53 protein-coding genes, 1 riboswitch and 1 other annotated feature (1 of these 55 running past the window's edge) are annotated in these 57,671 nt (G+C 28.4%); of the genes, 41 read left to right on the top strand and 12 right to left on the bottom strand.

All coding sequences use genetic code 11. The annotated features are described in order from the left end of the window. Positions 1-103: 103 nt before the first annotated feature. Positions 104-1,105, bottom strand: a complete 1,002-nt coding sequence (locus tag ACI48P_RS11010) for a Gfo/Idh/MocA family protein (RefSeq protein ID WP_475215625.1) — start codon at positions 1,103-1,105, stop codon at positions 104-106. A 319-nt stretch (positions 1,106-1,424) separates the two neighbouring features. Between ACI48P_RS11010 and ACI48P_RS11005 the strand changes: the two genes are divergently transcribed. Then, entirely contained in the window at positions 1,425-2,603 is a 1,179-nt protein-coding gene (locus ACI48P_RS11005; RefSeq protein WP_475215623.1) for an NAD(P)-dependent malic enzyme, read from the top strand. Between the two features lie 35 nt (positions 2,604-2,638). Here ACI48P_RS11005 and ACI48P_RS11000 read toward each other — a convergent pair whose 3' ends face one another. Beyond that, positions 2,639-2,992, bottom strand: a complete 354-nt coding sequence (locus ACI48P_RS11000; protein ID WP_475215620.1) for a hypothetical protein — start codon at positions 2,990-2,992, stop codon at positions 2,639-2,641. 421 nt (positions 2,993-3,413) lie between these two features. On the opposite strand from ACI48P_RS11000, the gene ACI48P_RS10995 reads away from it, so the two are divergent. Further along, positions 3,414-4,337 carry a LysR family transcriptional regulator gene (locus ACI48P_RS10995; protein ID WP_475215618.1) on the top strand — a complete coding sequence of 308 codons (924 nt, stop codon included), beginning with the start codon at positions 3,414-3,416 and terminating at the stop codon, positions 4,335-4,337. A 104-nt stretch (positions 4,338-4,441) separates the two neighbouring features. Next, on the top strand, positions 4,442-5,815 hold the full coding sequence (locus tag ACI48P_RS10990; RefSeq protein ID WP_475215617.1) for an MATE family efflux transporter: 1,374 nt from the start codon (positions 4,442-4,444) through the stop codon (positions 5,813-5,815). A gap of 206 nt (positions 5,816-6,021) precedes the next feature. Here ACI48P_RS10990 and ACI48P_RS10985 read toward each other — a convergent pair whose 3' ends face one another. Next, a complete protein-coding gene (locus tag ACI48P_RS10985; RefSeq protein ID WP_475215615.1) occupies positions 6,022-6,384 on the bottom strand; it encodes a hypothetical protein in 363 nt (120 codons plus the stop codon). A gap of 218 nt (positions 6,385-6,602) precedes the next feature. Here ACI48P_RS10985 and ACI48P_RS10980 point away from each other — a divergent pair, with 218 nt between their 5' ends. From ACI48P_RS10980 to ACI48P_RS10965, 4 genes are all read left to right on the top strand, one after another. Then, positions 6,603-7,313, top strand: coding sequence for an AIM24 family protein (locus ACI48P_RS10980; RefSeq protein ID WP_475215613.1), 711 nt, complete (start codon positions 6,603-6,605; stop codon positions 7,311-7,313). A gap of 366 nt (positions 7,314-7,679) precedes the next feature. Continuing rightward, positions 7,680-8,204: a GNAT family N-acetyltransferase gene (locus tag ACI48P_RS10975; protein ID WP_475215611.1), complete on the top strand. Its 525-nt coding sequence runs from the start codon at positions 7,680-7,682 to the stop codon at positions 8,202-8,204. Positions 8,205-8,227: 23 nt separating this feature from the next. Further along, a complete protein-coding gene (locus ACI48P_RS10970; RefSeq protein ID WP_475215610.1) occupies positions 8,228-9,013 on the top strand; it encodes an ABC transporter ATP-binding protein in 786 nt (261 codons plus the stop codon). A gap of 3 nt (positions 9,014-9,016) precedes the next feature. After that, positions 9,017-10,648, top strand: coding sequence for a hypothetical protein (locus ACI48P_RS10965; protein ID WP_475215608.1), 1,632 nt, complete (start codon positions 9,017-9,019; stop codon positions 10,646-10,648). A gap of 160 nt (positions 10,649-10,808) precedes the next feature. Here the strand turns inward: ACI48P_RS10965 and ACI48P_RS10960 are convergent, their stop codons facing one another. Further along, complete coding sequence (locus tag ACI48P_RS10960) at positions 10,809-12,101, bottom strand: DUF1002 domain-containing protein (RefSeq protein ID WP_475215607.1); 1,293 nt, start codon at positions 12,099-12,101, stop codon at positions 10,809-10,811. 339 nt (positions 12,102-12,440) lie between these two features. Between ACI48P_RS10960 and ACI48P_RS10955 the strand changes: the two genes are divergently transcribed. Continuing rightward, positions 12,441-14,165, top strand: coding sequence for an ABC transporter ATP-binding protein (locus ACI48P_RS10955; protein ID WP_475215605.1), 1,725 nt, complete (start codon positions 12,441-12,443; stop codon positions 14,163-14,165). 1 nt (position 14,166) lies between these two features. After that, positions 14,167-15,999, top strand: coding sequence for an ABC transporter ATP-binding protein (locus ACI48P_RS10950; RefSeq protein ID WP_475215602.1), 1,833 nt, complete (start codon positions 14,167-14,169; stop codon positions 15,997-15,999). 60 nt (positions 16,000-16,059) lie between these two features. Here the strand turns inward: ACI48P_RS10950 and ACI48P_RS10945 are convergent, their stop codons facing one another. Next, a complete protein-coding gene (locus ACI48P_RS10945) occupies positions 16,060-16,254 on the bottom strand; it encodes a hypothetical protein (protein WP_475215600.1) in 195 nt (64 codons plus the stop codon). Between the two features lie 86 nt (positions 16,255-16,340). Then, positions 16,341-16,889 (bottom strand): hypothetical protein, encoded by a 549-nt coding sequence (locus ACI48P_RS10940; protein WP_475215599.1) that lies wholly within the window; start codon positions 16,887-16,889, stop codon positions 16,341-16,343. A gap of 135 nt (positions 16,890-17,024) precedes the next feature. Here ACI48P_RS10940 and ACI48P_RS10935 point away from each other — a divergent pair, with 135 nt between their 5' ends. The 9 genes from ACI48P_RS10935 (at position 17,025) to ACI48P_RS10895 (ending at position 28,298) form a co-directional block, all read left to right on the top strand. Further along, positions 17,025-17,561 (top strand): type I restriction enzyme HsdR N-terminal domain-containing protein, encoded by a 537-nt coding sequence (locus ACI48P_RS10935; RefSeq protein WP_475215598.1) that lies wholly within the window; start codon positions 17,025-17,027, stop codon positions 17,559-17,561. Between the two features lie 537 nt (positions 17,562-18,098). Next, a complete protein-coding gene (locus tag ACI48P_RS10930) occupies positions 18,099-18,986 on the top strand; it encodes a sigma-70 family RNA polymerase sigma factor (RefSeq protein ID WP_475215597.1) in 888 nt (295 codons plus the stop codon). Between the two features lie 168 nt (positions 18,987-19,154). Then, positions 19,155-19,331: riboswitch (cobalamin riboswitch) on the top strand. A gap of 168 nt (positions 19,332-19,499) precedes the next feature. Then, entirely contained in the window at positions 19,500-20,408 is a 909-nt protein-coding gene (locus tag ACI48P_RS10925; RefSeq protein ID WP_475215595.1) for an ABC transporter substrate-binding protein, read from the top strand. Then, positions 20,398-21,414, top strand: coding sequence for a FecCD family ABC transporter permease (locus ACI48P_RS10920; protein WP_475215593.1), 1,017 nt, complete (start codon positions 20,398-20,400; stop codon positions 21,412-21,414). Before ACI48P_RS10925 ends, ACI48P_RS10920 begins: the two co-directional genes overlap by 11 nt. A 6-nt stretch (positions 21,415-21,420) precedes the next feature. Further along, positions 21,421-22,176 carry an ABC transporter ATP-binding protein gene (locus tag ACI48P_RS10915; protein ID WP_475215591.1) on the top strand — a complete coding sequence of 252 codons (756 nt, stop codon included), beginning with the start codon at positions 21,421-21,423 and terminating at the stop codon, positions 22,174-22,176. 161 nt (positions 22,177-22,337) lie between these two features. After that, on the top strand, positions 22,338-24,077 hold the full coding sequence (locus tag ACI48P_RS10910; protein ID WP_475215589.1) for a dynamin family protein: 1,740 nt from the start codon (positions 22,338-22,340) through the stop codon (positions 24,075-24,077). Then, positions 24,067-25,755 carry a dynamin family protein gene (locus tag ACI48P_RS10905; protein WP_475215588.1) on the top strand — a complete coding sequence of 563 codons (1,689 nt, stop codon included), beginning with the start codon at positions 24,067-24,069 and terminating at the stop codon, positions 25,753-25,755. Before ACI48P_RS10910 ends, ACI48P_RS10905 begins: the two co-directional genes overlap by 11 nt. A 240-nt stretch (positions 25,756-25,995) precedes the next feature. After that, complete coding sequence (locus ACI48P_RS10900) at positions 25,996-27,162, top strand: MFS transporter (protein ID WP_475215585.1); 1,167 nt, start codon at positions 25,996-25,998, stop codon at positions 27,160-27,162. A 56-nt stretch (positions 27,163-27,218) separates the two neighbouring features. Then, positions 27,219-28,298 carry a glycosyltransferase gene (locus tag ACI48P_RS10895; protein WP_475215582.1) on the top strand — a complete coding sequence of 360 codons (1,080 nt, stop codon included), beginning with the start codon at positions 27,219-27,221 and terminating at the stop codon, positions 28,296-28,298. A gap of 81 nt (positions 28,299-28,379) precedes the next feature. Here the strand turns inward: ACI48P_RS10895 and ACI48P_RS10890 are convergent, their stop codons facing one another. After that, positions 28,380-28,598, bottom strand: coding sequence for a hypothetical protein (locus ACI48P_RS10890; RefSeq protein WP_475215580.1), 219 nt, complete (start codon positions 28,596-28,598; stop codon positions 28,380-28,382). Between the two features lie 401 nt (positions 28,599-28,999). Between ACI48P_RS10890 and ACI48P_RS10885 the strand changes: the two genes are divergently transcribed. Beyond that, positions 29,000-30,484, top strand: a complete 1,485-nt coding sequence (locus ACI48P_RS10885) for a UDP-N-acetylmuramoyl-L-alanyl-D-glutamate--2,6-diaminopimelate ligase (protein ID WP_475215577.1) — start codon at positions 29,000-29,002, stop codon at positions 30,482-30,484. 21 nt (positions 30,485-30,505) lie between these two features. Here the strand turns inward: ACI48P_RS10885 and ACI48P_RS10880 are convergent, their stop codons facing one another. Further along, positions 30,506-30,952, bottom strand: coding sequence for a GNAT family N-acetyltransferase (locus ACI48P_RS10880; RefSeq protein WP_475215576.1), 447 nt, complete (start codon positions 30,950-30,952; stop codon positions 30,506-30,508). Positions 30,953-31,069: 117 nt separating this feature from the next. Here ACI48P_RS10880 and ACI48P_RS10875 point away from each other — a divergent pair, with 117 nt between their 5' ends. The 4 genes from ACI48P_RS10875 to ACI48P_RS10860 all read left to right on the top strand — a co-directional run bounded on the left by ACI48P_RS10875 (position 31,070) and on the right by ACI48P_RS10860 (position 36,458). Continuing rightward, the gene (locus tag ACI48P_RS10875) at positions 31,070-32,038 is read left to right on the top strand and encodes a YybS family protein (RefSeq protein WP_475215574.1); all 969 of its coding nucleotides are present in this window, start codon (positions 31,070-31,072) and stop codon (positions 32,036-32,038) included. Positions 32,039-32,057: 19 nt separating this feature from the next. Beyond that, positions 32,058-32,888, top strand: coding sequence for a glycerophosphodiester phosphodiesterase family protein (locus ACI48P_RS10870; RefSeq protein WP_475215573.1), 831 nt, complete (start codon positions 32,058-32,060; stop codon positions 32,886-32,888). A gap of 111 nt (positions 32,889-32,999) precedes the next feature. After that, positions 33,000-33,260 (top strand) — a binding site (T-box leader). An 81-nt stretch (positions 33,261-33,341) separates the two neighbouring features. Then, positions 33,342-34,547 carry a tyrosine--tRNA ligase gene (gene tyrS / locus ACI48P_RS10865; RefSeq protein ID WP_475215571.1) on the top strand — a complete coding sequence of 402 codons (1,206 nt, stop codon included), beginning with the start codon at positions 33,342-33,344 and terminating at the stop codon, positions 34,545-34,547. A 555-nt stretch (positions 34,548-35,102) separates the two neighbouring features. Further along, the gene (locus ACI48P_RS10860; RefSeq protein WP_475215569.1) at positions 35,103-36,458 is read left to right on the top strand and encodes a peptide MFS transporter; all 1,356 of its coding nucleotides are present in this window, start codon (positions 35,103-35,105) and stop codon (positions 36,456-36,458) included. An 85-nt stretch (positions 36,459-36,543) separates the two neighbouring features. On the opposite strand, the gene ACI48P_RS10855 is transcribed toward ACI48P_RS10860, so the two are convergent. Beyond that, positions 36,544-36,801: a zinc ribbon domain-containing protein gene (locus ACI48P_RS10855; protein ID WP_475215567.1), complete on the bottom strand. Its 258-nt coding sequence runs from the start codon at positions 36,799-36,801 to the stop codon at positions 36,544-36,546. A 217-nt stretch (positions 36,802-37,018) separates the two neighbouring features. Here ACI48P_RS10855 and ACI48P_RS10850 point away from each other — a divergent pair, with 217 nt between their 5' ends. From ACI48P_RS10850 to ACI48P_RS10780, 15 genes are all read left to right on the top strand, one after another. Next, positions 37,019-38,377, top strand: a complete 1,359-nt coding sequence (locus ACI48P_RS10850) for a 5'-3' exonuclease (protein WP_475215566.1) — start codon at positions 37,019-37,021, stop codon at positions 38,375-38,377. Between the two features lie 180 nt (positions 38,378-38,557). Further along, complete coding sequence (locus ACI48P_RS10845) at positions 38,558-39,121, top strand: helix-turn-helix domain-containing protein (RefSeq protein ID WP_475215564.1); 564 nt, start codon at positions 38,558-38,560, stop codon at positions 39,119-39,121. 19 nt (positions 39,122-39,140) lie between these two features. Continuing rightward, a complete protein-coding gene (locus ACI48P_RS10840; protein WP_475215563.1) occupies positions 39,141-40,052 on the top strand; it encodes a trans-4-hydroxy-L-proline dehydratase activase in 912 nt (303 codons plus the stop codon). Positions 40,053-40,056: 4 nt separating this feature from the next. Then, complete coding sequence (gene hypD, locus ACI48P_RS10835) at positions 40,057-42,426, top strand: trans-4-hydroxy-L-proline dehydratase (protein WP_475215561.1); 2,370 nt, start codon at positions 40,057-40,059, stop codon at positions 42,424-42,426. A gap of 113 nt (positions 42,427-42,539) precedes the next feature. Further along, a complete protein-coding gene (gene proC, locus ACI48P_RS10830) occupies positions 42,540-43,346 on the top strand; it encodes a pyrroline-5-carboxylate reductase (protein WP_475215560.1) in 807 nt (268 codons plus the stop codon). 268 nt (positions 43,347-43,614) lie between these two features. Further along, positions 43,615-45,030, top strand: a complete 1,416-nt coding sequence (locus tag ACI48P_RS10825; RefSeq protein WP_475215558.1) for an MBOAT family O-acyltransferase — start codon at positions 43,615-43,617, stop codon at positions 45,028-45,030. Positions 45,031-45,042: 12 nt separating this feature from the next. Beyond that, positions 45,043-46,218, top strand: a complete 1,176-nt coding sequence (locus ACI48P_RS10820; RefSeq protein WP_475215556.1) for a DHHW family protein — start codon at positions 45,043-45,045, stop codon at positions 46,216-46,218. 332 nt (positions 46,219-46,550) lie between these two features. Then, on the top strand, positions 46,551-47,135 hold the full coding sequence (locus ACI48P_RS10815; RefSeq protein WP_475215554.1) for an ECF transporter S component: 585 nt from the start codon (positions 46,551-46,553) through the stop codon (positions 47,133-47,135). A 108-nt stretch (positions 47,136-47,243) separates the two neighbouring features. Then, on the top strand, positions 47,244-47,708 hold the full coding sequence (locus tag ACI48P_RS10810) for a hypothetical protein (protein WP_475215553.1): 465 nt from the start codon (positions 47,244-47,246) through the stop codon (positions 47,706-47,708). Between the two features lie 26 nt (positions 47,709-47,734). Further along, complete coding sequence (locus tag ACI48P_RS10805) at positions 47,735-48,226, top strand: hypothetical protein (RefSeq protein WP_475215551.1); 492 nt, start codon at positions 47,735-47,737, stop codon at positions 48,224-48,226. 78 nt (positions 48,227-48,304) lie between these two features. Continuing rightward, a complete protein-coding gene (locus ACI48P_RS10800) occupies positions 48,305-48,685 on the top strand; it encodes a hypothetical protein (RefSeq protein ID WP_475215550.1) in 381 nt (126 codons plus the stop codon). A gap of 633 nt (positions 48,686-49,318) precedes the next feature. Continuing rightward, positions 49,319-50,245, top strand: coding sequence for a DMT family transporter (locus ACI48P_RS10795; protein WP_475215547.1), 927 nt, complete (start codon positions 49,319-49,321; stop codon positions 50,243-50,245). A 103-nt stretch (positions 50,246-50,348) separates the two neighbouring features. Next, on the top strand, positions 50,349-50,564 hold the full coding sequence (locus tag ACI48P_RS10790) for a hypothetical protein (protein ID WP_475215546.1): 216 nt from the start codon (positions 50,349-50,351) through the stop codon (positions 50,562-50,564). Positions 50,565-50,682: 118 nt separating this feature from the next. Further along, positions 50,683-51,846: an aminotransferase class V-fold PLP-dependent enzyme gene (locus ACI48P_RS10785; protein WP_475215544.1), complete on the top strand. Its 1,164-nt coding sequence runs from the start codon at positions 50,683-50,685 to the stop codon at positions 51,844-51,846. Then, positions 51,837-52,373, top strand: a complete 537-nt coding sequence (locus ACI48P_RS10780) for a (Fe-S)-binding protein (protein ID WP_475215542.1) — start codon at positions 51,837-51,839, stop codon at positions 52,371-52,373. Before ACI48P_RS10785 ends, ACI48P_RS10780 begins: the two co-directional genes overlap by 10 nt. A gap of 63 nt (positions 52,374-52,436) precedes the next feature. Here ACI48P_RS10780 and ACI48P_RS10775 read toward each other — a convergent pair whose 3' ends face one another. The 3 genes from ACI48P_RS10775 to ACI48P_RS10765 all read right to left on the bottom strand — a co-directional run bounded on the left by ACI48P_RS10775 (position 52,437) and on the right by ACI48P_RS10765 (position 54,409). Beyond that, positions 52,437-52,847, bottom strand: a complete 411-nt coding sequence (locus ACI48P_RS10775; protein WP_475215540.1) for a hypothetical protein — start codon at positions 52,845-52,847, stop codon at positions 52,437-52,439. A 163-nt stretch (positions 52,848-53,010) separates the two neighbouring features. Beyond that, positions 53,011-53,604: a hypothetical protein gene (locus ACI48P_RS10770; RefSeq protein WP_475215538.1), complete on the bottom strand. Its 594-nt coding sequence runs from the start codon at positions 53,602-53,604 to the stop codon at positions 53,011-53,013. Between the two features lie 619 nt (positions 53,605-54,223). Beyond that, positions 54,224-54,409 carry a hypothetical protein gene (locus ACI48P_RS10765; protein ID WP_475215536.1) on the bottom strand — a complete coding sequence of 62 codons (186 nt, stop codon included), beginning with the start codon at positions 54,407-54,409 and terminating at the stop codon, positions 54,224-54,226. Between the two features lie 155 nt (positions 54,410-54,564). On the opposite strand from ACI48P_RS10765, the gene ACI48P_RS10760 reads away from it, so the two are divergent. The 3 genes from ACI48P_RS10760 to gltA all read left to right on the top strand — a co-directional run. After that, positions 54,565-55,803, top strand: a complete 1,239-nt coding sequence (locus tag ACI48P_RS10760) for a VanW family protein (RefSeq protein WP_475215535.1) — start codon at positions 54,565-54,567, stop codon at positions 55,801-55,803. A gap of 423 nt (positions 55,804-56,226) precedes the next feature. After that, positions 56,227-57,120, top strand: coding sequence for a sulfide/dihydroorotate dehydrogenase-like FAD/NAD-binding protein (locus ACI48P_RS10755; RefSeq protein ID WP_475215533.1), 894 nt, complete (start codon positions 56,227-56,229; stop codon positions 57,118-57,120). Then, positions 57,120-57,671 carry the 5' portion of an NADPH-dependent glutamate synthase gene (gene gltA, locus ACI48P_RS10750; RefSeq protein WP_475215531.1) on the top strand. Its footprint extends 858 nt past the window's final position, so the window shows 552 of its 1,410 coding nt (coding positions 1-552); the start codon lies at positions 57,120-57,122; its stop codon lies off the right edge, out of view. The genes ACI48P_RS10755 and gltA overlap by 1 nt, the downstream gene beginning before the upstream one ends.

Raw genomic sequence — 57,671 nt, 5'->3', positions numbered from 1 at the left:
ATATTATGTAATAATCATGTTTATAAAAATGCAAATAGTAAAGAAATAAGGTTGTCAATATAATACTTAACAACCTTGTTTTTTATTAAAATAATTTAATATATTATATTATGTCTTCAAAATCAGCAGGGAACTCAAGTCCAATTTGATTTCTCACTTCATCCATTATATCCATAACTAGTTTTGAATTTTCAAGTGTATTTAAGTTAGATGATTTTTTATTTTCTTTTATTAAATTTATAAATTCATTTATTTCATAATACATATCATTTTCTTTTTGAGGGACAGTTAAATCCTCGATAGAACCGTCTCTATAAACTATCTTTATATTACTAAATGTATTAATTTTTTCAATTACTATAGTACCTCTTTCACCTTGAATCTCAGCAGGTAATACAGAGTCACTAATTTTAGAGTACATAACAGTACCTTCCATATTATCATAATCAAATATTACTGTTCCTTGTGAATCAACGCCACTTTCAAGCATATGAGAATTAGCTATTAGCTTATTAGGTTTTCCAAAAAGTGCAATCATAGGATGGATACAGTAAACACCTATATCCATAAGGGCACCATTTGATAGTTCTTTTTTAAAAGCATTAAGAACTATTCCTTCTTTATATTTATCGTATCTAGAAGAGTATTGGCAGTAGCTTGCGAAGTACCTTCTTATATTACCAATCTTATGTAAGTTATTTTTTATTTGTAAAAAGTTTGGTACAACTGTTAGTCTCATAGCTTCCATTAATAATACATTATTGTCTTTTGCGGCTTGAATCATTGATGTTACTTGTTTACTATTTGAAGCAAAGGCCTTCTCGCATAAAACATGCTTCTTATTTTTTAAGAATTTAATGCTTTGACTATAATGAAGGGCATTTGGTGATGCAATGTATATAGCATCTAACTCTGGGTTTTGTGACATTTCGTCAAGGTCTGTATAAATATTTGGTATTTCATATTGATTTTGGAATTCTTTAGCTATATCTAAGCTTCTAGAATAAAATGCATATATTTCACAACTATCTACTTCTTTAGCAGCATCCAAAAAGTTTCTTACTATATTTCCGCTCCCTATAATTCCTAATTTTACTTTCCCCATTATAATTATCCTTTCTTATGTTAAGTTTTAATGTGTATAATCTTATTTTATCCTAAGATTATACAATTTGTATATATTATGTATTTTTAGTGTATCTAAGGAATTTAATATTTCTTAAAAAATTGAGAAATGATAAAATTTTATTAAGATATGATTTTACTTGAATTCGTATTATCTTAAGAAAGGATAAAGTAATATTCGTCAGATTGAGAATTATATTGATGAATATTAATTAATATGTAGCAAAATACTGGAAAATGTTAAATACTATGATAAAATAATAATATAGTAAAATAATCAACGATTAGGAGATGAGCTTATGGATTATAATAAATTAAGTTTAGAAATGCATGAAAATAATAAGGGTAAAGTAGAAATTATATCTAAAGTTAGGATAGAGACTAGAGATGATTTAAGTACTGCATATACTCCAGGCGTTGCAGAGCCATGTAGAAAAATTCATGCTAATAAATCGGATGTATATAAATATACTGCTAAAGGAAATTTAGTAGCTGTGGTTTCTGATGGAAGTGCAGTTTTAGGATTAGGAAATATAGGACCAGAAGCAGCAATGCCAGTAATGGAAGGTAAAGCAATATTATTTAAGGAATTTGCAGGTGTAGATGCATTTCCAATATGCTTAGATACGACTGACGTAGATGAAATAGTTAAGACTGTTAAGTACTTAGCCCCTACCTTTGGTGGTATTAACCTTGAAGATATAAGTGCACCAAGATGCTTTGAAATAGAAAGAAGACTAAAAGCAGAATTAGATATACCAGTTTTTCATGATGATCAACATGGTACAGCAATAGTAGTTGCGGCTGGAATATTAAACTCATTGAAATTAGTTGGAAAGAAAATAGAAGATGTTAGTGTAGTAATAAATGGAGCGGGTTCAGCTGGAATATCTATTTGTAAGTTATTACTACAATTTGGAGTAGGTAACGCTGTACTTGTGAATATTGAAGGAGCTGTAGCAAATGGCGAAGAGTGGATGAATGAAGCCCAGGTACATATGGCTGAGATAACAAATAAAAATAATGAAAGAGGACCTTTAGAAGAAATTATTAAAGGAAAAGATATATTTATAGGTGTATCAGCACCAAACTGTGTAAGTAGTGACATGATTTCTACAATGGCAGATAATGCTATAGTATTTGCAATGGCAAATCCAGTACCAGAAATAATGCCAGATGAAGCCAAAAAAGGTGGAGCTAGAGTTGTTGCAACAGGTAGATCTGATTTCCCTAACCAAATAAATAACGTATTAGTATTCCCTGGAATATTTAGAGGGGCATTAGATGTTTGCGCTACAGATATAACAGAGGAAATGAAGATTGCTGCAGCTAAAGCTATAGCATCAATAATATCTGATGAAGAATTAAATGAAGATTATATAATACCTGGTGCTTTTGATAAAAGAGTAGCTGATGTAGTAGCTAAAGAAGTTGCTAGAGTAGCTGTTGAAAGTGGAATATCAAAATTAAATAGATAATTAAAAAATGGTATCTGAAAAATCAGGTACCATTTTTATACTAATTTGAAGCTTAATTCTTGTTTATTATAAACTACTTGGTTTACGGATTCCAATTCCATTATTATAGCGCAAAGACCATCTATATTGAAAAATAAATTACCATTAAAATCTAGAACTTGTAAGTTTAAGTCTTTGTACTTTGATCTCATATAAAGTGTGAATTTATCATTATGTAAAATATTATATTGTTGTTCTAAGTAGACCTTAAACAACCAAGTCATAGCATTATCACTTAAAGAATTAACTAATCGGTCTAAAATAAGATAGTCTTCATTATTTTCATTAATGATCATGAATTCTGGCGTATTTTCAAAAATATTTTCCACAAAGTTTTTATATTTATTCATTTATATCACCTCTAATTTAGTTTCAGTTATTACTTGTTAATTATAAAATATAAGTATAATTTAATCTATATATAATTCTACTACATTAGAAATATAATTTAAAACCAGAAAGTTGATGTGTAGTTACATAGGTTAAAGTGTAATAAATTAACATATAGTATTAGTAGTTAAAATATCTATCATAATGTAGAATAAAAAGCTAATATAAGTGTTAAATTAGCTTGTTTTATTTAATAAAGCTTTATATTTTAGCAAAGACTGTTTTAATTAGATATATAATTTGGATTATTTACGTTAAAATAGTATTAAAGTATAATATTGTTTGATTATAAATATATCTATAATATTGAATAATAAAAAATTGGTGATTAGATAATATAATAAAGAAAAGTTATAGATAATAACAAAAAGAGGAGATTTAATGTACCTAAATCAGTTAAAATATGTAGTTGAAGTTGCAGAAAAAAAATCGATAAATAAAGCAGCACAAAGCTTATTCATATCCCAACCAAATTTGAGCACCGCGATTATAAGCTTAGAAGAGGAATTTGGAATAAAAATATTTAATAGAACTAATAGAGGTGTTGAACTTACAAAAGATGGGAAAGAGTTTTTAAGCCATGCAAAATATGTATTACATCAAGTTGATAATTTAGAAAGTAGATATTTGAATTTTTCAAAAGAAAAATCATTTATACTAGAAGTATCTAGTGCTAAGATTATTAATTTTGGAAATATTATTAGTGAAATATATAATAATATAGATTCTAAAAATATAAAAATATCTTTAAAAGAAACTTACAAAGAAAAGATTATAAAAGATGTGGCTAATATGGAATCAGAAATAGGAATATTAATTGTATCAAATATTCAAGAAAGACTTTGGAAAAATGCTCTTAATATAAATAAACTCGAATTTAATGAAATAATAAAAAGCAGTATGTATATATGCGTAGGTCCTAAAAGTCCACTATACAATAATAAAATAGTATCATCAAAGGATTTAAAGGATTATGCACATGTTCAACTAAGAGAAGAGGATTCCTCATCTGTGGCAAATAGTATTGAACTAGATACTTTAAATATTTTAAATAAAAATAAAAATATATATCTAAATGATAAAGAAAGTCTAACAAGTTTTATATTATCAACAGATTCATATACATTTGGATTCAAGTGGAGTAGTTTTGTTGAAAGTTCTAATGATATAAAAGCAATTCCTTTTGAGGATGATAGTGTGTATTTTAAAATTGGCTGGCTAAGAAGAAAAAAAGAAGAAATTTCAGATGAAGCAAGAATATTTTTAGATAAAGTTATAGATTACCTAAAAGATAAAAATAGCTAGTTATATATTTTACATATAACTAGCTATAAAAGATATATATTAACTATAAATTCCTAATCTTGATAGAATATTTATATAAAATTAAGTTAGGAGTTGAGATTATAATGAGTTTAGTCAAAGATAAGACTAAAATAATGGAAGATGAAAATATAGGAAAAGTTATATGGAAATTTGCTATACCTGGTATCGTGGCATCTGTAATAAGTGCTGTTTATAATATAGTAGATACAGCATTTGTTGGGATGTTAGATAATACAGGAGCTATGGCTGCTGTATCTGTTGTGTTTCCTTTATTAATATTAATTAATGCAGTTGGTCAAATGATAGGAGTAGGATCATCTTCATATATAGCAAGATTACTTGGAGCAAATGACAAAGAACAAGCGAATAAGGTAGCATCAACAGCAGTTGTACTAGGTTTATTAGTAGGTGCTATTATAAGTATATTTGCAACAATATTTTTAGAACAAATATTAAGGCTTTTAGGTGCTACAGATATGATAATGGAATATGCTAAAGGATATGCAATGCCTATAGCTATAGCATCTATTCTACCTATAATTATGCCTACACTTGCAAGCATGATAAGAGCAGAAGGAAATACTAAGTTTAGTGCTACAGTTGTTGGTATAGGTGCAATTATTAACATAGTTTTAGACCCTATATTTATGTTTACATTTAATATGGGAATAGTTGGAGCATCAGTTGCTACAGTTATAAGTCAGCTTTGTTCAGTAATAATATTAGCATCATATTATATAATGAAAAAAGGATATTTAAAGGTAAATATAAAAGGGTATTGTTTTTCAAAAATAATACTAAATGAAATAACTTCAGTAGGTATGGCATCTTTTTTAACCCAAGCTTTAATAAGTATATCAATGGGAATTTTAAATGTTGTGTCAAAACCTTATGGAGAAGAACTTATAGCATCTCTTGGAATATCTTTAAAGGTTTCTTCATTAGTTCTTTTCATTGTAATAGGATATAATCAAGGATTCCAGCCAATTGCGAGTTATAATTATGGTGCCGGAAATTATGAGAAATTAAATAGAGCTATAAAAATATCAATAAAAAGAACAACAATATTTTCTACATTAGCAACAGTTTTTCTTATGGTTTTTGCAGAGAAAGCAATAAATATCTTTAGTAATGACCCTAAAGTTATAGAGATAGGTGTTAAAACCTTAAGAGCAGGTATATTAATGTATCCAGCACTAGGATTCATACAGTTATATTCAGCACTTTATCAGTCATTAGGAATGTCAAAAGAGGCATTAATAGTTGGTACTGCAAGGCAAGGAATATTCTTTATACCTATAGTATTAATACTGCCGAAACTATTCGGTATAAATGGTGTTATATTAACTCAAGCAACTGCAGACTTATGTACTTTAGCTTTAACAATATCCTATGCTACAAGTACAAATAGATTTTTAATGAAAAAGCATAAATTTGAACCGACTTTACAAAATTAGAAATGTTTGAAAAAGCCAAAAAGATAGGATTTTAAGTATCCTATCTTTAATTTTGTATTTGATTATATTGATCAAAACCATAAGTGCTAATAGCTTATAATTTACTTTTATTATTTTTATTTCTTGATAACATGATGTGTGTCTCTTTGATAATTCAAATTAATTATTAGAGTAGCAAGTAATGTATATTTGTCAATTAAAAGGGATTACTTGCGTCCACGCTTTTTAGCAAAGAAAGGAACTTTGCTATTATCGTTTTGTTTTTTATTATTAGCAGGTTTTGCCTTAGCTGTAATCTTTGCTTTTGGAGATTTTTCTTCTTTTATTTCAATTCCCTTTAATGTATCCATGACTGCTTGTTTTATAACTTTTGCATTTCCAGACTTATTTATGTACCCACTTGAACTTTGAGTAGCAATAGCCAGTTCGTAGTAGTCTACTCCTTTTATTTCATCTTTGAAATTAATATAGAAACTATACTTACCACATTTACTATAAATCATTAATGTTTCTTCATCTAAAGCTATTTTTTTAAATAAGCTTAAGTCATCAAATTCTAATATTTCCATTTTTTCACCTTTTCATATTAAGATATTTAGTATTAGTTATTATTATGTATAAAAATAACATTCTTATTATACTATAGAATTGTAAATTTGTGTTTTATGTATACATAAATGTTCTTATATTTATAAAAATACAGAAATCATAGTGTATAATTAAAAGTAGTTATAAAAATGATATGGTGGGAGGTCAATATTGCTTAATATATAGCAATATAAATAATATGATAAAATTCGATGTTACTAATGAATTAATGTGTATTGCGAAAGGAAAAGGAAGATTCTTTGCTAAAAAAGGGGCAATGGTAGCTTATAAAGGAAACTTTAAGTTTGAAAAAATGATTTTAGGTCCAAGTAATGGAGGAGGTATAGGAAGAGCATTATTAGGATATGCTCAAAGGGCAATAACTGGTGAACAAATGCCATTAATGACTGTAGAGGGAAGTGGTGAGATATATCTAGCTCAAAATGCATATCACGTTGATGTTATAAATATAGATCCAGGAAGTTCTATATCAGTAGAAAGTGAAAATTTATTGGCTTTCTCTGATGAACTAGACTATAGTGTGAAGTTTATAGGTTCAGGAGTATTATCACAAAAAGGATTATTTACTACATATTTAGAAAATAGAACTAGAGTCGCACAAGAAATAGCAATTATAACTGATGGGAATCCATTAATATTAGAGGGACCATGTTGTGTAGATCCAGATGCATTAGTAGCATGGACAGGAAGAGAACCTTATGCAAAGGTAGCGCAACTATCTTGGAAAACTTTTATAGGGCAAACATCAGGTGAATCTTATCACATGGAATTTGTAGAAGATGGACAAATTGTAATAATACAGCCATCAGAAAGATTATCAGGACTTAATACGCAAGCTCAACCTAATAGTAGAAATTTATCAGGTGGACTTAGATTAAGTATTGATTAATTAAAAGAGGAGTGGTAAATCATAACAAAATTATGTTTAAGCACATCATTTAATACCATTAAATCATCAGGAATAATTTGAATATAGCTTAGATGTTTCCGATAACTTAGTTTCTTTATGTCCCAATGGTCATAGGAAAATACATCTAGCTGTAGTAGAAGAACAAAAGGCATAATAGAAAAATTACATAATAATAGAAAAGAATCACTTGATAAGTTTGGAATCAGCATAGATCTAGATGATTTGCTTAATTTGTACTAATCTATTGTAAATAGATATAATTAGTATTAAGATAAAATTAGGCTAATTTTTATTAAATAGCCTAGTTTTATATATTACTGTATTCTTAAAGCAAGGAGAAGCAAAATGATAATTAGAGAAGAAAATGAAAAAGATTATGATAAAGTATATGAAGTGATTGAAGAAGCTTTTAGAAATGAGGAATTAAGTGATCATGATGAGCAAAATTTGGTTAATAGACTAAGAAAAAGTGATGAATTCATAAAAGAGCTATCAATGGTAGCTACAGATAATGGAAAGATAGTTGGTCATATAATGTTAACCAAGATAAAAATAGTAGATAAAGAAGTTTCACATGATTCTTTAGCTTTAGCTCCAGTTTCAGTTTTGCCAAATTACCAAGGAAAAGGCATTGGCAATTTATTAATAAATACTGCAATTAAAAACTCAAAAGAATTAGGGTATGATTCTATTATAGTACTTGGACACGATAAGTACTATCCTAGATTTGGATTCAAAAAAGCAAGTAACTATAAAATAGTCTCTCCATTTGAGGTACCAGATGAAGCTTTTATGGTATTAGAATTAAAGCATGGAAGCTTAGAAAATATTAAAGGGATAGTTGAGTATTCTAAAGCATTTTTTGAATAATATAAAATATTTGGAGGGGAAATATGAACAACAATGATAAAATTATAGAAATTAAAGACCTTTGTATGAATTATGGTTCAAAAGAGGTTCTAAAAAATATAAACTTAGATATTTATAGGGGAAGTATAATAGGTTACATAGGTCCTAATGGTGCTGGGAAAAGTACTACAATAAAAATATTATTAGGCTTAGTAAAAGGCTTCACAGGTAGCGTAAAGATATTTGATAAAGATATAAATGAAATTGATGAAGAATATAAATCAAAAATTGGATATGTTCCAGAAATAGCTAAAGTATACGAAAGTCTAACTGCAAAAGAATATTTAACTTTTATAGGTCAATTATATGGTCTAGATTATGAAGTATGTGATGAAAAGGCCTTAAAGCTTATGGCATGTTTAGGAATAGATCAAGCATATGATTCTAGGCTGTCATCTTTTTCAAAAGGAATGAAGCAGAAGGTTGTAATAATAAGTGCTCTTTTACATAATCCGGATATATTATTTTTAGATGAACCACTAAGTGGATTAGATGCTAATAGTGTTTTATTAATAAAAGAGATAATTACAAAGCTTAAAGAAGATGGAAAAACTATTTTCTACTCATCTCATATTATGGAAGTTGTTGAGAAGATAAGTGATAGAATAATAGTACTTAATAATGGAAGTATAGCTTGTGATGGTAATTTTGAAGAAATAAAAAATGCAAACTTTGAAGGATCCCTAGAAGAAATTTTTAATGAAATAACAGGTTTTGAAGAACATACAGAGCTTTCAAATGAATTTGTAAGAATAGTAAAAGAGGTATAACTTATGAAGGAATTTTTTGTTCTTAAAATTATAGATGTTTTTAAAATTTTTTATGAAATGCTTGGAATAGATTACAAAATTATGAGATTAATAGTTCAAGCTAAACTTACGATGGATGGAAGGCGAGTAGGAAATAGTTTTACTAGTTTTGAAGAGGGTCAAAAAGAAAAAAACGCATTCTATTCTTCTCTTATAGTTTATGGAATAATAGGAGTATTTGGTATACCAATAATGCTATTAGATATTAGTCCTGTCATTAAAATGAGTTATTATTTTGGATTTTTCATGGTAATGATTTTAACAAGCTTTGTATCTGATTTTTCAACAGTAATATTAGATATACATGATAAAGATATAATAGGAACTAAGGGTGTAGACTTAAAAACATTAAATGCAGCAAAGATAACACATATATTTATATATATTTCATTGTTAAGTTTAAGTATATCCGCTCTTACATTAATAACATCTTTAAGATATGGTGTAGTTTTTTTTGCGTTATTATTTATCAGTATAATATTAATAGATATATTTATGATTATTGTAACCGCACTTATGTACTTTATAATTATTAAATTATTTAGTGGAGAAAAGCTTAAAGATATATTAAATATGTTCCAAATAGGATTTTTATTAGTTTTTACATTAGGTTTTCAGGTTGTAGGACAGTCATTTAACTTTATAGATTTTCAAATAATATATGAGCCAAAGTGGTGGAATTTATTATTGCCACCTATGTGGTTTGCATCTAATTTTAGTATATTAGAGGGAGGAACTACGAATAACATAATAATTGGACTTAGAGTATTATCAATTATCGTTCCTATAATATCTATCTTCTTATATATTAAGAATGTTCCTAGATTTGAATCTAGTTTGCAAAAGCTAAGTGATAACACATATAAAAGTAAAAATAATAAAGAAAGCTTTACTTACAGAATAAGTAAACTTGTATGTAAAGATAGAGAAGAAAGGATTTTCTTCAACTTCGTTTCAGATAATTTAAGCAAAGATAGAGAATTCAAAACTAGAGTTTATCCATCGCTAGCAATGGCTGCATTTATGCCATTTTTAATGATAATTATGTCTTATGATAAGCAAGGTATACCTCAATATATAGATAGCTTAAAAGATTCACCTATATTCTTATCAGCTTATTTTGGAGTTGCCATAAGTCAAAATGTGTTAAACATGATCCAATATTCATCAGAATATGAGGGCAGTTGGATATATGAAGTACTACCAATTAAAGATAAATCTAAAATATATTCAGGAATGTTTAAAGCATCGGTTTATAAGCTTGTAATTAGCGTATTTGGTATAATTGCAATAGGATTTATATTTATATTTAAGTTAGGTGTAATAAAGCATTTAGTAATAATACTTTTAGTAAATATTTTGATTGCAATGTTTACTGTAGGAGTTAACGAAAAGTTTTTACCTTTTTCGAAACCTCATAAAACAGGTGGTACAACTTCTGATGTATCAGTAGTATTTAAGTCAATGTTCTTTGTTGGAGCTTTAGCGCTAGGTCATTATCTAGTTAGGAAAAATACTATATTTACATTAGGGTATGCTCTTTTACTTTGTGTAGTAATAGCATTAAGCTGGAAGAAAACTTTTAAGGCTGAATAGTTAGATATAAATTATTAAAATGCAAGTACTAATAAAAATTTAGTATTTTCAAAAAAGAATAACAATAAAAAAGGATTAGCTAGTGATATATCATTGCTAATCCTTTTTTTTATTTTATAAGTTTTTGGTTTTATTTAACTATTTAAATTATCTTTTACAATTAGTTAGTTACTTCTTGTGTTGAATCACCTGGATTTTGAGATGATGAATCATCTTGAGCAGGTGTATCTTGGCTATTATTTTCTTCAGAAGGATTTTGTTCTGTTGAATTTTTATCATTTGTATTAAAATGAGTATTTTCTTCTGCATCTGGACTTATAATAGAATCATTGTTTTCTGATTCAGAGTTTGAAGTATTTTCTGTTTTATCTTGGTTTGAGTTATCATTAGAATCTTCAACTGGTTTATTGAATAGTCCTGTAAACCAATTCCATACTCTATCAAAGAAACCTTGTACTTCTTCTTTATCTGGTAATTTTATAGCTTTATCATCAGTAGCATCAACAGTAACATCATCACCTAGTACACTGTCATTAGTAGAACCTAAGATTCCTAAATCTTCACTATTAGAACCAGCAAATAAATTGCTAAACCATTCGCCAGCAGAAGTAAACCAACCTTTAACACCTTCTATGAAGCTTGGGTCTTTTATTTTTTCACCTAATTCTTCAAGATTCTTTTCTACTATACTAGATACATTTTGTAAAGTATCTTTTATTTTGTTGTAATCATAATCTTGTTTAGCTATTTTTAACATTAACTCTTCTATTTGCTTTTGTTGCTCAGTACTTAAATTAACATTATAATTGTTAGTTATATTTATTATTGTATCTGCAATTTGTGTAGTATCTTTAGTGTCATTTTTTATTATTTCATTTTTAATGTCATTAATAACACCAGTAGCTTTATCTTGACCTATGTCTTCAGCTAAATCACCAGTAATTATTAATTCTTCAGATGCTATTTCTTTTTTTTCTTCTTCTAGTTTTTCACCAGTAGCATCTTCAAATGCTTTCATAACTCCTGTTAATCCGCCTGTACCAGATACAGGGAATAATGATGCAACAACAACATTGGCATCTTCTAATCCTGCTGTTGATAATGTTGTAGCTATCATTGAGCTTGTAACCCAAGTAAGATTAGCTGTTTTTACATTTATCCCATTACCCTTTGTTAACGGCTCAACGTAAGAGCATGAGAAAGTCTTTTTACCAAGTTGTGCTTCAGTAGCAACCCCTTGAAGATATTTTCTTTCCTCAGCATTATTTACTTCTAATACAACAGCCTCATTTTCTTTTACACCGAAGTAATTTAACATTTGCTGTTTTTGAGAATCAGTTAAGTCTGCCCCCAACGTTACGACTTTTGAGCTATCTGCAAAAGAGAAGTTGATACTTCCAAGTACTAGAGTAGCACATATAATAAGTGAACTAATTTTCTTCTTTAATTTCATAATCAATCTCCTTTAATATTACCGTATCTATATGTATTTTACGGTCTTACTATAATTTTAATATAACTTATTTTCTGACATAATGCGATTACAACATTGTAAATATTAGTTTACGAAAAAGTATATGCATAAAAAAATACATATATGATTTATACACAATATACAAAGAATTGTCAAATACAAGTCATATTTATGGGTTTATATAAATTATAAAATAAATACCTTAAGTTATCCTTAATACTTAAATTTTCTTTATAATAAATAGATTATATAAAAGGGTATTTTTGTGCATTTTGGAAAAAATACTTTTAGAAGGAGTCATAGAAAAGGAGATATAAAATGATAAAGCTATTAAAAAACTTAAAGCCTTATTTGGGCATTATATTAATAATATTTGTATTGGTGTTTTTACAGTCTTTAGCAGATGTATATTTGCCAAACCTTATGTCGGATATTATTGATAAGGGTGTTGTTAATAATGATACAAATTACATATTAAATACAGGGGTAAAAATGATTATAGTAACTGTTGCAGGTGGATTTGTAACAATACTAGCAAGTTATTTTTCCTCAAGAGTTGCTATGGGATTTGGTAGAGACTTAAGAGAAAGAGTATTTGACAGAGTTGAGGATTTCTCATTAGCAGAATTCAATGTAATAGGTACTGCATCATTAATAACTAGGAGCACAAATGACATAACTCAAATTCAACAAGTAGTAATGATTATGCTTAGAATGATGTTATATGCCCCGATGGTTGCAATAGGAGCGGCGATAATGGCTGTAAGAAAAGATGCGCAACTTTCTCTTATAATATTATTTGTAATGCCAATATTAATTATCGCTATAGGTCTTATATTAAAAAGAGCAGTACCATTGTTTAAGTCAATGCAAAAAAATGTTGATAATTTAAATAGAGTATTAAGAGAAAATCTTATTGGTGTAAGGGTAATAAGGGTTTTTAATAAAATAGAACTAGAAAAAAAGAGATTTGAAAAAGCAAGCTTAGATTTAAGTAATGTTGCCACAAAGGCTAATAGGACTATAACTTTGCTTATGCCATTTATGATGTTAGTAGTAAATTTAAGTACAATAGCAGTAGTTTGGTTTGGAGGCATTAGAATAGATGCAGGACGTATGCAGGTTGGAGATTTAATTGCTTTTATTCAGTATTTAACTCAAATAATGTTTGCGCTTATGATGTTATCAATGATGTTTGTAATGATACCAAGAGCATCAGCATCAGCCGACAGAATAAATGAGGTATTAGACATAGAAAAAGTACTTATAGATAACGAAAATCCAGTAAAAGAAACAGAGATTAAAGGTTATGTTGAATTTAGAAATGTAAGTTTTTCATATGAAAAAGATAGTGAAAAAGTATTAAATAATATTAATTTTATAAGTAAACCAGGAGAAACTACGGCGATAATTGGAGGAACAGGTTCTGGTAAATCTACACTTATAAAGCTAATACCAAGATTCTTTGATCCTACTGAAGGCGAAGTACTAGTTGATGGTGTTAATGTTAAAAATTTTAGCCAACATGAGCTAAGAAATAAAGTAGGCTATGTACCTCAAAAAGCAGTTCTATTTAGTGGTACAATAGCTGAAAACTTAAGGTATGGAAATGATAATGCAAGTGAAGAAGATCTAAATCATTGTATGAATATTGCACAAGCTTTAGGATTTGTATCAAAAATGGAAAAAGGGATTAATTCATTTATTGCTCAAGGTGGAACAAATGTATCTGGTGGTCAAAAGCAAAGGCTATCTATAGCTAGGGCATTAGTTAAAAGGCCAGAAATATATATATTTGATGATAGCTTTTCAGCGCTAGACTTTAAAACTGATGCTAAGCTTAGAGAATCACTTAGTAACGAAACAAAAAATGCTACAGTATTAATAGTTGCACAAAGAGTAAGTACAGTAATGGAAGCTGATAGAATTATTGTACTTGATGATGGCAATGTGGTAGGTATAGGTACTCATAATGAATTACTTAAAAACTGTGAGATTTACAAAGAAATAGTTATGTCACAGCTTTCAAAGGAGGAAATTTAATATGAGTAAGCAAAATAGTGCTCCAAAAGGTGGACCTATGGGTGGTGCGATGCCCGTAGAAAAAGCTAAAGACTTTAAAGGTACGTTAAATAGATTAATGGGATACTTGAAACATTATAAAATGCAAATATTTTATGTGTTTGCAGCAGCTATAATTAGTACAATATTTTCTATTGTAAGCCCTAAAATATTAGGTAAAGCAACTACTAAAATATTTGAAGGTGTCATGCTAAAAATGAGAGGTACACCAGGTGCTGGGATTGATTTTGATTATATTAGCATAATATTAATTACATTAATAGTACTATACATTATAAGTTCAATTTTTAGTTACATTCAACAGTATATTATGGCAGGTGTTGCACAGAAAACTGTTTATGATATGAGAAAAGATGTTTATGATAAGCTAAATAAGCTTCCTCTTAAGTTTTTTGATTCACATACTCATGGTGAACTTTTAAGTAGAGTAAGTAATGATATTGATAATATAAGTGCTACACTCCAACAGAGTATAACTCAACTAATTACTTCAATAGTTACAATAATTGGTGTAATAATAATGATGTTAACTATAAGTCCATTATTAACTTTAATAACCATTATTACGTTACCTTTAGGAGTGATTTTTGTTAGACCTGTAATTAAAAGATCGCAAGGCTATTTTATTAAGCAACAAAGAGTTATAGGAGAGTTAAATGGGCACGTTGAAGAAATGTATACAGGTCACGATGTAATTAAATCATTTAATAGAGAAAAACATTCAATAGATAAATTTAAGGGACTTAATAGTGAGTTATATGATGCAGCATGGAAGGCCCAATTTATGTCTGGTATTATGATGCCTGTTATGAATTTTACAAGTAACTTAGGATATGTATTTGTATCAGTTATAGGTGGTATTTTAGTTGGAAGAGGCAAAATTCAAATAGGAGATGTACAAGCATTTATCCAATATTCTAAGCAGTTTGGACAACCAATTAGCCAAACAGCTAATATTGCCAATATAATCCAATCAACGGTAGCCTCTGCAGAAAGAGTTTTTGAGCTACTTGATGAAGAAGAGATGGAACCAGATTCTATCAATAATAAAGAGATTAAAGACCCGAAAGGTAAAGTTACATTTGAGCATGTTAAATTTGGGTATAATCCTGAGCATATATTAATAAATGATATGAGTATAGATGTTAGACCAGGTCAAATGGTTGCTATAGTTGGACCAACGGGTGCTGGTAAAACTACATTAATTAATTTACTACTTAGATTTTATGAACTTAATGGAGGGAAAATATTAATTGATGATGTAGATATTAAGGATATGAAAAGAGATGATTTACGAGATTTATTTGGCATGGTGCTTCAAGATACATGGTTATTTAAAGGTACTATTAAGGAAAATATTGCATATGGCTCAAAGGAAGTTACAGATGAGCATATAGTTGCTGTGGCTAAGGCTGCAAATGCAAATCATTTTATAACTACACTACCAAAAGGATATGACACAGAAATCAATGAAGAAGCATCAAACATTTCCCAAGGTCAAAAACAATTATTAACAATAGCAAGAGCGATGATTAAGGACCCTAAAATATTAATTCTTGATGAAGCTACAAGTAGCGTAGATACAAGAACAGAAATTAATATTCAAAAGGCTATGAATAAGATGATGGAAGGCAGAACAAGTTTTGTAATAGCTCATAGATTATCTACTATAAAAGATGCAGATATTATATTAGTAATGAAAGATGGAGATGTAATAGAAAAAGGTAATCACGACGAACTACTAAAACAAGGTGGATTCTACGCTGATTTATATAACAGTCAGTTTAGTAAATAAGATAATAGGACTAAAAAATAAAATTTTTAGTCCTATTTTAATTACTTGAGGTTTAATACACTATACGGTTTCAATGATCTTAGCTTGAGGTATCTTTAATCCTGCATATACAACATATCCACCACTTGGGGATGGTATACTATATAAATTAAAAATTATTTTAAAGTCTTCTTCAGTGATTAAATTTCCTGCCTGTGTTGAATAGCAACCTACTGCTTGGAAAGGTGTAGCACCTGCAACTAGTACATGAGACACTGTGGATGAGTACAATATATGATTATTTGGACATACATTATCAACTCGACCAGTATTATATACTTTAGAATTCTGATTTATTACCTTTAAATATTGAACACTATGGGTGAAAGTATAAATTTGCCTTTTATAGTATATATATAGTCTAAATCAGGGGCAGTAGTATAGCCTCCAAATTCTATAGAAAGGTCTTGAACTTCTACATGTATACAATAATCTGTAGTTACATCAGGCTCTATATTTATGATAAATAAAGGAATATCAGTTAAATAACTACTTCCATCTACAGTTACATAGCTGAGTTTGTTATTAGGTGAAAGTACATTACATGTTACTAGTGGTGGGTTTACATTTGGATCTATTGTACTTTGATATAAATCTATGACATTTGCTCCTGCAATATAATTTATTGCACCAGACACATATAACTGTATAAGATCCAATTCGTAAATGATAATTGGACCACCAGTGGGATCGCAAGGATTAGGTATTTCTTTACCTTCTGGATAAGGTATTACAACAGTTTTTTTGCATAAAGCAAAGTTTGAAATATTAAAATTAAATATTAAAAATAAGTTATGCGATAAACCGAAATTAGTATAAAAATGACATAATAAGTAGTTGGTAATATTCAATGGTATGGAAATATTTATGAGAATATTTTTCTTCATAGATTGAAAAAATAAATAATGTAGTATACTATAGAAGATGAAATGTTTAAGTATAAAGATTTTCATGATACTACATATGCAGTTGAAAGGAGAAACACAATGTCAAAAGAATTAGTAAAAGAGAGAGTAATAAAGTATTTAATGGAGGACTTGTTAGTTCCGGTAGATATGATAGATACAGATGTTCCTTTAGCAGAATTTGAAGAAGGTGCTGAAGGTATATTAGATATAGTAGTAAATGTTAAGGATAACGAAGATTATTTTGCTCCAGTAATGATAGTTACATGTATGGATGAAGACATAACATTAGAAGGAGAAGTACTACAAAAACAAATAGACTTCTTAGAAGATGTAGACAATATGACTATGGCAGGAAGATTAGTATTAACAAATGGAGATGCTATGATGTATGCTGATTGGACTGGAGAAGAATATGATACAGAAGCTAAGCTTCCATCATATGAAGTTATGGTTAAAGAGTTCTTTGAAATGGAAGAACAAGTAAAAGCAGAAGAAGCTAAGCATCATCACGAACATGGTCACGAATGTGGATGTGGACATAATCATGATGAAGGTCATGAGTGTGGATGTTCAAGTGAAGGTGGATGTGGATGTTCAGGACATCACCACGAGTAATATAAAATAAGAAAACTTGACTATACAAATTAATGATGTTATTATTAAATGGTTAAAAATTCACTATAAACCGTCAGTGTTGGGGCAAACACAAAGGATTTATTAATAGTGGGGTTTATAACGTCGTTCGAGGATAAAAGACTGCACAATGTGCGGTCTTTTATTCTTTAAATAGAAAATAAGTTACAAAAAAGAAGGAAAATATACATTAAAAGTAGAATAAAGACTATATATGTATATAAAAATAAATTTGGAGTTGAATAATATTAAAATTATTCAAAATTCTATGTATACATAATAAATAACACACTAATCGGAAGATGAGAACTTGAAAAATATAATATAATTTTATTAAATATAAATAAAAACAAGGGTTTTTTGAGTTGATTGTAGAATTATAGAAATAGAAAATGATTGACATTTGAGGGGGAGTGACAGGCATTTTTTTATTATAATACTCATATTATAAAAATATAGGAAAACTACAGACACTTACTATCTCGATTAACAAACTATATATATAGAAGGAGTTAAATTATGGGGGCTACAAAAAGGGAACATACTTATGAAAATTATATTTATGGTGATTCTTCAAATGCATCAAATGCAATGAAGATGTACTTAAAGGAAATAGAAGAGTACAAAATGTTGTCTGCAGTGGAAGAAGTTCAATTGGCAAAAGCAATAGTGGAATCTTCACCAGATGCTAAAGAAAAGTTCATTAATGCAAATTACAGACTTGTTGTTAGTATTGCAAAAAAATATAGAAAAGAAAATGTAGATATGCTTGATTTGATTCAAGCGGGTAATATCGGACTAATAAAAGCAGTTGAAAAATATGATTATAAAAAAGGATATAAATTTAGCACATATGCTACATGGTGGATTAAGCAAAGTATTACAAGATACATAGATGATTGTGAGAATACTATAAGAATACCTGTGCATCTTCATCAAAGAATAAACTTTGTAAAAAGAAAGAAGCAAGAATTATCAAATATATTACAAAGAGAACCAAGTCTTGATGAACTTGCTGAATGTTGTGAACTTGAAGTTGAAAAGGTAATTGATATATTAAAAAGAGATAAAAATATAGTTTCATTAGATACACCAATAAAAGAAGATGAAGATAGTAGCTTAGTTGAGTTTATCCCATCTGATGCAAACTTTGCAGATGTGGTTATGCATGAAGTAGAACAACACAATTTAAGAGAAAAAATTGAAGAATTGTTAACAGGTCTTGGAGAACAAGAGCAAAAAGTTTTAAGAATGAGATTTGGATTAGATGATGATGATCCAAAAACTTTAGAAGAAATAGGTAGAGTTTTTGGAGTTACAAGAGAAAGAATAAGACAAATTGAAGCAAAAGCTATTAGAAAATTAAGACATCCTAGCAGACTGAAGCAATTAAAGCATTTTTATTAGGGTTTAGAAAGTAGGAGATTAATTTTTCCTACTTTTTTTATTATATAAAACCAGAGTTAAAGGATTAGTGCACTGTATATGGCCTAAGTTAAAATATTAATTGAAAATGTAATTAATATTTTGTTTATAAGAAAATATTGACAAAATATGAAACTTCATTATAATTAATATTTATGACATATATTAGGTGTAATTTATTACATAATAGAGAATTGGATTAAAATTCCAAGCTACCCCAGTAACCGTGATACTGACGAAATCTTAAATACCACTGAATAATATTTGGGAAGGTTAGAAAGTAGGATGAAGTTAAGCCGGGAGAACTACCTAATATAAAAGCTAATATCTGCTGTGGGTAAGATGTTAGATGCAAAATATAATTTAAGAAATATGAAAGTTCTATATATTTGGCATCTTACAAATTTATTGAAAGGAGATAATTGATTCTAACAAACACAGCCTTTCTAAAGAAAATTAATAAAAAGGTAAGAAGGTTAAAGAAGGAGAACTAAGATGAAAAAGAAATTTTTATCAATTGTAGCAATGGTTACAATGCTTGCAATGTCAGGTTGCCAAACTGAGAAAGAAAGAATGGTAAATGACAGAGAAGGTAATGAAGTAAACATACCAACTAAAATCGAAAAGATAATATCAACAGCCCCATCAAACACTGAGGTTTTAGTAGACCTTGGAATATCAGACAAATTAGTAGCAGTAGATAAATACTCTAGTGATATAGAGGGAGTAAATAAAGACTTAACTAAATTAGACTTTTCAAATCCAGACGCTGAAGCAATAATAGGATTAGAGCCAGACGTAATAATAGCATCAGGACATAATAAAACAGGTTCTGCAGAAGACCCATTTAAAGCTGTTATTGACGCTGGAATACCAGTAGTATACATACCAAGTAGTGATAGTATAGACGGAATATATAAAGACATAGAATTCATAGCAGATGTAGTAGGACAAGAAGAAAAAGGGAAAGAGTTAGTTTCTGAAATGGAAACTAAAATAAAAGAAATTAAAGCTATAGGTGATACAATAGAAGATAAAAAAACAGTATACTTTGAAATAGCACCAGCTCCAGGTTTATTTACTTTTGGTAAGTCTACATTCTTAAATGAAATGATAGAGCTAATAGGAGCAGAAAATGTATTTGCAGGTGAAGAAGGATGGGTTTCTCCAAGTTCTGAGGCTGTAATAGATAAAAATCCAGATGTAATATTAACTAATGTTTCATATGTAGAAAATCCAACTGAAGAAATAAAAGGTCGTGATGGATGGGAACATATAACTGCTGTTAAAAATAATGCAGTTTATCAAGTAGATGGAAACTCATCTTCTCGTCCATCAAATAGAATAATATTAGCTTTAAACCAAATGGCAAAAGCTATATATCCTGAAAAATATGAAAAATAAAAGACTAGTAATTTTTAGTCTAATAATAGCATTTATAATAATATGTATTGGAACTTCTACCGGAAGTTCCAATATTAGCATATTGGATACTGTATCAGTAATAGGAAATAAACTATTAAATATTCCGCTTAGAGAAGGTATAGACCCTAAAAACATATCAATAGTTTGGAAGCTAAGACTACCAAGGGTTCTGCTAGCATTTATGGTTGGAGGATGTTTAGCAACAAGTGGAGCAGTGGTTCAATCAATATTAAAAAATCAATTAGCATCACCATATACTCTAGGGGTATCTTCAGGAGCTTCATTAGGGGCAGGGTTAATAATAGTTACAGGAGCATCGTTACCACTATTAGGAGCATTTACACTTCCAGTAGTAGGCTTCATATGTGGATTAGTTACTGTTTATTGTGTTGTTGTATTCTCAGCTAAAATAGATAAAAGTATGTCAAATAATACTATAATATTAGCAGGTATGGTATTTTCATTATTTGTAAATGCTTGTTTAACTACATTAACAGCATTATTTAGTGAAGATTTAAAGAGCATCTCAATGTGGCAAATGGGAAGCTTTTCTATGAAGGGATGGTCATACGTAGGTCTTATTATGCCATTTGCGATAATAGGTCTTTTAGGGGTGCTTAGGTACACCAGAGAAATGGATATTCTTACATTTGGAGAAGAACAGGCAAAAGCTGTTGGAGTAGAAACATCTAAAGTGAAGAAAAATTTATTTATTTGTTCAGCTATTCTTACAGGAGGAGCAGTATCTTTAAGTGGTACTATAGGATTTGTTGATCTTATTGCACCACATATTGTAAGAAAAATTTTTGGTTCTAGTCACAAAGTTGTAATACCAATGTCCTTTGTATTAGGTGGATGTATAATGGTAATTACCGATCTTGTAGCTAGAACGATACTATCACCAACAGAACTTCCGGTTGGTGCGGTAACTGCACTATTAGGTGCCCCATTCTTTGCATATGTATATTTTAAAAAAGCTAGGTGATAAATTATGTTAGAAATAAATAACCTTTATAGTGGATATGACAATGTAGATATTATTAAAGAAGCAAATATATCAATTAATAGAGGGGAGAATCTATGTATTGTAGGTCCTAATGGATGTGGAAAAAGTACTTTATTGAAGTCAATTGCAAATATTATAGATTATAAAGGAAGTATAAAAATAGATAATAAAGAAATATCAAAGCTAAATAGAAAAGAGTTAGCAAAAAAGATTGGTCTTATGAGCCAAATATCAAATATACATTTTCCATACACTGTATATGAAGCAGTTTCATTAGGAAGGTATTGTTATACAAAAGGCCCATTTGCATCATTAACTAAAGAAGACAATAAAATAATAGATGAATGTATAGAAATAGTTGGACTAACTGAGCTTAAAGATAAAATGATTGATGAATTGTCAGGGGGACAATTACAAAGAGTTTTCTTGGCAAGGGTATTTGCTCAAGACTCTGATGTTATTTTGCTTGATGAACCAACAAATCACTTAGATTTAAAACATCAAATAGAAATATTAGATCATTTAACTAAATGGGCTAAAAAAAATAATAAGATTGTGGTTGGAGTTTTACATGACTTAAATCTAGTACAACATTTTGCTGATTATGTAGTAATATTAGATAAAGGTAGTATTGTTTCTCAAGGAAAAGCAAAGGAAGTACTAAAGGAAAAGACATTAAAACAAGTTTATGGATTGGATATTAAAAACTTTATGATTGAAACATTAAAAAAATGGGAGTAAGTATTTGAATTATACTTACTCTTTTTTTGTTTTTAAGATTATGAATTATATTCTTTATCTTATCAGTAAACTTTTATATTTATCATGTATTGTGAGATAATCTAATTCATATATTAATATTAAGTATTTATAATATGTAAATATACAAGGGACTGGTTTAAATGAATTCTACAAGAATGAAAGAATATATGTATATGAAAGATTTATTAGATTTCTTATCACAAGAACTAGATAATCTAAAATTATTAGCAGGAAAAAATAATATTATTTCAGATGAAAATAAGTTTTTAAAGTTAATAAACAATATAGAAAAGGAAGTTAGCATCAATAAAATAAGCATAGAGGAGCTTAAAAATCCATTTTTATTATTTATTGTGGGAAGTGGGAATTATGGTAAATCAACAGTAATAAACTCTTTATTAAAAGATAAAATAATAGAAACAACGGACTTACCAAACACATGGAAAGTTGATTTGTTTATATCAAGTTCAAATGAAAAGATGGAGATCGTGTATAATGATGGCTTTAAGAAAATTTGTAAAATAGATAAAGGCATTGTGATATTGAAAAATGAGGAAATAAAACTAAAAGATTCTAAAAAAAGAATATCTAAGGAAATAAAAAAAATTAAACATAATGGAAATTGCAATAATGATACATTAAAGAAATTAAAGAATGACTTAGAAAATAAACACCTTTATAAATCTGAAATTGAAGAAGTTCACTATTATTTAAAAGATATAGGTATACTTAATGATTTTATTATTGTAGATACCCCTGGATTAAATCAAAATTTATTAAAAAATACTAAAGATATTATGAATTATTATTATAAAAGAGCAGATGGTGTTATTTGGCTAATTGATGCACAAAATATTGTAGCAAAGGAAAATAATCAGTTAATAAAAGATATAGGAGAAATAAACTCTATTAACATACATAAGAAAAATATAATAGGAGTGGTAAATAAGATAGATATAGTAGAAAAATATAGTGATGAAAATATTAAAAAAGTAAAATCTAAAGTAAGTAATCTATATGATGAAATTTTTAGCGATATAGTTTATATCTCTGCTAAAGAGGCTATGGAAGGTATCCTAAAAAGTAATGAAAATTTAATATATAAAAGTAACATTAAATCACTGTATGAAAGTATAGAAAATAACTTCAAAATTTTATCAGAAGAAAAACAGATTAAATCTAAATATGTAAACTTAAAAATAATGAAAACTAACATACTAACAGAAATTGAAACATATAAAAGACAATTATATAAGGATATATTTAAATATAGTGAAGCTGAATATGAATTAAAAGAAAAAACACTTAAGTTAGAGAATAGTATTAGGGAAAAACTTAATGATATAAAGAAAAGGAGCTATATAGAATCTGACTTTAACTTAATAAATCTAAATTCAGATATTAAGGATATAGAAGGCATTTGTAACAAAGAGATTGAAAAAATCTACAATTTATTAGTATTAACTTCGAATATATCAGATAATAAAGACTTAATAAAAGAAAACTTAAAATTAAGTTTTACTAAAAGTAAATATTTAATAATTAATTATTATAAAAAAGATGAAACAACTACTATAAATCTAAATACCATAAATAAAAAATTTAATTTTAATAATTTTGCCTACCGAAATTCTAAAGAAAATACCCAAGATAAATATTTGATTAAAGAAATAATAAATAGAAAAATTGATGAACTTACAAGAGAAATCTTAAATCATGTGGATGAAAAAGTTTATATTATAAAGAATCGCATAAATAATTTGAGAGAGATAGGATTCAAAGAAAGTCATCTTAACTACAATGATGTTGATAAGTTAGTATTTTATTTAAGCAATATTGAAGATATTTTAGATAATATAGGGGGATATTATGGAAGATAGAAAATATGTAAAAGAGATAAAAAAAATATTAATTAACTCTCCTATCCGAACAAAGTTAGGACATAGTGAGAATGTACCATTCAAAGATCTTATATCTAAAAATTTGAATGAAGTAATGGAAGGAATTGAAATAATAGAAAGAAATAATAATAAACCATTAAAAATAGTAATAGCTGGAGAAGTAAAGGCGGGAAAATCAAGTCTTATAAATGCACTATTATCTAAAGAAGTTAGTGAAGTAGATGTTTTAGAAGCTACATCTACAATTATTGAAGTTGTTTATGATAAAGAAAGAAGTATAAAGAAGGGTAAAGGAATAACAAAAATAGGATTAGATTTAGATTACTTAAAAAAGATTAATTTAGTAGATACACCAGGGCTTAGAAGTATAAGTATAAATAACGAACAAAAAACTCTAGATTACATACAAAACGCGGATCTAATACTTTTTGTTATAGATGCTACTCACATAGGTCAAGAAGACGTAGGAGAAGCTTTAGAAGTGTTGTCATCATATGGTAAAAATATAGTTGGGATAGTTAATAAATGTGATTTGTTACAAGACAATTATGATAGTGTATTAGAATATGTTAAGGATGAGTATGACTTATTTATAGATGACTTTTTTATGATATCATCATATCTAGAATTTCAAAATAAGGTGAGTAAAAATGCTAAGGCAGGTACTACAGATTTAATAGTATCAAACTATACTGATTTAAAAGATAATTTCTTAAAACTTAGTGAATATATCGAAAATATCTATAAAAATAGTGAAACAGTAAAATTAGATAGCATTAATTCTACTGTAACTAGCTTAATTCAAAAAGATGTAGTAAGTCATTATGACTATCTAAAAAGTATATCAATGTTATTAGAGGAGCTTAAGAAGCATGAAAAGCTTTTGGATAACAAATTTGATTATATATGTGCAAAAATGGATTTTGAGATTAGCGATTGGATAAATAGAAGTTTTTTAGACTATGAAGTTAGCAAAATAAAAGAAGATATTGAAAATGCTAGTGTTTTTATAAATGAAAACTATATAAGTGATCTTGTAAATAAAAAGAAAATTGAATTTGATCGTTTGTTTTTTAATGAATGGAGTGAATGCTTGCAGGAAGTGAATAGAGAAATTGATGATAATATAAAAAAATACATGGAAAATATTAATTATAGAGATGAGTTAATTAATGCCCCTACATTTAAGTTTGAATATGATAAAGCTGACTTAAATGAAATGCTAATAACCGTAGGGACGGGTGCAATACTTGGAGCTACATCAGGTACAGTAGTCTCTATGTATGCAGCCGGAGTAGGAACTTCTGCTGCAACTGTTACTATGGGGACAGCGTTAATGACTTATTGCCCGCCATTATTAATTGCTGGAACTATAACAGGGGCAGTAGGGAAACTATTATATGATAAAATCCAAAATGACAGAAAGAATAGAGAAATATTAAATGATGTAGATATATTTAGAGAAAAAATAAAGTATGATATTTTAGATTCACTTAAAGAAGGATTCGTTACATCAAGCAAAGATATTGTATCAACAACTACTGAAATTTATAAAAATTCTAAAGGTATAAACATGAGTAAATATGAAATTGAAAATTTTTTAGATGAGATAGATAAATATATAGAAAAAACTAACTTATTTATAGATGAAAATTAATATTACTTTATATTAATTTATTTGTTAAAAGCCTTTATTTGTAGTTATAAATAAAGAACTTTTAAACTTTTAGGCTTCCGATAATAAAGGAAGCTACTTTTATTGACGAAATTTTCTATAAATAAAAGGAATATGAAAAATATGTAGAAATATTTAATATAGACAAAAAAGGAGGCGATTAATATTAAAGATTTGCTATCTCCTTATAGGGGATTACCAAAAGAGATTTATATTTTATTCGTGGGGAAAATAGTAAACTGTATAGGTGGATTTGTACATCCGTTAATGTCATTAATACTTTCGCAAAAGATAGGACTATCACCTGCAGAGTGTGGAAAATTTGTTACAATGCTTGCAATTTGCCAGGTGCCATGTATTATGCTTGGGGGAAAGCTTGCAGATACAATAGGACGTAGAAAAGTAATAATTATATTTCAAGTATTAGGTGCAATAATGTTAGTTATATGTGGAATCATCCCTACATCAATATTAACAGCTAAGATTATGATACTATCATCTTGTTTTTACTCTATATCAACACCAGCTTATGATGCTTTGAATGCTGATTTAACTAATCAGTCTAACAGAAAAGCATCATATTCACTTTTATATATGGGAGTTAATATTGGTTTTTCTATAGGTCCAATATTAGGAGGGTTATTATATGAGAATTTCTTACCTGTAATATTCATTGGAGATGCTATAACTACGTTATTATCTTTAGCTCTATTTATATTGTTTATAAAAGAAACTAAGGGAGTTAAGATTAAAGAAGAAGAGAAAAATGAACTAGAAGACGAAGTAAAAAGCTCGACTTTTAAAGTAATGTTAGAAAGACCAGTTTTAATACTTTTTCCTATTATTATGCTCTTATTCCAATTTGCGTATTGCCAATGGGGGTTTGCTGTTCCGCTTCAGATGGGAGAAACTTTTGGAAGTGAGGGTGCCAAGCTATATGGATATTTAGGGGCCTGTAATGGGTTTATAGTAATATTATTTACACCGATTCTAACAAGTATGACAAAGAAGCATAATAGTATTAACGTAATGGCTTTAGGAGGGTTTGGATATGGGTTATGTTTTTTAATATTTGGGCTTTCATCGTCAATGCCATTATTTTTTGCTGCAGTATTCGCACTTACAATAGGAGAAATACTAATAGCTATTAATAGTTCCACTTTTATAGCAAATAATACGCCATCATCTCATAGGGGAAGAGTAAGTTCAATTATACCTTTAATATCAGGAGCAGGATATGCTTTCGGGCCGGCTATTATGGGAGAAATTATGAATATAACTGGAAACTTTATAGCATGGATGGTAGTAACTATGGTTGCGTGCATCGGAGCTATTGGTATGCTTTTATTAAATAAAGTAAAAACAGAGAAATTAGATAACAATATATAACAAAAAAGAATAAATTGTCATACCATAAACTATATCAGAATAAGGAGTAAAATATTATGTGTAGTTTAAGTTTATGTATGATAGTTAGAGATGAAGAAAAAGTATTAGATAGATGCTTAGAAAGCATAAAAGATGCAGTAGATGAGATTATTATTGTTGATACAGGTTCAATAGATAATACAAAAAAAATAGCATCTAAATATACTGATAAAATATATGATTTTCATTGGAATGATAATTTTTCTGATGCTAGGAATTATTCTTTTGATAAGGCTACAAAAGATTATGTAATGTGGTTAGATGCAGATGAGTATATGACTATTGAAAATATAGAAAAACTTATATTTTTAAAAAGTAATATAGGTGAAGAAATAGACGTAATAACTCTACAAACATATATGTGCATCGATGAAAATAATAAGCCTAGAGTTATTGGTAGAAGAAATCGTATTGTAAAAAGAGAAAAAAAATACAAATGGGTAGGATTTCTGCATGAATATATACAGGCATGTGGCACTGTATTTGATAGTAGTATATACATTGTTCATGATAAAATAAAAAATAGTGATGGTAGAAACCTTAAAATATATAAATCTAATATTGAAAAAGGAACAAAGTTAAATGAAAGAGATTTATATTATTATGGAAAAGAGCTATATTGTAATAAAAGTTACGATGAAGCAATAGAAATATTATTACAGTTTGTTGAAAAAGGTATATATAAAGATGAGATAATTGATGCCTTAAATAAAGTAGGAGAATGTTATGATAGCAAGAAAGAAAACAATCAGGCAAGACAATATTATTATAAAACCTTTGAGTATGGAGAGCCAAAGGGTGAAGTGTTATTTAATATAGCAAGTTCATTTGACGCTGAAAGTAAGTATTGCCAGGCCATAAGATGGTATGAGTTGACATTAAATATAGATATACCTAATGACTGTTGTCAGTGTATAAATATATGTTGCTTTAGGTTTAAGCCACATCTAAATCTGTGTGTATGTTATTATGAAATTGGGAATTTACAAAAATCATATTATCATCACCTAAAGGCTAAAGAGATAAACCCTACTAGTCCTAGTGTAATAAAAAATAATAAATTTTTTGATAAGATTGTTAAAAAGAATAATGATTAAGGAAAGAGGATAATAAATACTAATCTTTCTTCAAAATAAAAAAGAGATTAATTGAAAAGTTAATCTCTTTTTATTTTATGATTATTTAATTAAATTATTGATTTTAAATAGTGACATAGCACAGTTATTAACTATTAAATTTATGTAATCACCATCTTCAATATGTTCATTGTTATACAACTTTGTTACATCCATTCCAAATTGTAAATTAAGATTATTAATGCGGTTAAATTGAATACATACTCTCGTTAAGAAATAAATTAAGTATGATGAAAATATAAGTAGAATGAATAGAAACATTAAAACTCCCCCTCTCAAGACAAATACATCATGTCCTTTAATTAAATTTTACTATATGGATTTATTCTTAGCATTATAGTTAATACTCTAAAAAACAACACTAAATAACAAAATATCTATACAAATATCAAATACGACCAAAATACTTGTCGTTTGATAGTGAAATAAAAAAGAAAAAGGAAATATTTGATAAAAAAAACTTTTTAAAAAGTTTAGACATAAAAGTATTAATTAAGAAAGCAAATGAAATTTTATGTGAAAATAATATGGTATCCTGTGATACAAATTAACATCAATTGTAAATTTTCCATTTTTATAGTAAAAATATGTATGAAGGTAAAAGATATTAAATATTAGAATCTCTATATACTTTATTAGATGTAAAAGTATGGAGGTTAAATATGATACTATCAAAATTATTGAATAATTTAGAAGTTTTAAATATCAATGGCAATAAAAGTATTAATATAGACAATATACAATATGACTCTAGAAAAGTAACTAATGGAAGTTTATTTATATGTGTTAGAGGATTTAAAAGTGATGGACACACATATATTAATGAATGTATAGAAAAAGGAGCAGTAGCGTTTTTAGTAGAGAATGATATAAATTATTATGGAGACAAAGAAGTAACTTTTATTAAAGTAAAAGACTCTAGAAACTCTATGGCAAGGATTGCTTCAAACTTTTATAATAATCCAACAAGTGAGATGGATGTAATAGGGGTGACAGGAACAAATGGAAAAACAAGTATTACTACTTTTTTAAAACAAATTTTAGAAATAAATAGCAATGTAGGACTAATAGGAACTATTAAGATAGATGATGGTAAAGATGAAATTATATCAAATAATACAACTCCTGAGAGCATGGATCTTCAAAAACATTTTTATAACATGGTAAATAATAATTGTAAATACTGTGCAATGGAAGTATCTTCACACTCTTTGGCATTAAAAAGAGTAGAAGATATTAATTTTAAAATAGGTATATTTACAAACTTAACTCCTGATCATTTAGATTTTCACCGAGATTTAGAGGATTATAGAAATGCTAAAGAAAAGTTATTTTACAAGACAAGTGAAGCTAATATAATAAATATTGATGATAGTCATGGAGAGATAATATACCAAAATATTAAGGAACTATGTACAAAAGCATACACATATTCAATAGAAAAAAATGCAGACTTTATGGCAAAGGATGTCGTTTTAAAACCTGAAGGAGTATACTACACATTAATAACTCCAACATATGAAGATAAAATATTTGTACCTGTACCGGGCAAATTTACTGTGTATAATACATTAGCAGTAATAAGTGCTTGCTATGTTTTAAATATATCTATTGAAGTTATAAAGAAAAGATTAGAAGAAACCAAAGGTGTTACAGGTCGATTTGAAAATATAAAAAATGACTTAGGAATAAATGTAATAGTGGATTATGCACATACACCAGATGCTCTAGAAAATGTATTAAAAACTGCAAGAGAGTTTACTGAAGGAAAAGTAATTACAGTATTTGGTTGTGGAGGAGATAGAGATAGATCAAAAAGGCCACTTATGGGAAGAATTGCACAAGACTACTCAGATTTACCTATAGTAACATATGATAATCCAAGAACAGAAAATCCAGACAAAATAATAAAAGAAATAATTGAAGGAATGGATATAAAAGATAAAGCATACTTAATAATTAAAGACAGAAAAGAAGCTATTTATAAAGCAATAGAAGTAGCAAAAGAAAAAGATATAGTAATGATAGTTGGAAAAGGTCATGAGGATTATCAAATAATTGGAACAACAAAATACCATTTTGATGATAAAGAAGTAGCAATAGAAGCTTTATCTAAGAAGTCTTTATCATTAGGATATAATATATAAAAATAGCTGTACTATGTACAGCTATTTTGTTAGTCGCATTTTTATGTGAGGAATTCCTACTTCATCATAGACATCTGAAATAGCTTTAAAGCCACAATCTAAATATAGCTCTTTTATATATTCTTGAGCTGATAGTGTAATGCTATTTTCATATAATTCTTCATTTACAAATTTAACAGCTGATTTCATCATCTTTTGTGCAAGTCCTTTTCTTCTATATTCTTTAGAAACAAGTACACGCCCAATGGAAGTATCATTATAAGAAGAAAAATCCTTTGGAATAATTCTAGCATAAGACACTACTTTTTGATTATCTTCTAAGAAAAGATGATAGCAGTTTTTATCAATATCATCAAAGTCGTTTTCATCAACGATTTTTTGTTCACAAGCAAATACCTCATATCTACTTTTAGCGATTTCATATAACTCATTTACAGTTAGTTCATTAAAATGTTTGATTTTAAACATAATGCCCCCTTTATCTATTGTAGTATTAGTACTATTATATTATTATAAATAAAAATATTAATATTATTTAATTGAATTTAGTAATATTATAAGCTAATAACTTTTGGAGGTAAAGCGTTGAACAATACAAAAAAACTAACAGAGGCAGCACTTTTATCCTCGTTGTTTGTGATAACAGCTATCATATTTATAGGAACAGGATTTGGATATGCTATATATTTAGATTTTATAGTACCAGTATTTTTTTGCATAGTATGCTTAAAGTGTGACCTTAAGTACACAATACTATCTGCTATAACATCTTTAGTGATAGTAGGATTGGTTTTAGGTGATATAGGTACTGCAATATGGGCTAGTCAAAGTATTATACTTGGAATTATGTGTGGATATCTTATTTCGAAAAGTAACACAATATTAGATGATATTGTTTATGCTTCGATTATTGGAGTAATAGTAATGGTTTTAATTGATGTATATTTTTCAGCTTTAATAGGCTATAGCTTTATTCAAGAATTCCAAGGTATGTCAAAAAAATTTTTATACAAAGAATACATAGAAGTAGTTTATTATATGTTAATTGCTTTATTTCCAATGGGTACTGTATTTAGCATATACATATTATCTTTATTTGTAGGTAAGAAGTTAAACATATTAAAAGACAATGCAAAGAAAAAAATGTATATTATAGGAAACTTTAGGAGTTTCGGAAGATTTATGTGTTGTTCAAAAAATGTTTTTTGTGGAGCAGTAACATATCTAATTTTAGTAGAAATGATAAAACTTAGTGGTTTTAACATTGGTAGTGGTCATCTAAAGACTATTGTAATATCAGTTCAGTATTTATGTATATACTTTGTATTAAGAGATTGCTATAGCTCGATACAAAATTATTTAATATCAAAGTATCAAAAAATTTCTTATGCTAGGATAATCACATTAATAACAATATTATCAATAGTGTTTATGTTTAGAATTGCGACTATTACATTAATCATTTTAGATACAATATTAAATAAAAGAATAAATATTAGAGTAAAGCAAATAAATCTCATTAATAGCTTTGCAAATAACTTGATTCAAAAATAAATTATTTAAGAGGTGAGTTATGGGAAAGGGAAGCAAGGTGCTATATAGTATAACAGGATTGGTAGTAATATTAATTATTTTTTGCTATATGTATATATCAAATGGAGAAAAAATAAAGGATAGAGATATAACTTGGTTAACTAAACACCCTATTGCTCACAGGGGGTTACATAATAATACTTACCCAGAAAACTCAATGGGAGCATTTAAAAATGCAATTGATAATGGATATCCTATAGAACTTGATGTTAGATTCACGAAAGATAAACAAGTAGTAGTTTTTCACGACGAAAATTTAGGTAGAATAACTAAGGATAAAAGAGATATAAGTGAATTAACATATGACGAATTAAGTAAAATAACTTTATTAGATAGTAACGAAAAAATTCCTCTACTTAAAGATGTAATACAATTGGTAGATGGAAGTGTACCAACAATTATAGAAATAAAAAACTGTAAAGAAGTAATAAGTTTAGGGGAAGAGACTTATAAATTAACTAAAAATTATAATGGAGATTACTCTGTTCAGTCGTTTAATCCTTTTGTTTTAGAATGGTACAAAAATAATGCTAGCGAAGTAATTAGAGGACAGCTATCTGGAACAATGAGAGAAGGAGCTGAAAACTTAAAGTTATATGAAAAATTTGCCCTTAGAAACTTAATGTTAAACTTTAAAAGTAAACCAAACTATATTGCATATGAAGCAGATGGGTTACCAGAATTTAGGGTAACGATATTAAGGAAGCAAGGTATCCCGATAATAGGATGGACCATAAGGAATGAATCAGAAGAAAGAGAAGCCTATAAATACTGTGATAATATAATTATGGAGAACTTTATGGCAAAGTAATATATATAAGAAAAAAATGTATTATTAAAAAAATATTGTAAATAATATATAAAAAGAAGTTGACAAATTAAAAAAAAATTAATATAGTAAATATAAATATATTTATAAAAATTCAAAGCTATGATAAGAAGAAGTAGAGCTAATAGTAGTTTAACAGAGAGTTCCCGGTTGGTGAGAGGGGCAAATGAGTTAGCTTGAATACATCTTGGAGCAGTGATTCCGAAAGATAACAACTAGTAGGCAATCATCGGGATAGCACCCGTTATAGTGCTAAAGTATGTCTGATTAAATTCAGAGTACTTACTAAGGTCAGTATTGTGAAATATTGATAAACTAAGGTGGTAACACGTGAGTAATGCTCTCGTCCTTTATTATGAGGACGAGGGCTTTTTTTATTGAAATAAACTTCGTTATATAAAAGCAGAAGTTAATATAAAATTTGGAGGTATCATAATGATAAGCTTAGATGAACAAATAAAGATAATTATGAAGGGTGTAGATACTCTTATAAGTGAAGAAGATTTAAAAGAAAAATTAAAAAAGGCACAAGAAGAAAATAGACAACTTGTAGTTAAATTAGGACTTGACCCATCAGCACCAGATATACACTTAGGTCATACTGTTGTTCTTAGAAAAATGAAGCAGTTACAAGATTTAGGACACAAGGTCGTTATACTAATAGGGGATTTCACAGGCAGAATAGGAGATCCTACTGGTAAATCAAGTGCAAGAAAAGCATTATCGACTGAAGAAGTATTAGAAAATGCTAAGACTTACCAAGAGCAAATATTCAAAGTTTTAGATCCAGAAAAAACAGAAGTTAGATTCAATAGTGAGTGGCTATCTAAGTTAAACTTTGAAGATGTAGTAAAATTAGCAGCTACAATTACGGTAGCAAGAATGTTAGAAAGAGAAGACTTTAAGAAGAGATACGAAAGCAACACTCCAATATCAGTTCACGAATTTTTCTACCCTCTAATGCAAGGATATGATTCAGTTGCTTTAGAAGCGGATATAGAACTTGGTGGAACAGACCAAAGATTCAACTTATTAATGGGAAGAGCTTTACAAAAAGAGTTTGGCCAAGAATCTCAAGTCGTAATAATGATGCCTTTATTAGAAGGTTTAGATGGTGTTAACAAAATGAGTAAAAGTTTAGGCAACTACATTGGCATAGATGAAGAAGCTGGAGTAATGTACCAAAAAGCAATGGAAATACCAGATGAGTTAATAGTTAAATACTACAACTTAGTTACAGATGTTCATCCTGATGTAGTTAATAAGATAGAGGAAGACTTAAAAGAAGATAGAGTTAACCCAAGAAATGTAAAGATGGAACTTGCAAAAGAAATAGTTAGATTATACCATGGAGAAGAATTAGCTAACTTTGCAGAAGAAAGATTCAAATCAGTATTCCAAAAAGGGCAAATACCAGTGGATATATTAACAGTAGAAGCAAGTGCAGACAATTTAGATTTAGGACAAATAGTTGTTGATAATAAATTAGCACCGAGTAAGAGTGAATTAAGAAGATTAGTTAAGCAGGGTGGAGTAAAGGTTAATGGTGATAAGGTAGATGACCTTTTAAACGTTAAAGCTGAAGGTGAATTAGTAATACAAATAGGAAAGAAAAAGTTTATAAAAATAGTTGTTAAGTAGTATATTTAAAGGTTATATCAAGTTATTTGGTATAACCTTTTGTTATAAAGATAGTAAAGTTAAGTTTTTTGTAAGGTTATAGATATTTTCAATTTCCATCTATAAAAACATAAAAGATGATATAAATCAAGTTAAATCTACAAAATTTTAGTTTTATACAAAAAAATCAGAATATATGTAAATATTCCTTTGAAAAATATTGTATAAAAATGAGGTATATGATAATATTTACGTGATGAAATAATTAAAAAAAGGGGGCTAAAATGGGTATTAGTGGAAAAAATGTCGAAATGGAAAAGGTTATACTGAAAAAATAGAGTAAGTATTATCCAATTGACAATATCATTAATGAGTAAAAAGTATTTGTAAGTTTAAAACTTTAGAATGGAATAAGATAAAGGGGATTTATTATTTTCTTTCCATCAAATTTTTACAAAGGAAATGCAATTATATTAATACTATTATTTATTTGTATATGCAACATCTCTCTTTATCAGAAAAGAGTAGCTCAGACATATGCAAGAGAGATAAAGATAGTAAAAAATAGGGGGAAATATGGAAAATTCAGTTAAAGCTAAAAAGAAATATCCTTTTGGATTTTATGTTTGTGCATTATCTTTCACTTTAGAACGTATGGCGTTCTATTCTTCTAAGTGGTTAATAGCAGTATTCATAGTTGCTTCTGTTGCATCAGGAGGACTTGGACTTACTCCAGCTGACGGTGCTAAAATGACTGCAAACTTAGTAGCGTTCACTTACTTAACTCCAATACTTGGAGGATTTATTGCAGATAAATGGTTAAGCCCTAGATTATGTGTTCCTATAGGAACAATACTTATGGGACTTGGTTACTTATGTGGATGGCAATCATCTCTTCAAACTTCAACAGGTTTAGTTTGGGCAATGATAGCACTTGTATCAATTGGTACAGGGTTCTTCAAAGGTAATGTTTCAGGTATAAACGGAAAATTATTTGATAACAAAGAAGATCTTGATGCTGCATTCAGTTTACAATATTCTTTTGTTAACATAGGTTCTTTCGTAGGTACTACATTTGTATCTTTCATAGCATATTCTGCAGGATTCGGAACTACATTCTTAATCTGTGGTATACTTTTATTCTTAGATACAGTATGGTTTGTTATAGGTGGAAATGCTTCATTTGGTGAAGTTGGTAAAAAGCCATTCAAAAATGATGAAGTAAAAAGCTCTTCAGATAAGAAAGTTCAAAAGAATGATGATGCACCTTTAACTAAAAAAGAAAAGGCAAGAGTTGGTGCTATAATTCTTGTTACTATATTCTCAATAGTATTCTGGGTAGTTTGGTACTTAACATACATGCCAGTATTATACCATTGGGGACCAGACTTTGATTATGCTAACAAAGCTAACTGGATGATAGGAAACTTTGCAGTTCCATCTTCTTGGTTCGATTCATTAAATGCTCTTTGCTGTATAATACTTGGACCAATATTAGCTATGGTTTGGACGAAACTTGCAAAATCTCCAAAAGGAGACTTAAGTATGTTCAAAAAGACTGCATTAGGTATGTTACTTCTTGGAGCTTCATTTGGTGTAATGGCATTAGCTGAAGTATTAAGAGGAGATAGTCAAGCAAGTTTAATGTGGATAGTAATGGTTGGTATACTAATGTCTCTTGGTGAAATGGTATTCTCGCCACTTGGAAACTCATTCATAAGTAAATTCTCTCCTGCGAAATTACTTGGTTTAATGATGGGGGTTTGGCCATTTGCAGTATTCGTTGCTGGTAAAACTTACGGGTACTTATATGAGTTCTTAGAACAATATTCATTTGCACCTGCATATGCTATAGTTGGTTTAGTAGTTGTTGTATGTGGTATAGTTCTATGGGGCTTAGATAAGAAGCTAAGCGCTTTAGTAGAAGACTAAAATTAATTATTAATAAAATGATATAGCCCAATAGCTTATCTTTATTTCATCATAAAAACCTCAGATATTAATATCGGAGGTTTTATTATTTCCATCTTTGTAATTTAGGGATTTTTCTTATATAAAAATTAGATAAAAAAGAAGGTACCTTCATTTCTCTCGTTTTATTACTTACTTGAGATATCATTTCTTCCATTGTAATATTAGGTTGAGTAAATTCACCATCATTATAACACCTGTTGCAGTATATATTACTCTTACTACTATCAGAATTAAGACCATCACTGTTTTTATCTTTTGCTAGTGGCATGGCACAGCTCTGACAGTATTTATTGACTTCCATTGTTACAACACTCCTTTTGCGTAATAAATAATTGATAAACTTGTTAGAATAACTAGGTTAGCTAACTGTATATGTTAGTAATTTGTTATTTTTATTGTAAATATACATTAAATTATCTATATGGAATAATAAGTGAAAGTTTCGAAGTAATGAATTAGGAGATTTTAATTAGTTTGTGTGTTATAATAGATTGATAACGTTAGAAAAGGAGAAGAAAATGAATAATTTATTTGACCTTTTAGAAATAGAGACTAAAAAAGAAAAATTAGAAAATAATTCACATGCATTATATATAGAGGAAAGATATAAAATAGATGATGCTCATTTAGAGCATATAAATAAGTTAAAAAAAGATTTATATAGTGAAGATGAGATAAAAAAATCAGGTTTAGAAAGAAGGGACTACATAAGATTAAATAGTTATGTAGGATCTAAAATAGACACAGATTTAAGAGGCAAAATATTTAATATTGTAGAAGATAGTAAAGAAGAAAATAGTGAAGTAGTATTGGAGAATATTGAGTTAGTACAAAATAGCGATAAAATATTTGATGATGATGAAGTAATTAAAGGAAATAAGTTTTTAATAGTAGATGGATCATCTCTATTATCTACAAGTTTTTATGCAACTGCAAGGGATTTGTTGTTTGCTAAAACAGAAGAACAAAAGGAAGTTGCATATACTAAGTTAATGCAAACTGATGATGGCATATATACAAATGGTATATATATGTTCTTCAAAACATTATTCCCATTAATAGAAAAGCAAAATATAACACACTTAGCAGTAGTGCTAGATAGAAGTAGAAATACTTTTAGAAGAGAAATAGATCCGGAATATAAGGCTCATAGAAAAGAGACTCCAAAGCCTTTAGGAGACCAATTTAAGTTGTTGACAGAAATTCTTGAAGAAATAAACATACCTGTATTTTCTCATAGTGACTATGAAGCTGATGATTTTGCTGGAAGTTTGGTTAAGAAATTTGAAACAGAGATTCCAACATATCTTCATACAAAAGATGAAGATTATATACAGTTAGTATCAGAGTATACTAAGCTATGGATGGTTACGGGTAAGTCTGATGAAATGTACAAATCTATGGAAGTTAATAGAAAAGATATTAATGTTCCAAACGGAATATTTGAGTATACACCAAGCTATGTTAAACATTTTAAAGGTATAGAACCTATACAAATAATTGACTTAAAGGCAATTGAAGGCGATAAATCAGATAATATTAGAGGAGTAAAGAATGTGGGTCCTACATCGAGTGTTCCATTAGTAGCTCATTATGGTTCACTTGAAGAAATATATAATAATATTGAAGGTTTAGAGGCTAAAGAAGAAAAAGAAATGTCTAAATTCTTTAAGGAAAGTCTAGGAATTAGTAGGTCACCAATTAAAAATTTATTAACATACAAAGAAGACGCATTTATAAGCAAGCAATTAGCTACAATAAAAACAGATATAGAAGAAGTTCAATCTTTAAAAGTAGAAGATTTATATTTAGATATTAATAAAGAGAAGATGAGAGAGATATTTGCTAGTTTACAAATGAATAGTTTAATTAAATAACAAAAAAATACAAAAATCCTCAAAAAAATTTTTATTTTAGGAGGATTTTTTTTATTTATATATAATATATATTATATAAAGTTTAGTAATACTTAAAAATTTTCATGAATAAATAATTTATGTAGATATTTATCACCATAATATGTTAAAATTAAGACAAATAACAAATGAGGGGGAACGATGAATAAAGACATTGGGCAAAAAGTAAAAGGGCTTAGAAGTCAAAAGAAAATGACATTAAAGGAGCTTAGTGAAAAAACAAGCTTATCTATTGGTTTTTTATCTCAGCTTGAAAGGGGATTAACCAGCATTGCTACAGATACGTTAGCAGTTATTGCAGAAGTATTTGAAGTTGAACTGTCTTATTTTTTTATAAAGCCAAGAGTGCTATCAAGGCCAATAATTAGAAGCTATGAAAAAGAAGTATTTAGTATATGTACTTCTGGGTGTATTCAGTACAATTTATCAAATAATTTAAAGGATAAGGGTATGCTACCTAGGCTTATTGAAATTTTACCAAATAATACAGAGGAAGATATTCAGCCTTATATGCATGAAGGCGAAGAGTTTATTTATATATTAGAAGGGACATTGACAATCTTCTTAGAAGAGGAACAATATGAGTTATATCCTGGAGATAGTATTCATTATCACTCTTCTGCAAATCACAACTGGGCTAATTACACAAATAAAATGGTCAAAATGATTGTTGTAGCAACGCCAAATCCTTTTGAAGGAAAATAATTAATGTGCAGGTGATTATATGAAAAATCCATTAGTAATAAACATTCAAAAATGTAGTATTCATGATGGCCCTGGAATAAGGACAACAATATTTTTTAAAGGTTGCCCGTTAGAATGTAAGTGGTGCCATAATCCAGAAAGCCAAGCTTATAGCAAAGAAGTTTTATATAATGAAGAAAGATGCAGTAAGTGCCAACTTTGTATAAGTAAATGTCCAAGTGAGGCAATAAGTGCAAACCATGAGAGTATATCTACAGATAGAGAAAAATGTTGTCATTGTGAAACTTGCCTAGATTACTGTGTTAATAATGCTAGGGAAATCGTTGGCACAAGTTATGAAATAAAAGATTTAGTAAAAGAAATATATAAAGATAGACTTTTTTATGAAGAATCAGGTGGAGGAGTTACGTTATCAGGTGGAGAGATAATGACTCAAGACATTAACTATATAGAAAATCTAGTTAAACAGTGTAAAAATAAAGGTGTAGATGTAGTAATAGATACTTGTGGTTATGCAAAATGGGATAACTTCGAAAAGCTATTGCCGTATGTTGATTTATTCCTATATGATATTAAATTAATTGATGAAGAAAAGCATATTGCTTTTACAGGTAAGAGTAACGACGTAATATTAGATAATTTAAGGAAGCTATCAGATTATGGCGCAAACATTAATATTAGAATTCCTTTAATTAATGGAGTTAATTCAGATGAATCTAATATTGAGGTAAATAAGATTATTGATTTCTTAAAACCATTAAAAATAAAGAATGTAAATCTATTACCTTATCACAATATAGGGATGCATAAGTACAAAAAACTAGATATGGTATATGATGGGGAACAACTAGCTAGACCAACTGATAAAAAGCTAGATGAAATAAAAGTACTATTTGAAAGTAATAATTTTAATACTAAAATAGGGGGATAAACTTATGGGTAGAGGAAGTTTTGAGAGAACTAAAAAGTTAAGAAAGCAAAGTATGGATGCAATACCTCACATTACAATTGAAAGGGCGAGACTTTTTACAGAAGCTTATAAGAAGTTTGAAGGAAGTGTTGAAGTACCAGTATTAAGAGCTTTAGCATTTAAATACTATATGGAAAATAGAAAACTTTGTATAAACGATGGGGAGTTAATAGTTGGAGAAAAAGGTGAAGGACCACAAGGAGCACCTACTTATCCAGAGTTATGCTGCCACACATTAGAAGATTTAGATGTAATGGATCAAAGAAAATATATATCATTTAAAGTAAGTGATGAAATAAAAAATATTCATAAAAATGAAATCATACCATTTTGGGAGAAAAGACAATTAAGAAAAAGAATAATAAATTCTATGAGCAAAGAGTGGGTAGACTGTTATGAAAATGGTATATTCACAGAATTTATGGAACAAAGATCTCCTGGGCATACAGTTGAGGGTGGAATAATCTATAAAAAAGGATTCTTAGAATTTAAAGAAGATATAAAAGAAGAGCTTAACAAGTTAGATTTTGTTAATGACCTAGAAGCTTATGACAAAAAGGCATATTTAGAGGCTATGGACATTGCGTGTGATGCAATAATAATATATGGTAAAAGATATGCCCAATATGCAAGAGAGTTAGCAGCTAAAGAAACTGATGAAGAAAAAGCTAAAGATCTATTACTAATTGCAAGTAACTGTGATGTAGTCCCAGCGTATGCTCCTAAAACTTATCACCAAGCAATACAAATGTATTGGTTTGTTCATTTAGGGGTTACAACAGAATTAAATATATGGGATGCATTTACACCTGGAAGATTTGATCAACATCTTAATCCATTCTATGAAAAAGATATTGAGGAAGGTATATTAGATAGAGATAAAGCTAAAGAGATAATGGAATGTTTATGGGTAAAATTCAATAATCAACCTGCACCACCAAAGGTAGGTATTACATTGAAAGAAAGTGGAACATATACTGACTTTGCAAATATTAATACTGGTGGTGTAACTCCAGATGGACATGATGGTGTAAACGATGTAAGTTACTTAATACTAGATGTCATGGATGAAATGAAATTACTTCAACCAAGCTCGAATGTACAAATAAGTAGAAAAACACCTCAAAAATTCTTGAAGAGAGCTTGCGAGATATCTAGAAAAGGTTGGGGGCAACCAGCGTTTTATAATACAGAAGCTATAATTCAAGAATTAATGGAAGCTGGCAAAACATTAGAAGATGCAAGACTTGGTGGAACAAGTGGATGTGTAGAAACTGGATGTTATGGAAAAGAAGCTTATATACTTACAGGATATTTAAACCTACCTAAAATTCTTGAAATAACACTGAATAATGGATATGATCCAATTAGCAAAAAACAACTTGGTATTAAAACTGGTGATCCTAGAAACTTTGAGACTTATGATGAATTAATGGATGCTTATAGAAAGCAGCTACATCATTTTATTGAGATAAAAGTTGAAGGAAATAATATAATAGAAAGAATATATGCTAAGCATATGCCAGCACCTCTTATGAGTGTTATAATTGATGACTGTATAAAAACAGGTAAAGACTATAATGCAGGTGGAGCAAGATATAACACTAAGTATATTCAAGGTGTTGGGATAGGAACAATAACAGATAGTTTATCAGCAATTAAGTATAATGTATTTGATAAAAAGAAATTTAATATGGATGAATTATTAAATGCACTAGATTCAAACTTTGAAAATCATGAACAAATTTATAATTTAGTAGTTAACAAAACTCCTAAGTATGGAAATGATGATGACTATGTTGATGAATTAATGAAAGATGTATTTAACTCATTCTATAATGAAGTAACTGGAAGAAAGTCACCAATTGGTGGTCAATATAGAATAAATATGCTTCCTACTACTTGTCACGTATACTTTGGTGAAGTAATGGGGGCGAGTGCTAATGGTAGACTTGCACAAAAACCTTTGTCAGAAGGTATTTCACCTGAAAAGGGTGGAGACACTAATGGTCCTACTTCAGTAATAAAATCAGCTGCAAAAATGGATCATCTAAAAACTGGTGGAACATTATTAAATCAAAGATTTGCACCTTCTGTTGTAGAATCAGAAGAAGGTCTTGATAATATGGCGAATTTAGTAAGAGCATACTTTAATATGGATGGACATCATATTCAATTTAATGTATTTGACAAAAATGTACTTCTAAAAGCACAAGAGAATCCAGATGAGTATAAGGATTTAATAGTAAGGGTTGCTGGCTATAGTGACCATTTCAACAACTTAAGTAGAGCACTACAAGATGAGATAATAGGTAGAACGGAGCAAACGTTCTAAGAGAAACAATTAATTAATATTAAGACTCTAGTCTATTACATAGTAGGCTAGAGTTTTATTAATATAAAGGTAATGCTAAAATATTAACATAACAAAATAAGGAGATGTGTAAAATGAATAAGAGTATAGGATTTATAGGTTCTGGAAACATGGCAAAGGCGATGATAGGTGGGATAGTTAAGTCAGGACTAGTTGAACCTGGAAAAATTACTGTTTCTGATTTAAATCAAAGTGCTTTAGATGCTGTAAATAGTGAATTTGGAGTAGCTACTACTAAAGACTCAAAGGAAGTAGTTAAAAATAGTGATATAATAATAGTGGCAGTTAAACCAAATATTTATGATATAGTTTTAGATTCTGTAAAAGAATTTATAGATGTAGAAAAGGTTATAGTTACAATCGCAGCAGGAAAGACTATTGGATCAGTTGAAAATGTAATAGGTTCTGATAAGAAAGTGGTTAGAACAATGCCAAATACTCCTGCATTAGTAAGTGAAGGTATGAGTGCTTTATGCAAAAATAATAATGTAACTGATGAAGAATTATCTATGGTAAAGAGTATATTTGATTCTTTTGGTAAGTCTGAAGTAGTTGGAGAATATATGATAGATGCAGTAATTGGTGCTAGTGGTTCTGCACCAGCATATGTATTTATGTTTATAGAAGCGATGGCTGATGCTGCAGTTCTAGCTGGAATGCCAAGAAATCAAGCATATACTTTTGCAGCTCAAGCAGTAATGGGCTCTGCGAAAATGGTACTAGAGACAGGAAAGCATCCAGGGGAGTTAAAAGATATGGTTTGTTCACCAGGAGGAACTACTATAGAGGCAGTAAAAACATTAGAATCAGAAGGATTTAGAAGTGCAGTAATAAAAGCAATAGGAAATTGTATAGAAAAATCAAAAGAAATGAGTAAGTAGTGCGTAAGACTACTTTGCTACTGTTGGGCAAAATAAGAGTGAGAAATGAAAAGGTTATTGCTATAGTTGTTGAACTATGGCAATAACCTTTTTTATATACTAGTATCTTGCTGTAGATGTGTTTTTGAATATGTCATAGCTCTAATATTATTAATTATTACAAATTTATAAAGAAAAGTATACGATTCAATAACAATCAAAAAAAATAAAAAATAATATGTTAAAGTATGTTTGTAAATAAGTTTTTATAGAAAAGGGGTTAGATCAAATGACTTTTAGCAGTTTATTATTTGTATTTTCATTTTTGCCAACAGTATTGATTTTATATTACACATTAAAAGATAAATTCAAAAATTATATATTACTTTTGGCTAGTTTATTTTTTTATGCATGGGGTGAGCCTGTATATATATATTTGATGATATTATCTATATTTATAAATTATCTATTTGGAATTAAGGTTTCCAGTAAGGATGATAAAAAGAAAAAACTATGGTTAATATTATCGGTTATCTCAAACGTAAGTATATTAATAGTATTCAAATATACTAATTTCTTTATCGATAGTATAAATTTAATGATTGGAACAAATATAAATATTCCAACTATAGCCCTACCTTTAGGAATATCATTTTTTACATTCCAAACAATGAGTTATGTCATAGATGTTTATAAAAATGATGGAAAAGTACAGAAAAATATTCTTAACTTAGCTCTTTATATAAGTTTATTCCCTCAGTTAGTTGCAGGACCTATAGTAAGGTATCAAACTGTAGATAATCAAATTAGTAAAAGAGATCATTCTATAGAAAAATTTGCTGATGGTGTAAATAGATTTGTAGTTGGTCTTGGGAAGAAGGTCATATTTTCTAATCAATTAGGTCTTGTAGCTGATGGTATATTCAGTACGCAGATTGCAAGTTTATCAGTATTAGAAGGTTGGCTTGGGGTTATATGTTATACGCTTCAAATATATTTTGATTTTAGTGGATATAGTGATATGGCAATAGGTCTTGGAAAAATGTTTGGATTTGATTTCTTAGAAAACTTCAATTATCCATACATATCTCAATCTGTATCAGAGTTTTGGAGAAGATGGCATATATCGCTTGGAAGTTGGTTTAGAGATTATGTATATATTCCACTTGGAGGAAACAGAGTAAATGTGTTAAAACAATATAGAAATTTATTTGTAGTATGGTTTTTAACGGGAATATGGCATGGTGCCAATTTAACTTTTATAGTATGGGGATTATACTTTGGAGTTTTTATAGCCTTAGAAAAGGCATTTATTCAAGGAATCCTAGATATATTACCTAGATTTTTTAGACATTCATACTTAATTTTAATAGTTATGATAGGATGGGTATTCTTTAGGTCAGATAACTTAAACCAAGCAATAGATTTTATAAAGGTCTTAGTTGGTCTAGGATCTAATGAGATTATAAATAGCTCATTTTTAATTTATATTAATGATTCTTGGATGATAATAGTTTTAGGAATAATTTTATCAACTACAGTATTAAAGAAGATATCAGATTTTGTGAAATTAAGGGGGGATAGGCTATTAGAAAATAGCATAGTCTATTTGCTACATGGAACGTCTTTGGTAGCATTGATGTTTATTATAGTTTTATTTTTAGTTAATTCAACATATAATCCATTTTTATATTTTAGATTTTAGGAGGTTTTAAATATGAATAAAGATAAAGCAAAGTTTATAGCAATTCCTTTTATTACTTTAATACTTGGATTGTTTTTTATAAATGTTATAAATGCAGATAAAAAAATAAGTACATCAGAAAATAGAGCCCTTAAGCAAAAGCCTACAAAAGAGGATATGGAGGATAATACTTATGCTAGGGATTATGAAGCTTATTATTCTGACCAATTTGCATTTAGGGAAGAGCTTTCTAATATGTATACAAAGTTAGAATTAGCCTTTGGTAAAAATAAAGTTAAAAACTATTATTTATTAGATAATAATTGGATTATGCCTACTCCAGTTAAAAATATTGATGAAAGTAAAATAAAATCATTAGCAAATGATATAGATAACATGGCAAAGATAGGGCAAGGATCGAATAAAGAAATTTATTACGTATCTACTCCACATAAAGAAAATGCTATAGCTCATTTATATAAAAAATATACAGAAGGTGTAGGTAATGCACAGAAAAATAAGAATATTCTTAAAAAGTATATCGATAAAGAAGGTATAAAATTTATTGATATAGATAATTATTTCTTGGATAATTTTAATGAAGATAAGTTAGAAAGTTTTTATTTTAAAACAGACCACCATTGGAATGGGATAGGAGCTTTTGAAGGATTTAAATATATTATGAAAGAGATGGACATAGCAGATAATATATCATGGGATGCTTATACAAGCACTAATCTTAATAGAGGATTTTTCTTAGGAAGCTATAATAAAAATTTAAATAAAATAGTTGATGAAAATGAAAATATACCATATGTTCATTTAAAGGAGAAGAATAAATATAAATTTTTTCAATATGACGGAAAAAATGAGGTTGAAATAAAAGAAGAACAATGCTTTGCAAGTGCTAGAAACAAAGAAGAAATACTATATGGTGGTGCTTATATGTTTGGAGAAGCCTTTGTGAAAATACAAAATGAAGATGCTTTAATAGATAAAAAAATAATAATTTTCAGAGACTCTTATCAAGCACCTACATCATGGTTATTTGCAGATATATTTAAGGAAGTTCAACTTGTTGATCCAAGACATGTTAAAAGTATAGATATGACTTGTAGTGAAATTTTAGAAAAAAGTGATGCAAATATAGCAATGTTTATGTATGACTCAGTTGATTTTGAAGAAATGATAGAAGAGATGAAAAAATAATTAAAAAATATATAAAAAAAATAATAAAAATTTAATAAACTAAATTAGAAATTGCCATTTAATCAATCGTATATATTTATAAGTAGTATAGATATATATGAGGATTAGATGGCAATATTTTTATGAGTTAAGGAAAGTGAATTATAAAATTAAGATTTATTTTCATTTCTTGAATCATAAATAACATAAAGTATTCATTAGTGAAACTAATTAAACTTTATGTTATTTTGTATATTTAGTATAAATATGATTGCTTAGGTGCAAAATAATACCATAATTTTCTTTTATAGTGATATTATAAACTATTTGGATAATATAGGAGGCTTTGTGAGATGATACTTAAAACCTCAACTTTGGTTAAAATTGCTATTCTGGGTGCGATTGGATATGTATTAATGTTCTTGTCTGCTCCATTACCTATGTTATTTCCTGAATTTTTAAGGGTTGATATATCTGATATCACCGGAATTCTAGGAGGTATGGCTCTTGGACCACTTGCTGGTATTATGATTGAATTAATAAAGAATGTGCTTCAATTTTTTACGGGAATGTCAACAACAAGTGGAATAGGAGAATTTGCAAACTTTTTAATAGGAGGCTCTTTTGTAGGAGTAGTGTCTTATATATATAGAAAAAGGAAAGACTTTATAGGTGTAATTATTGCATTGTTATGTGGAATTATAACGATGACTATAGTTGGATGTATTGCAAATTTTTATATATTACTACCGTTTTACGGAAATATAATGCCTATGGAAGCTGTAATTGAGATGGGTGCAGTTATCAATCCAAGAATAGTAGACAAGTTTACGTTTGTTATTTGGATTATAGCACCTTTTAATCTACTTAAAGCAAGTATTATGTCGCTGATAAGTCTAGCATTGTATAAGAGAACCGAAGTAATATTGAATATGTAGAAGAATGTATGAAATTTCATAATATCACCAACTCAATATTACAATTTTCTGTTGAGATTAGTGATAGTATTTAACTAAGAACAAATGAAAATAGGGGGCAATACACAAATGAATAGAAAAAAAAGTTATTTTATTGGATTAATATTAACTGTAGTAGTTATTTTATCAAGTTTAGTACAAGTTTTTGCTGTACAAGGAAAACTAATAGGTGATGATGTGTACCTAGAACTAAAAGATAAATATGAATGGGAATATAGAAGCGATACAGTTCTTGAAGATTATTTGACAAAAGGATTAATATTTGAGAATAACAAAGGAAAAGACGGATATGATATGAGTTTAACTATACCATCTACAGACTCATTTGGAGGCGTTATAGAAGGTTTTACAGTTATGCTTGGTAGTGAAGATGAAGCGATAAGATTATTTTTAGACTTTATAAATAAAAAAGATACATTTAATGATAATTATGGTAATAGAAAGGTTGAAGTTATATATAGTGACAAAGAGGATACAAAAGTAATAATGTATGGTGTAAGAGAAAATTATTTAGAAAGTTTAGGGTTGAAGTAAATTATCTTTTAATTAGGAGTGATACATTGAAAAAAATTAAACTTTTTATACTTATAATAATAAGTTTAGTGATTATGGTTGGATGTTCAAGTAAAGATAATTCAAAGGATATAAGTAATAAAAATGCTGAGGTGAAAATTAAAAAAAGTTATGATTTAGATGAAGCAAATATACAAAAAATAGTTGATGAATTAAAAACTGCAGGCAAAACACCAATAGTCATCAATAATGAAGGAAATTTACTTTTATGCATTTCAACTGATACTAAAATAGAAGACGTTAGACTATATAAGATAGGTGAAGATTTTGTTGATTTTGACTTTTCAATACAAAAATATTTAAGTGAAAAGAAAGATTCGGAGTTTAAGCAGTTAACTAAATCTTTATCGAAAGATGAGTTACTAATCGTTAAGGTAAATGAAGCAGAAGGAATACCTACTGATTGTATTACATGGGTAGAAGCATCAAAAGAGACAATATATCACCTTGTCACATATGACGGAAAAGGAGAAAACTAAAAAATAATCACATAAAATAATATGCTGAATAAAATAGTTAGTGATAGTAATAAAACCCAATAGAGCGAGGTAATAATTATGAATCAGCAATTTGAAAGCACATTATACATTGTAAAAGAAATTATTGTTGAACCTGGGTTAGAGAGTGATTATATAAAGTTTTTAAATGCCATAGATAAATATTTACAGGTTAAATATTCTAAGTATTATAGCCATCTTCATTTATATGAAGATAAAGAAGAAAGTAATAAGTTTTATATGACAGCTTCTTATAAAAATGAAGAGGGAATATATGATATTATAGAAGATATAGAAAATGATATCACCTGTTTATATAAAGATGTATACGGAGAAAGAGTGAAGAGAAATGTTATTTTTTCTTTTGATACTGTCAAACGATTAATACCACCATTACTACCATCTAAATTTTTTGACTTTACTTCAACAACTAGGGTATAATAAAGTGTTAAGAATAAGAGCTATTAATATGATCTAACATCATATAAGAATAGCTCTATTTTTGTGTCATAAATTTAATGAAGATGCAGAATTAAAATAACGATAGATATTTTTAACATATAATTAGTATTAAGATAAAGTTAATTTTATAAATTAAGTGTAAACATATCTAATATAAGTGCATATATTGTTTTAAGACTGAAAGATAAAAAAGAAAACTTGCAAAAAATATTAAGTTGGAGGTAGGATATATGAATGAATATATTGAGTTAGTATACTTCGATTATGAAGAAGAGCTAGATTATGATGATTACTCACCTGATTATGAAGCTGAATAATTAAATAAGTAAGGATGAAATTAATTAGTTTGGATGTGGATTTGCAAAATAAAATATTTATAATGCAAATCAAACTTAAATAATATGGGAGAACCAGTTATGAGGTCACTAATAAAAGGGAAATTATGAGGATACTTTAATATCTTTACTAATTTCCCTTTTGCGTATTAGGAAAGATTACCAAATGAATTAGTTTAACATATTTACAATTATATAAATATATATTAAGCTAAAATATAGTGAATAATTGTCAGTACATATGACATTTAAATATAAATCAAAATGGGGGAAACTTATGAAAAAATATTTAGGAGAAATAGGGTTAATTTTTGTTGCAATTATATGGGGAGGCGGATTTGTAGGTACTCAACTTTCTTTAGATGGTGGGTTATTGCCTTTGCAAATACTTACATTAAGGTTTTTATTAGCATCAGTAATTCTGGGGATAATATTTTTTAAAGTTATTAAGAAAAATATTAATAAAGAAAGTATTAAAGCAGGAACTTTTTTGGGAAGTATTTTGTTTATTGCTTTTGCAACTCAAACAATAGGATTACAATTTACAACACCATCAAAAAATGCTTTTATAACAGCAGCAAATGTTGTAATTGTACCATTCATTGGATTTATTTTATATAAAAGGAAGTTAGATAAAATAGGATTAATAAGTAGTCTTATAACATTACTAGGTATAGCAATTTTATCTTTAGAAAGTGATTTTTCTATCAATATTGGAGATATGTTGACACTTTTAGGTGCAGTTGCATTTGCTTTTCATATATTCTTTACAAGTGAATTGGCACCAAAGTATAATGCTATTGTATTAACTACTACTCAGTTTGCTGTAGCTTTTATTTTATCTATGTTATTCCAAATAGCAAGTGGCCAAGGAAAAATAAATGCAAATAGCCTTGGTTATGCTGGTGTATTATACTTAGCATTTTTTAGTACAATTTTAGGATTTGTAACTCAGACAATTTGCCAAAAGAATGTTGATAGTACAAAAACAGCTATTATTTTATCAACTGAAGCAGTTTTTGGTACTATACTTTCTATTATATTTATAGGAGAAGAATTAACATTAAAACTAATTATAGGAAGTATATTAATTTTTGGTTCTATTATAGCTTCTGAGACAAAATTATCATTTATCTATAAAAATAATAATATAGATAGTGACTGCACTGACGAAGAGTATTTGGAGAAGGTTGATAATTTGTAAATTAATTACAAAATAACTAATATATTTAATGGATACTTAGGTATTAAAAATAGTATTTGATAAATACTATAAGAGAAATAAATTATCAATAGGGAGTGACAATATGCCAAAACATCCAAATAGAGTACCAAAGTATAATAAAAGACCTGATGCTTTAAGAATCGAAGTAGCAAGAGAACTTGGTCCTGAAGTAATACCAGGAGTAGAAGCAAATATTGCTTTAGCTTCTAGAGGAGAAGCTAAATATAGCAAAAAGACTACTAATAAAATTAACAACTTAAGAACCGAATACAGATTTAAAAATAGAGAGAATAATTAATATATTAATAAGAGTATGGAAATCAAAAAAGATTTTCATACTTTTTTTATTGGCTATGTTTTTGTGATAATATTATATTATGAATAAAGATTTAACAAACTTTAGGAGGAGATTAAATATGCCTATATATTTAGATAATGCAGCAACATCTTATCCAAAACCAATTAATGTAGCAAAATCAGTATATGATTTTATGATAAACAATGGGACAAGCTCAGGTAGAGGTTCATATCAAAAGGCAATGGAGTCTGATTTTATTGTTTATGAGACAAGAAAACTTATAGGTAATATGTTTAACTTTGATGATCCTAAAAGGGTTGTCTTTACATCGAATGTTACAGAATCATTAAATCTTGCAATAAGAGGAGTTTTAAAAGAAAATGATCATGTGATAACAAGTAGCTTGGAGCATAATGCTGTTTGGAGATGTTTGAAAACATTAGAAAAAGAAAAAAACATAACTATTTCTAAAGTTGAATGTGATGAATATGGATTTACTAATCCGAATAATGTTGAAAAGCATATTACAGACAAAACTAAGCTAATAATATTTACACACGCATCAAATGTACTTGGAACAATTCAACCAATAAGGGAAATAGGTAAAATAAGTAAAAAACACAAAATACCTTTTTTAGTAGATACAGCTCAAAGCGCTGGAGCGTACCAAATAGATATGAAAAAGGATAATATAGATTTGCTAGCTTTTACGGGGCATAAAAGTTTACTAGGACCTATGGGAATAGGAGGTTTAGTTGTTAATAAATATGTAGATGTATCTCCATTAAAAGTAGGTGGTACTGGTGGTGATTCAGCATACGAATATCAACCAGATTATTATCCTAATAAATTAGAAACAGGAACATTAAATGTAAGTGGAATTATTGGTCTTAGGGAAGGTATTAAATTTATTAATAAGGAAAGTATGGAAAAGATACATCATAAAGAAAAAGAATTAACAGCTTATGCATTAGAAAAATTAAGTAATATTAAAGATATTGAAATTTATGGTCCTAAATGTGTTGATAAGATTTTAGCTGTAATATCTTTTAATCACAAGTCTTTGACAGCAGAAGAGATAGCTTATAGGCTAGATACTAATTATAATATTATGGTTAGAGCAGGTTTACATTGCTCCCCTAATGCTCATAAAATAATGGGAACAATTAACAAAGGAGCAGTTAGGATAGGTATAGGATACTTTAATAAAAAGGAAGATATAGATAAATTAGTAAATGCACTAGAAAATATATCTGAAGAAGGAGAAACACTATGTATTTAGATAGTATAATGCTAAAATTTATCCAACCTTGTACTGCTGACTCAAATAGAATCAGAGCTAAAGCTGTTTTATCCAGAGATATAAGTGATATTTTACCATACATTAATGGCTATATAAAAAATGGTATATATAATGAAAATGCAAAGACTTTTACATTTTCTTATGAAGATAAACTTATAAATTTTTATAGTAAAGAAGTTAATGTAGCAAAATTAATTAATGAGTCTGAAGCTTTTGAAATATTAGATTATCTTAAAGAAATGATTAACTATGTTTATGAAAAGAGAACAGAGATAATACCATCTAATGAAATAAAAAAACTACCGAGCCCTTTAGAAATATATCAATATTTACCAAAGATAAACTGTGGATTCTGCGGTCAGGCAACTTGTCTTGCATTTGCTACTAATTTGATTAAAGATGAGTATAAGTTAAAAAGGTGTAAATATATATTTGAAAAGGGAAATAAAGATAATCTAGAAAAACTTGAAAATATAATACTATTATTGGGATATGATTTAGAATAAAATAAATAAAAGTTTGCAGATAATCTATTATTAAATAGTTATTTGCAAACTTTTATTTTGTAATTATTTCATGCCTAATTCAGTCTCAGTATTAGAAGGAGATTTTGGTGCATCAAAAGGTATAGTTATTACATCTGTACCACGTGGTTTTAAGAAATCTAAATCTTGCCAAGTTAACCAAACTGTTGTTATATCATGTGTCTTACCTAAAAATGATAGTTCAGGCAAGTGTAGCGCTTTGGTAGTATTAGATGGAACTGTTATATTACCCTGATAAACATCTGCGAAAGCGCCCCATTCAACTAAAATATCTCTGTCTGTATGATTTGTTATTTCTATGACAGGGTAATGATTAGACTTAGTTGAATCTACATCATTAGCCGCAGTGATAGATGGCGTTTTTGCAAACGAAATTGTTGCAAAAAAAGAAAGCATTAATATTGTAACTAACAAGAATCTTATTTTTTTGATCAAAATAACCAACTCCTAAAATTGTGTGATAATAAAATATTTAATATTAGTATTATCGAGTAAAATTTAAATATTCATATAAATAACAAAATAGAGTATATTCATTACAAACTTAAATCTCACTAAGTCATTAATGAATATACTCTTTCTTATGTTTTGTTACTTTTTAAGCTGTAATTTCAGTTTCTTCGATTAGTTCTGACGCTAGATTCTTTAAAAGAATATTTCTTACTATACCATATTCATTTTCTTTTTGGAGCATTATTTCAAATCCTAGATTTAAAACAGTTTTCAAGCTAAATATATTTTCGCATGCTATGGCTGTAACAATAAATTTCATATCTCTATCTATTGATGCATCTATTCTTGCTTCAACTAAAACACGGTGTAGTGAATTTCCACGATATAGTGGATCAACCATTACATATCCAGAGACATATGTCGCTTCTATTTGAGAAGCTGTTAAGCCTATTTCTACTAAATTTGAAGTGTATTCAAGGTCAGGAGATTCACATAATGCTGAAGCTACTAATGTCTCATCAACATAACACCCAATGATAAAACCACCTCTGTCTATAACATTTTGTAAATATGATTCATCTCTAAATTTAAGCCAATTTTTATTATCCATGGTACTGTTTACTCGATTAAATAAGTCAATTACATCTTTAAACATTTCTTTGGTGATGTAGCATAAGTCACCGTATAAGTTTTCACAAGGAATACCATTAAACTTAGCTAATTTTATTTTTTCTATCATGTAAGCACCAAATGTTCACATAGGATCGCTATTCCTACGCAGTTCTCTTACGAACTTCTCATACTTTCATATGAGAGCAGACTATTTCTTCACCCTCGACACTAGCCGTACTAGTCGTTAGGGGCAACCCACTTCCACCATCAATCGCTTATGGTGTACGAGATTTCTCTCTAGTCGTTGAAGGTTTCCCTGTTCGGGACTTCCCTGCATGAACATCCATTATAAAAGCACTTAGGTTTTAACCGTATGCCATCCTGAGACTTTTTTCTACTTTCGTTCCATCACGTTTAAAGCTGTTCGCTTTTGCGTTGTGGCACCCAGGCTTTAGGAATTATCTGCAATTCAAGTTGTGTCCTATGCAGATTTCTCTACATACGAGGCTACATTTACCTCTTTTCTAAAAAATAAGAAGATTAACTGTTGTTTTCTATCTTAAGCATTAAATATTGTTTACTATTTTTAAATATTATAATAGATATTATAGCATAGAATTCGACAAAAGTAACAAAAAATATATGTAAAATATAGGTTAAAATAAATAGAAATCGTTAAAAAAATTTATCATAAAAAATAAAAAGGTTTAGCAAATACTAAACCTTTCAAAAATGCGAAGTTTAAGTTAATCTTGATAGTTTGAAACAGCATTGCTTGCTGCAAATAATGCTTCATCGACAGCTGAAAGAGTATTTTGTATTTGATACTTATTGTTTTGTTTTTCAACATTTTCAGCTGCAATTTTTAAAGATAGTTGTGCTCTTTGAAGTTGAGAAAAGGCAGTTACTAAATCTTGCTTTGCAGTTTTCATAAATTACCTCCAAGTTTGTATTTAATATGTATTTATTAAAAGTATTTGCAAAATAAATATATCTATACACTTACTTTAATAACAACTAAAGAATATTAAAATTTATATGGGTAAATATAAAATAAAGGATTAAATATAATTTTTAGGAGAAGAATATGTACAAATTTAATAAAAATGTTAGAAGATTAATATTATTGTTTTGTATATTATTATTGGGTTTCACAAGCATGGGAATGTCTAAACCTAATAGCATAGAAAAAAAGAAAATATTTAAAAATATTTACATAGAAGAAACTAATATTGGGGGGATGACCAAAGAACAATGCAGACAGGAATTATACAAAAACTATAAAATAGAGCCGATTATTATTAAGTATGATGATAAAGTTTTTAATATAAAGCCTAATGATATTAATTTATATTATGACTATGAAGGATGTTTAGATAAGGCATTTGAATATACTCATAGTGAAGATAATTATGAAAATTTTAAGCGCATATTTAGTTTGAGCTTTAATGGTGAATATAAAATAAATTTAGAAACTCATTATAATGAGATAAAACTAAGCGAAATAATTCGAAATATAGCCAAGGACATTAATGTAGAGGTTCAAAATGCAACAATAGATATAAAGGACTCTGGAGAAATAATAAGAACAGAATCTAAGGAAGGACTAGAGGTAGATTTGATAAAACTGAAAGAACATATTTATGATATGATGGTATCGCATAAAATTCAGGTTATAGATTTACCAGTTAAAGTAATAAAACCAAATGTTACTACAGAAGATGTAAAATCAATAGACACTGTACTTGGGCAGTATAGTACTAGCTTTAATGAATATAGTGCAAGAGGAAGTAATATTCATGTTGCAGCACTTAGCACTAGTGAAAAATTAATTATGCCACAAGAAGTGTTTTCTTACAATAATACAACAGGTTATAGATCATGGAGTAATGGTTATAAAACAGCTAAGGTAATTGTTGGAGGTAAATATGTAAATGGTGAAGGCGGAGGAGTTTGTCAAGTATCTACAACTATCTACAATGCAGCACTACTTTCAGGAATGCAAATAGAAGAAGTTCATAATCATACTTTACAATCTCATTATGCGCCAAGGGGGAGAGATGCTGCAGTATCATATGGATATACGGACTTAAAATTTAAAAATGGATATGCACATCCAATATATATTAAAAATATTGTGAATAATGGTGCTGTAACTTCTAAAATATATGGATGTAGTCAAGACAGAGAAAAATTATATATAAAAACTGAGGAAAAATATAGCAATGATAAAATTGATGTAAAAACTTTTAGAGTATATCTAGATGAAGAAAATAATAAAATTAGGGAAGAATTAATAGCAAATAGTAAGTATAAAATTCATTGATTACATAGGCAACCAAATAGAATTGGTTGCTTTTATTTTTATATCGAAAGATAGGGCATAGAATTAGAAAAACGTGTTAATTAATTAACTATGAAAACGTAATCTGTAAAGTGGATGCTGTTTATTTCTATATAATATTAATAATATATACAAAAAATCTTAATAAAATAAAAAATATTTCGGAAAAAAATCAAGATTTGTTTATTATATAAAGTTAAACATATACAAAGGTTTAATAGGTAAGAACTATAAAGAATTTTCAAGATTATTAATACAAACTTGGTAAAATATAGTATACTTATCGTAGGGTTAAATCTATAACAATCGAGTGTGAAATTTATAAAAAATTCAGGGATGCACTTATATTTATTTGTAGAATAACAGTTTAACTCTAGAATAATTGTCAGAATGGAGAATAGAGAGATGAGTAACAAAATAGTCAAAAAGGTTCAATTAACAGATAATATTTATTTAATGGATATCGAAGCTCCTCGTGTTGCGAAAGCTTCAAAGCCAGGGCAATTTATTATAATAAAAAACGACGAAAAAGGGGAAAGAATACCACTAACAATTGCAGACTATGATAGAGAAGCGGGGACAGTATCTATCGTATTCCAAACATTAGGAGCTTCGACTATGGAGCTTGCTAAATACAATGAAGGTGACACTGTAATGGACTTTGTTGGCCCGTTAGGTCAACCTAGTGAATTTATTGAAGAAGATATAAACGAACTTAAAAATAAAAATATATTATTTGTTGCTGGTGGTGTTGGATCAGCACCAGTATATCCACAGGTTAAATGGTTTAAAGAAAATGGATTAGACGTAGACGTTATAATAGGTTCAAGAAGCAAAGATTTACTAATATTAGAAGACGAAATGAGAGCTGCTGCCAAAGACTTATATATATCAACAGATGACGGTTCTTATGGATTCGATGGAAGAGTTACTGATTTACTAAAAGATTTAGTTCAAAACCAAGGTAAAAAATATGACCATGCTATAGTAATAGGTCCAATGATAATGATGAAGTTTATGTGTATGATGACTAAAGAGTTAGAAATACCAACAACTGTAAGTTTAAACCCAATAATGGTAGATGGTACAGGAATGTGTGGAGCATGTAGAGTAACTGTTGGTAATGAAGTGAAATTTGCTTGTGTTGATGGACCAGAATTTGATGGACACTTAGTAGACTTTGACGAAGCTATGAGAAGACAAAGAATGTATAAGACTCAAGAGGGAAGAGCTATACTTGAGCAAGAAGAAGGGGATACGCACCATCATGGAAACTGTGGATGTGGAGGTAACATATAATGAGTAAAATGGGTAGAACGCCAGTACAAGAACAACCAGCAATAGAGAGAAGAAATAACTTTGAAGAAGTGTGCTTAGGTTATAATCTAGAAGAAGCAGTAACAGAAGCTAATAGATGCTTAGGATGTAAAAAACCAAAGTGTGTTGAAGGATGCCCTGTTGGAATAAACATACCTGCATTTATAGAAAAAATAAAAACTAAAGATATAGAAGAAGCGGCTAGAATAATCGCAGAGTCAAGTTCTTTACCTGCAGTATGTGGTAGAGTTTGTCCTCAAGAAAATCAATGTGAGGGACAATGTGTATTTGCAAGAAAGGCAGGAGCTATAGCTGTAGGAAAATTAGAAAAATTTGTTGCAGACTGGTCAAGAGAAAATAACATAAACTTAGCGCAAACTGAATCAAAGAATGGTAAAAAAGTTGCTGTTATAGGTAGCGGACCAGCAGGTCTTGCTTGTGCAGGAGATTTAGCTAAGAAAGGTTATGATGTTACTATTTTTGAAGCTATGCACGAAGCTGGTGGAGTTTTAACTTATGGAATTCCAGAATTT

Source organism: Romboutsia sp. LXY-2 (assembly GCF_056171995.1).
This window is presented reverse-complemented; position numbering and strand designations above follow the sequence as displayed.

Coding starts and splice junctions, on each gene's coding strand:
- ACI48P_RS11010 (WP_475215625.1), bottom strand. CDS start 1,105: ATGGGGAAAGTAAAATTAGGAATTATAGGGAGCGGAAATATAGTAAGA.
- ACI48P_RS11005 (WP_475215623.1), top strand. CDS start 1,425: ATGGATTATAATAAATTAAGTTTAGAAATGCATGAAAATAATAAGGGT.
- ACI48P_RS11000 (WP_475215620.1), bottom strand. CDS start 2,992: ATGAATAAATATAAAAACTTTGTGGAAAATATTTTTGAAAATACGCCA.
- ACI48P_RS10995 (WP_475215618.1), top strand. CDS start 3,414: ATGTACCTAAATCAGTTAAAATATGTAGTTGAAGTTGCAGAAAAAAAA.
- ACI48P_RS10990 (WP_475215617.1), top strand. CDS start 4,442: ATGAGTTTAGTCAAAGATAAGACTAAAATAATGGAAGATGAAAATATA.
- ACI48P_RS10985 (WP_475215615.1), bottom strand. CDS start 6,384: ATGGAAATATTAGAATTTGATGACTTAAGCTTATTTAAAAAAATAGCT.
- ACI48P_RS10980 (WP_475215613.1), top strand. CDS start 6,603: ATGATAAAATTCGATGTTACTAATGAATTAATGTGTATTGCGAAAGGA.
- ACI48P_RS10975 (WP_475215611.1), top strand. CDS start 7,680: ATGATAATTAGAGAAGAAAATGAAAAAGATTATGATAAAGTATATGAA.
- ACI48P_RS10970 (WP_475215610.1), top strand. CDS start 8,228: ATGAACAACAATGATAAAATTATAGAAATTAAAGACCTTTGTATGAAT.
- ACI48P_RS10965 (WP_475215608.1), top strand. CDS start 9,017: ATGAAGGAATTTTTTGTTCTTAAAATTATAGATGTTTTTAAAATTTTT.
- ACI48P_RS10960 (WP_475215607.1), bottom strand. CDS start 12,101: ATGAAATTAAAGAAGAAAATTAGTTCACTTATTATATGTGCTACTCTA.
- ACI48P_RS10955 (WP_475215605.1), top strand. CDS start 12,441: ATGATAAAGCTATTAAAAAACTTAAAGCCTTATTTGGGCATTATATTA.
- ACI48P_RS10950 (WP_475215602.1), top strand. CDS start 14,167: ATGAGTAAGCAAAATAGTGCTCCAAAAGGTGGACCTATGGGTGGTGCG.
- ACI48P_RS10935 (WP_475215598.1), top strand. CDS start 17,025: ATGTCAAAAGAATTAGTAAAAGAGAGAGTAATAAAGTATTTAATGGAG.
- ACI48P_RS10930 (WP_475215597.1), top strand. CDS start 18,099: ATGGGGGCTACAAAAAGGGAACATACTTATGAAAATTATATTTATGGT.
- ACI48P_RS10925 (WP_475215595.1), top strand. CDS start 19,500: ATGAAAAAGAAATTTTTATCAATTGTAGCAATGGTTACAATGCTTGCA.
- ACI48P_RS10920 (WP_475215593.1), top strand. CDS start 20,398: ATGAAAAATAAAAGACTAGTAATTTTTAGTCTAATAATAGCATTTATA.
- ACI48P_RS10915 (WP_475215591.1), top strand. CDS start 21,421: ATGTTAGAAATAAATAACCTTTATAGTGGATATGACAATGTAGATATT.
- ACI48P_RS10910 (WP_475215589.1), top strand. CDS start 22,338: ATGAATTCTACAAGAATGAAAGAATATATGTATATGAAAGATTTATTA.
- ACI48P_RS10905 (WP_475215588.1), top strand. CDS start 24,067: ATGGAAGATAGAAAATATGTAAAAGAGATAAAAAAAATATTAATTAAC.
- ACI48P_RS10895 (WP_475215582.1), top strand. CDS start 27,219: ATGTGTAGTTTAAGTTTATGTATGATAGTTAGAGATGAAGAAAAAGTA.
- ACI48P_RS10890 (WP_475215580.1), bottom strand. CDS start 28,598: ATGTTTCTATTCATTCTACTTATATTTTCATCATACTTAATTTATTTC.
- ACI48P_RS10885 (WP_475215577.1), top strand. CDS start 29,000: ATGATACTATCAAAATTATTGAATAATTTAGAAGTTTTAAATATCAAT.
- ACI48P_RS10880 (WP_475215576.1), bottom strand. CDS start 30,952: ATGTTTAAAATCAAACATTTTAATGAACTAACTGTAAATGAGTTATAT.
- ACI48P_RS10870 (WP_475215573.1), top strand. CDS start 32,058: ATGGGAAAGGGAAGCAAGGTGCTATATAGTATAACAGGATTGGTAGTA.
- tyrS (WP_475215571.1), top strand. CDS start 33,342: ATGATAAGCTTAGATGAACAAATAAAGATAATTATGAAGGGTGTAGAT.
- ACI48P_RS10860 (WP_475215569.1), top strand. CDS start 35,103: ATGGAAAATTCAGTTAAAGCTAAAAAGAAATATCCTTTTGGATTTTAT.
- ACI48P_RS10855 (WP_475215567.1), bottom strand. CDS start 36,801: ATGGAAGTCAATAAATACTGTCAGAGCTGTGCCATGCCACTAGCAAAA.
- ACI48P_RS10850 (WP_475215566.1), top strand. CDS start 37,019: ATGAATAATTTATTTGACCTTTTAGAAATAGAGACTAAAAAAGAAAAA.
- ACI48P_RS10845 (WP_475215564.1), top strand. CDS start 38,558: ATGAATAAAGACATTGGGCAAAAAGTAAAAGGGCTTAGAAGTCAAAAG.
- ACI48P_RS10840 (WP_475215563.1), top strand. CDS start 39,141: ATGAAAAATCCATTAGTAATAAACATTCAAAAATGTAGTATTCATGAT.
- hypD (WP_475215561.1), top strand. CDS start 40,057: ATGGGTAGAGGAAGTTTTGAGAGAACTAAAAAGTTAAGAAAGCAAAGT.
- proC (WP_475215560.1), top strand. CDS start 42,540: ATGAATAAGAGTATAGGATTTATAGGTTCTGGAAACATGGCAAAGGCG.
- ACI48P_RS10825 (WP_475215558.1), top strand. CDS start 43,615: ATGACTTTTAGCAGTTTATTATTTGTATTTTCATTTTTGCCAACAGTA.
- ACI48P_RS10820 (WP_475215556.1), top strand. CDS start 45,043: ATGAATAAAGATAAAGCAAAGTTTATAGCAATTCCTTTTATTACTTTA.
- ACI48P_RS10815 (WP_475215554.1), top strand. CDS start 46,551: ATGATACTTAAAACCTCAACTTTGGTTAAAATTGCTATTCTGGGTGCG.
- ACI48P_RS10810 (WP_475215553.1), top strand. CDS start 47,244: ATGAATAGAAAAAAAAGTTATTTTATTGGATTAATATTAACTGTAGTA.
- ACI48P_RS10800 (WP_475215550.1), top strand. CDS start 48,305: ATGAATCAGCAATTTGAAAGCACATTATACATTGTAAAAGAAATTATT.
- ACI48P_RS10795 (WP_475215547.1), top strand. CDS start 49,319: ATGAAAAAATATTTAGGAGAAATAGGGTTAATTTTTGTTGCAATTATA.
- ACI48P_RS10790 (WP_475215546.1), top strand. CDS start 50,349: ATGCCAAAACATCCAAATAGAGTACCAAAGTATAATAAAAGACCTGAT.
- ACI48P_RS10785 (WP_475215544.1), top strand. CDS start 50,683: ATGCCTATATATTTAGATAATGCAGCAACATCTTATCCAAAACCAATT.
- ACI48P_RS10780 (WP_475215542.1), top strand. CDS start 51,837: ATGTATTTAGATAGTATAATGCTAAAATTTATCCAACCTTGTACTGCT.
- ACI48P_RS10770 (WP_475215538.1), bottom strand. CDS start 53,604: ATGATAGAAAAAATAAAATTAGCTAAGTTTAATGGTATTCCTTGTGAA.
- ACI48P_RS10765 (WP_475215536.1), bottom strand. CDS start 54,409: ATGAAAACTGCAAAGCAAGATTTAGTAACTGCCTTTTCTCAACTTCAA.
- ACI48P_RS10760 (WP_475215535.1), top strand. CDS start 54,565: ATGTACAAATTTAATAAAAATGTTAGAAGATTAATATTATTGTTTTGT.
- ACI48P_RS10755 (WP_475215533.1), top strand. CDS start 56,227: ATGAGTAACAAAATAGTCAAAAAGGTTCAATTAACAGATAATATTTAT.